The 57,671-nt window shown below is 35.4% G+C and carries 52 protein-coding genes (2 of these 52 only partly in view); 10 read left to right on the top strand and 42 right to left on the bottom strand.

The window, feature by feature from the left end:
- On the top strand, positions 1–1,385 hold the 3' portion of the coding sequence (locus tag AQ616_RS08810) for a glycoside hydrolase family 13 protein (protein WP_069685573.1). It extends 367 nt beyond the left edge of the window; the window shows 1,385 of its 1,752 coding nt (coding positions 368–1,752); the start codon falls outside the window, past its left edge; it ends in the stop codon at positions 1,383–1,385.
- 154 nt (positions 1,386–1,539) lie between these two features.
- On the opposite strand, the gene AQ616_RS08805 is transcribed toward AQ616_RS08810, so the two are convergent.
- From AQ616_RS08805 to AQ616_RS08735, 15 genes are all read right to left on the bottom strand, one after another.
- Positions 1,540–2,226, bottom strand: coding sequence for a YesL family protein (locus AQ616_RS08805; RefSeq protein WP_017797750.1), 687 nt, complete (start codon positions 2,224–2,226; stop codon positions 1,540–1,542).
- 427 nt (positions 2,227–2,653) lie between these two features.
- Positions 2,654–3,622, bottom strand: a complete 969-nt coding sequence (locus AQ616_RS08800; protein WP_017797751.1) for a sugar phosphate isomerase/epimerase family protein — start codon at positions 3,620–3,622, stop codon at positions 2,654–2,656.
- A 147-nt stretch (positions 3,623–3,769) separates the two neighbouring features.
- Complete coding sequence (locus AQ616_RS08795; RefSeq protein WP_017797752.1) at positions 3,770–4,804, bottom strand: Gfo/Idh/MocA family protein; 1,035 nt, start codon at positions 4,802–4,804, stop codon at positions 3,770–3,772.
- 5 nt (positions 4,805–4,809) lie between these two features.
- On the bottom strand, positions 4,810–5,841 hold the full coding sequence (locus AQ616_RS08790; RefSeq protein WP_069685572.1) for a Gfo/Idh/MocA family protein: 1,032 nt from the start codon (positions 5,839–5,841) through the stop codon (positions 4,810–4,812).
- Positions 5,842–5,858: 17 nt separating this feature from the next.
- The gene (locus tag AQ616_RS08785) at positions 5,859–6,578 is read right to left on the bottom strand and encodes a ThuA domain-containing protein (protein WP_017797754.1); all 720 of its coding nucleotides are present in this window, start codon (positions 6,576–6,578) and stop codon (positions 5,859–5,861) included.
- A gap of 38 nt (positions 6,579–6,616) precedes the next feature.
- A complete protein-coding gene (locus AQ616_RS08780; RefSeq protein ID WP_017797755.1) occupies positions 6,617–7,639 on the bottom strand; it encodes a LacI family DNA-binding transcriptional regulator in 1,023 nt (340 codons plus the stop codon).
- A gap of 33 nt (positions 7,640–7,672) precedes the next feature.
- Positions 7,673–8,491 carry a carbohydrate ABC transporter permease gene (locus AQ616_RS08775; RefSeq protein WP_017797756.1) on the bottom strand — a complete coding sequence of 273 codons (819 nt, stop codon included), beginning with the start codon at positions 8,489–8,491 and terminating at the stop codon, positions 7,673–7,675.
- Complete coding sequence (locus AQ616_RS08770; RefSeq protein ID WP_017797757.1) at positions 8,491–9,351, bottom strand: carbohydrate ABC transporter permease; 861 nt, start codon at positions 9,349–9,351, stop codon at positions 8,491–8,493. Before AQ616_RS08770 ends, AQ616_RS08775 begins: the two co-directional genes overlap by 1 nt.
- Before the next feature lie 86 nt (positions 9,352–9,437).
- Complete coding sequence (locus AQ616_RS08765; protein WP_017797758.1) at positions 9,438–10,736, bottom strand: ABC transporter substrate-binding protein; 1,299 nt, start codon at positions 10,734–10,736, stop codon at positions 9,438–9,440.
- A 489-nt stretch (positions 10,737–11,225) separates the two neighbouring features.
- The gene (gene rbsB, locus AQ616_RS08760) at positions 11,226–12,137 is read right to left on the bottom strand and encodes a ribose ABC transporter substrate-binding protein RbsB (protein WP_069685571.1); all 912 of its coding nucleotides are present in this window, start codon (positions 12,135–12,137) and stop codon (positions 11,226–11,228) included.
- 13 nt (positions 12,138–12,150) lie between these two features.
- Positions 12,151–13,089 carry an ABC transporter permease subunit gene (locus AQ616_RS08755; protein ID WP_017797760.1) on the bottom strand — a complete coding sequence of 313 codons (939 nt, stop codon included), beginning with the start codon at positions 13,087–13,089 and terminating at the stop codon, positions 12,151–12,153.
- Entirely contained in the window at positions 13,079–14,572 is a 1,494-nt protein-coding gene (locus AQ616_RS08750) for a sugar ABC transporter ATP-binding protein (protein WP_069685570.1), read from the bottom strand. Before AQ616_RS08750 ends, AQ616_RS08755 begins: the two co-directional genes overlap by 11 nt.
- A gap of 192 nt (positions 14,573–14,764) precedes the next feature.
- Positions 14,765–15,160: a D-ribose pyranase gene (rbsD, locus tag AQ616_RS08745; protein ID WP_069685569.1), complete on the bottom strand. Its 396-nt coding sequence runs from the start codon at positions 15,158–15,160 to the stop codon at positions 14,765–14,767.
- A gap of 5 nt (positions 15,161–15,165) precedes the next feature.
- A complete protein-coding gene (gene rbsK, locus AQ616_RS08740) occupies positions 15,166–16,038 on the bottom strand; it encodes a ribokinase (protein ID WP_069685568.1) in 873 nt (290 codons plus the stop codon).
- Positions 16,039–17,022 (bottom strand): LacI family DNA-binding transcriptional regulator, encoded by a 984-nt coding sequence (locus AQ616_RS08735; protein ID WP_017797764.1) that lies wholly within the window; start codon positions 17,020–17,022, stop codon positions 16,039–16,041. It abuts the gene before it with no gap.
- 169 nt (positions 17,023–17,191) lie between these two features.
- Between AQ616_RS08735 and AQ616_RS08730 the strand changes: the two genes are divergently transcribed.
- Together AQ616_RS08730 and AQ616_RS20070 are read left to right on the top strand one after the other, a co-directional pair.
- Positions 17,192–19,249: a thioredoxin domain-containing protein gene (locus AQ616_RS08730; RefSeq protein ID WP_069685567.1), complete on the top strand. Its 2,058-nt coding sequence runs from the start codon at positions 17,192–17,194 to the stop codon at positions 19,247–19,249.
- A 15-nt stretch (positions 19,250–19,264) separates the two neighbouring features.
- A complete protein-coding gene (locus AQ616_RS20070) occupies positions 19,265–19,399 on the top strand; it encodes a hypothetical protein (protein ID WP_017797766.1) in 135 nt (44 codons plus the stop codon).
- A gap of 252 nt (positions 19,400–19,651) precedes the next feature.
- Here AQ616_RS20070 and AQ616_RS08725 read toward each other — a convergent pair whose 3' ends face one another.
- From AQ616_RS08725 to AQ616_RS08705, 5 genes are all read right to left on the bottom strand, one after another.
- Complete coding sequence (locus AQ616_RS08725) at positions 19,652–19,891, bottom strand: indolepyruvate ferredoxin oxidoreductase subunit alpha (RefSeq protein WP_017797767.1); 240 nt, start codon at positions 19,889–19,891, stop codon at positions 19,652–19,654.
- 93 nt (positions 19,892–19,984) lie between these two features.
- The gene (locus AQ616_RS08720; protein ID WP_069685657.1) at positions 19,985–21,475 is read right to left on the bottom strand and encodes an AbgT family transporter; all 1,491 of its coding nucleotides are present in this window, start codon (positions 21,473–21,475) and stop codon (positions 19,985–19,987) included.
- Between the two features lie 25 nt (positions 21,476–21,500).
- Complete coding sequence (locus AQ616_RS08715) at positions 21,501–22,829, bottom strand: hypothetical protein (RefSeq protein WP_069685566.1); 1,329 nt, start codon at positions 22,827–22,829, stop codon at positions 21,501–21,503.
- A gap of 5 nt (positions 22,830–22,834) precedes the next feature.
- The gene (locus AQ616_RS08710) at positions 22,835–24,142 is read right to left on the bottom strand and encodes an amidohydrolase (RefSeq protein WP_084822453.1); all 1,308 of its coding nucleotides are present in this window, start codon (positions 24,140–24,142) and stop codon (positions 22,835–22,837) included.
- Positions 24,135–25,340 (bottom strand): M20 metallopeptidase family protein, encoded by a 1,206-nt coding sequence (locus AQ616_RS08705; RefSeq protein ID WP_069685565.1) that lies wholly within the window; start codon positions 25,338–25,340, stop codon positions 24,135–24,137. Before AQ616_RS08705 ends, AQ616_RS08710 begins: the two co-directional genes overlap by 8 nt.
- A gap of 188 nt (positions 25,341–25,528) precedes the next feature.
- Between AQ616_RS08705 and AQ616_RS08700 the strand changes: the two genes are divergently transcribed.
- Positions 25,529–25,738: a DUF2188 domain-containing protein gene (locus tag AQ616_RS08700; protein ID WP_397351685.1), complete on the top strand. Its 210-nt coding sequence runs from the start codon at positions 25,529–25,531 to the stop codon at positions 25,736–25,738.
- Between the two features lie 155 nt (positions 25,739–25,893).
- The gene (locus AQ616_RS08695; RefSeq protein ID WP_069685563.1) at positions 25,894–27,633 is read left to right on the top strand and encodes an exosporium glycoprotein BclB-related protein; all 1,740 of its coding nucleotides are present in this window, start codon (positions 25,894–25,896) and stop codon (positions 27,631–27,633) included.
- A 110-nt stretch (positions 27,634–27,743) separates the two neighbouring features.
- Here AQ616_RS08695 and AQ616_RS08690 read toward each other — a convergent pair whose 3' ends face one another.
- From AQ616_RS08690 to AQ616_RS08675, 4 genes are all read right to left on the bottom strand, one after another.
- On the bottom strand, positions 27,744–28,814 hold the full coding sequence (locus AQ616_RS08690; protein ID WP_069685562.1) for a glycosyltransferase: 1,071 nt from the start codon (positions 28,812–28,814) through the stop codon (positions 27,744–27,746).
- Positions 28,815–28,879: 65 nt separating this feature from the next.
- Positions 28,880–29,152: a YwqI/YxiC family protein gene (locus AQ616_RS08685; protein WP_017797773.1), complete on the bottom strand. Its 273-nt coding sequence runs from the start codon at positions 29,150–29,152 to the stop codon at positions 28,880–28,882.
- Positions 29,153–29,569, bottom strand: coding sequence for a YwqH-like family protein (locus AQ616_RS08680; protein ID WP_017797774.1), 417 nt, complete (start codon positions 29,567–29,569; stop codon positions 29,153–29,155).
- Between the two features lie 226 nt (positions 29,570–29,795).
- Entirely contained in the window at positions 29,796–31,958 is a 2,163-nt protein-coding gene (locus AQ616_RS08675) for a DNA topoisomerase III (RefSeq protein WP_017797775.1), read from the bottom strand.
- Positions 31,959–32,116: 158 nt separating this feature from the next.
- Here AQ616_RS08675 and ytaF point away from each other — a divergent pair, with 158 nt between their 5' ends.
- Complete coding sequence (ytaF, locus tag AQ616_RS08670; RefSeq protein ID WP_017797776.1) at positions 32,117–32,743, top strand: sporulation membrane protein YtaF; 627 nt, start codon at positions 32,117–32,119, stop codon at positions 32,741–32,743.
- Between the two features lie 198 nt (positions 32,744–32,941).
- Here ytaF and AQ616_RS08665 read toward each other — a convergent pair whose 3' ends face one another.
- A complete protein-coding gene (locus tag AQ616_RS08665) occupies positions 32,942–33,838 on the bottom strand; it encodes an AEC family transporter (RefSeq protein WP_017797777.1) in 897 nt (298 codons plus the stop codon).
- A 402-nt stretch (positions 33,839–34,240) separates the two neighbouring features.
- On the opposite strand from AQ616_RS08665, the gene AQ616_RS08660 reads away from it, so the two are divergent.
- A complete protein-coding gene (locus tag AQ616_RS08660; RefSeq protein WP_069685561.1) occupies positions 34,241–35,101 on the top strand; it encodes a CvfB family protein in 861 nt (286 codons plus the stop codon).
- Between the two features lie 528 nt (positions 35,102–35,629).
- Here the strand turns inward: AQ616_RS08660 and AQ616_RS08655 are convergent.
- Positions 35,630–35,914, bottom strand: a complete 285-nt coding sequence (locus AQ616_RS08655) for a hypothetical protein (RefSeq protein WP_017797780.1) — start codon at positions 35,912–35,914, stop codon at positions 35,630–35,632.
- Between the two features lie 188 nt (positions 35,915–36,102).
- On the opposite strand from AQ616_RS08655, the gene AQ616_RS08650 reads away from it, so the two are divergent.
- Positions 36,103–37,800: a M3 family oligoendopeptidase gene (locus tag AQ616_RS08650; protein WP_069685560.1), complete on the top strand. Its 1,698-nt coding sequence runs from the start codon at positions 36,103–36,105 to the stop codon at positions 37,798–37,800.
- A gap of 86 nt (positions 37,801–37,886) precedes the next feature.
- On the opposite strand, the gene AQ616_RS19605 is transcribed toward AQ616_RS08650, so the two are convergent.
- Positions 37,887–38,054, bottom strand: coding sequence for a hypothetical protein (locus AQ616_RS19605; RefSeq protein ID WP_168156637.1), 168 nt, complete (start codon positions 38,052–38,054; stop codon positions 37,887–37,889).
- Between the two features lie 5 nt (positions 38,055–38,059).
- Positions 38,060–39,349 carry a helix-turn-helix domain-containing protein gene (locus tag AQ616_RS08645; RefSeq protein ID WP_240490482.1) on the bottom strand — a complete coding sequence of 430 codons (1,290 nt, stop codon included), beginning with the start codon at positions 39,347–39,349 and terminating at the stop codon, positions 38,060–38,062.
- 259 nt (positions 39,350–39,608) lie between these two features.
- On the opposite strand from AQ616_RS08645, the gene AQ616_RS08640 reads away from it, so the two are divergent.
- Positions 39,609–40,823 (top strand): S8 family peptidase, encoded by a 1,215-nt coding sequence (locus AQ616_RS08640; protein WP_069685558.1) that lies wholly within the window; start codon positions 39,609–39,611, stop codon positions 40,821–40,823.
- A 332-nt stretch (positions 40,824–41,155) separates the two neighbouring features.
- On the top strand, positions 41,156–41,944 hold the full coding sequence (locus AQ616_RS08635) for a Cof-type HAD-IIB family hydrolase (protein WP_017797785.1): 789 nt from the start codon (positions 41,156–41,158) through the stop codon (positions 41,942–41,944).
- 117 nt (positions 41,945–42,061) lie between these two features.
- Here AQ616_RS08635 and AQ616_RS08630 read toward each other — a convergent pair whose 3' ends face one another.
- The 14 genes from AQ616_RS08630 to opp4B all read right to left on the bottom strand — a co-directional run.
- Positions 42,062–43,222, bottom strand: a complete 1,161-nt coding sequence (locus AQ616_RS08630; protein WP_069685557.1) for a mannitol-1-phosphate 5-dehydrogenase — start codon at positions 43,220–43,222, stop codon at positions 42,062–42,064.
- Between the two features lies 1 nt (position 43,223).
- Positions 43,224–43,661, bottom strand: coding sequence for a PTS mannitol transporter subunit IIA (locus AQ616_RS08625; protein ID WP_069685556.1), 438 nt, complete (start codon positions 43,659–43,661; stop codon positions 43,224–43,226).
- A gap of 13 nt (positions 43,662–43,674) precedes the next feature.
- Positions 43,675–45,771: a BglG family transcription antiterminator gene (locus AQ616_RS08620; protein ID WP_272031599.1), complete on the bottom strand. Its 2,097-nt coding sequence runs from the start codon at positions 45,769–45,771 to the stop codon at positions 43,675–43,677.
- Positions 45,772–45,787: 16 nt separating this feature from the next.
- Entirely contained in the window at positions 45,788–47,254 is a 1,467-nt protein-coding gene (locus tag AQ616_RS08615) for a PTS mannitol transporter subunit IIBC (RefSeq protein ID WP_069685554.1), read from the bottom strand.
- 846 nt (positions 47,255–48,100) lie between these two features.
- Positions 48,101–48,628, bottom strand: a complete 528-nt coding sequence (locus AQ616_RS08610) for a chromate transporter (RefSeq protein WP_017797790.1) — start codon at positions 48,626–48,628, stop codon at positions 48,101–48,103.
- Entirely contained in the window at positions 48,625–49,188 is a 564-nt protein-coding gene (locus tag AQ616_RS08605) for a chromate transporter (protein ID WP_017797791.1), read from the bottom strand. Before AQ616_RS08605 ends, AQ616_RS08610 begins: the two co-directional genes overlap by 4 nt.
- 191 nt (positions 49,189–49,379) lie before the next feature.
- Positions 49,380–50,060, bottom strand: a complete 681-nt coding sequence (locus AQ616_RS08600) for a FadR/GntR family transcriptional regulator (protein ID WP_069685553.1) — start codon at positions 50,058–50,060, stop codon at positions 49,380–49,382.
- Positions 50,061–50,300: 240 nt separating this feature from the next.
- Positions 50,301–50,579, bottom strand: coding sequence for a YciI family protein (locus tag AQ616_RS08595; protein ID WP_017797793.1), 279 nt, complete (start codon positions 50,577–50,579; stop codon positions 50,301–50,303).
- 233 nt (positions 50,580–50,812) lie between these two features.
- Positions 50,813–52,657 carry an asparagine synthase (glutamine-hydrolyzing) gene (gene asnB, locus AQ616_RS08590; protein WP_069685655.1) on the bottom strand — a complete coding sequence of 615 codons (1,845 nt, stop codon included), beginning with the start codon at positions 52,655–52,657 and terminating at the stop codon, positions 50,813–50,815.
- Positions 52,658–53,067: 410 nt separating this feature from the next.
- On the bottom strand, positions 53,068–53,742 hold the full coding sequence (gene rpiA / locus AQ616_RS08585; RefSeq protein WP_077597212.1) for a ribose 5-phosphate isomerase A: 675 nt from the start codon (positions 53,740–53,742) through the stop codon (positions 53,068–53,070).
- Between the two features lie 323 nt (positions 53,743–54,065).
- Positions 54,066–54,575 (bottom strand): GNAT family N-acetyltransferase, encoded by a 510-nt coding sequence (locus AQ616_RS08580; protein WP_069685552.1) that lies wholly within the window; start codon positions 54,573–54,575, stop codon positions 54,066–54,068.
- 83 nt (positions 54,576–54,658) lie between these two features.
- The gene (gene opp4A / locus AQ616_RS08575) at positions 54,659–56,506 is read right to left on the bottom strand and encodes an oligopeptide ABC transporter substrate-binding protein (protein ID WP_017797798.1); all 1,848 of its coding nucleotides are present in this window, start codon (positions 56,504–56,506) and stop codon (positions 54,659–54,661) included.
- A 107-nt stretch (positions 56,507–56,613) separates the two neighbouring features.
- A complete protein-coding gene (locus tag AQ616_RS08570; protein ID WP_017797799.1) occupies positions 56,614–57,510 on the bottom strand; it encodes an ABC transporter permease in 897 nt (298 codons plus the stop codon).
- Positions 57,511–57,536: 26 nt separating this feature from the next.
- Positions 57,537–57,671, bottom strand: partial view of an oligopeptide ABC transporter permease gene (opp4B, locus tag AQ616_RS08565; RefSeq protein WP_017797800.1) — the final stretch only. It continues 828 nt past the right edge of the window; the window shows 135 of its 963 coding nt (coding positions 829–963); its start codon lies beyond the right edge, outside the window — the gene reads right to left on this strand; the stop codon is at positions 57,537–57,539.

The raw sequence follows: 57,671 nt of genomic DNA, 5'->3' as shown, positions 1-57,671 counted from the left end.
TAGATCAATTTCAAGCACCAGAATGGGTAAAGGAAACCGTATGGTATCAAATTTTTCCTGAACGATTTGCGAACGGAAATGAAAAAATTAATCCTCCTGGAACTTTACCTTGGGGAAGCACTTCCCCTACACCTACAAATTTTTTTGGTGGTGACTTTCAAGGTATAATCAATCACTTGGATTATCTTGTAGATTTAGGTATTTCCGGTATTTATTTTACGCCTATATTTAAAGCATTTTCTAACCATAAATACGATACGATTGACTATATGGAAATCGATCCTCAATTTGGGGATAAACAGACATTTCGAAAGTTAGTTAAAGCTTGTCATCAACGAGGAATTCGCATTATGCTTGATGCTGTATTTAATCATAGTGGCTATTTCTTTGAACCATTTCAGGATGTGTTAAAAAACCAAGAGAAGTCTATTTATAAGGAATGGTTCCATATCGAGAGTTTTCCTTTGAGAACAGAGCCAGCACCAAACTATGACACCTTTGCATATGTAAGTTCAATGCCAAAACTAAATACAGAGCACCCGGAAGTGAAATCATATTTACTTAAAGTAGCATCATATTGGATTGAAGAGTTTGATATCGATGGGTGGCGATTAGACGTAGCTAATGAAGTGGATCACCAATTTTGGAGAGATTTCCGTAGACAAGTGAAATCCATAAAGCCAGATGTCTATATTCTCGGAGAAATATGGCATGATTCGATGCCCTGGTTACAAGGAGATCAATTTGACGCAGTAATGAACTATCCACTTACCAGTGCTGCACTTGATTTTATTGCAAAGGAAAAAATAGATGTTAAAGAATTTGTCCAACAAATTTCTAATGTTCTACTTTCTTATCCACAGAACGTAAATGAAGTAGCATTTAATCTATTAGGCAGTCATGATACTCCCAGAGTTTTAACACATTGTAACAATCAAGTCGAAAAAGCAAAACTTCTATATATATTATTATTAACGATGCCAGGTTCCCCTTGTATTTATTATGGAGATGAAATTGGAATGACTGGAGAAGGAGATCCTGGTTGCAGAGAATGTATGGTTTGGGACGATAATGAACAAAATGTAGAATTAAAATCTTTCCTTAAAAAATTAATTCATGTGCGGAAAACGGAAAAGGCTATTGCAAATCAAGGAGAATTTTCATTTGTAAAAACTGGTGATAATTATTTCATTTATAAACTTTCTCAACAGCATATGGAAATTTACATTATTATAAACCCAAGTAATCAGGCTCTCGAAGTATCACTTCCGGTAACCAAGTGGAACAGTGCCTTCGATTTATGGGAGGAAGATGATTTCAATATTAACACTCCAATAAGATGTGAGGAAAATAGTTTCAAAATAATAAAAGTAAATTATTCATAACCGGTATATTTTTTGCAAAAAGGCTGGGAATTTAAAGAATAAGTTTTAACTTTATGATAGGAGGCGACTTCAGTGGGGATGGGAGCTTTTAATATTCGCGGACTGTGGCCATTCCCTTGAAAAACGCCTCCTTTTATAAGGTAGTAATAACGTTTTATTTTCCCTCTTCCTTTACACGTAAAAAAAATCGATAAAAAGCAGAAAATGTAATAAAAGCAATTAGACTTCCGGTAAAGAAAGGAATAATTATAGGCAAATTTTGTATACTTACAAGCAGTATTATTCCTGTCACTATGATAATTGAGAAAAATAGCACAGGACTTCCAACCGTTAAAATAAATGCCTTTTTTAATAATGTCTTTAAATCTAAATTATAATGTACAATTACACTAAAAAATAATAGTGTAAATACATATAAAATTACTCCCATAATGAGAAAAACAAACATGAGTACTATATTTTCTTGTTGAAAATAAGAATAATCTACTGCCCAAATAAACCATAAAAGTGCGAAAATAATTCCAGCTTGCATACTTTGCTTATAGTTTTCTTTATAATATCCCCAAAAAGTACCTAGTATTGACGCTTTCTCCTGATTAATTATCCAATCTCTTACAAGCGCAAACATAGCAGATGTTGCTGGAAACAAGCAAAATGGAAAACATAGAAGAAGAAAAGGAGTTAATATAATTGCATCTTGAATACTGTTTATAAATAATAAGCTTAACCCAATAAATACTAGTGGAATATTAAATAGAATCCACAATAAATTTGTTACAGAAAAGCGCATTATCCATTCACATATAGTATAAATATTTCCCATCAAACCCGACTCTCGCAATTAAAATACCTCCTGATGTAAACGTTCTCAATCGAATCATTTTCATAATAAGATGATTTGTGTGAAAACCGAATGTTCGCTATTTTGATTTTCATTGCAGACGGACGCTTTCCACAGGCACGGCTTCAGCTAATTTGAAAAGAAGACACTTTTCAAGTGAATCTTCAGCTCGCTGTTCTGAGCAGGAGTCGCCGCCATCCATTCCGTTCAAAGCCAAGTAATTGTTATAATCCGAACGCTAAATTACATTATCACTAAAGCGTTCGCTTTTTAAATGAAATTTTAGCAATTTTGAAATTGACTAGATCCATTATAAGAATAATAATTGGATAAGTGAGACCTCCGATTGTTTTTAGCAAACAAAAGTCTCACCCCACCAGTCGACCTAATTTAAGTAATTTCTACGCTCAGCCTTATTAAACTTATTTTATGCCCACCACATAGTAGCAGGAGATTCTTCCATATTAATCGCTTTTAAATTTTTTACAGCTGCCTGAAATCCTTCATCAATCGACATTATTGGATCTTCATGTTCAATACTGATTACATAGTCATAACCGTAAGTCCGTAACGCACTTACAATATTGGACCACTCTTGAATACTATGACCATAACCTACAGAACGGAAACTCCATGCCCTGGTTTGCACCTCACCATAAGGTTGCATATCGGTTAAACCATACATATTTACATTATCTTGATCGATATAGGTGTCCTTTGCATGGAAGTGGTGAATCGCACCTTCTTTTCCTAATATTTTTATCGCAGCTACTGGATCAATTCCTTGCCACCAGAGATGACTTGGGTCTAAGTTTGCACCAATTGCATCATTAGTAGCCTCACGTAACTTAAGTAAGGTATAAGGAGTGTGAACCAAAAATCCTGCATGTAATTCAAGACCAATCTTTACCCCATGATTTTTGGCGAATTCTGCTTGTTCTTTCCAGTATGGAATAAGTTTTTCTTCCCATTGCCATTGTAATATATCCGAGTACTCTGTTGGCCAAGGCGTAACTGGCCAATTTGGATATTTCGAACCCTCATGTGAACCTGGTGTCCCTGAAAAAGTATTAACTACTGGCACTTCTAATAATTCTGCTAGACGTACAGTTTTTCTAAAATCATCATGAGCTTTTTGAGCATGTTCTTTATTTGGCGAGATTGGATTATCGTGACAGCTTAATGCACTAATGGTTAGTCCTCTTGCATCGATTTTTTCTTTAAACTGTTTACGCTTCTCTTCGCTTTCCAATAACTCATCCACATTACAATGTGCTGTTCCAGGATTTCCGCCAGTGCCAATTTCTACTGCTTTTAAGCCCGACTCTTGTACATAATCTAACATTTCTTCGAATGATTTTTCTGCAAATAAAACAGTAAAAACACCTAGTTTCATATATAATCCCCTCCAAAATTTATTTTTCCTGTTAGTAACGCGTAGTAATATATCCACTTTAAAGCGGTTAGAATTAGGCAATTGGATTAACTAGTATATGTCCGATTCTGTGAGCGAGAATGTAAACTCACTGAATGGAGTTTCACCTTATGGTATTCTTACACTTCTTCCCGAAATACTAGATTCATAAATTGCATCAATTAATTGTGTTACTTGGAGCGATTCCTCAGGTTTATTGACAAGATCAGCATGTCCTAAACAACTTTCTATGAAGTTCTTTGCCTGTAAAATCCCTGCTTGATGTTGGTCATCTTGCACATAAGCACTACTTGTTGTAAATGCCCCGTGTTTTGACTTGTAGGATTCAAAAGGAAATACTTGAAGACCGCCATCTACACCAGAAATACTGATTTGTGTCATATCCTCTTTAATATTTGCTGCCCAAGAACATTCAAACAACATGGTACTATGATCCTCAAATCGTATATACGCGGTAACATGATCATCTACATCGAATGTATCATGATCAAAAGCTCCCCATTCATTAATTTGATTTGGAGTTTTCGATAATCGATTATACGTCTGCCCAATCACTTCCACTGGTTTTCGTTTATCTAGCAACCATAAAGCTGCATCTAATAAATGACAACCCCAATCAATTAAACTCCCTCCACCCTGCATTTGTTGATTCGTAAAAACTCCCCAGCCTGGCACTTTTCGACGTCGCATCGCTTGTACTCTAGTAACTAGAGGATCTCCTACTTCGTTCATCGTTTTCTTTGCTAATTGTACGGATTCCACAAATCGATAATGATAGGCAATCGATAGTTTCTTCCCATTTCTTTTAGAAGCTTCTAGCATCAATTCTGCCTCTGCAGTAGTCATTGCCATTGGCTTTTCACAAAGAACGTGAAGTCCAGCATCTAATGCTGCAATAGCAATTTCAGCATGAAACTTATTTGGAGTACAGATAGTCACAGCATCTACAATAGAAAACATAGCATGATAATCATCGTAAACATGTTCAATCTCAAATTTATTAGCAACTTCTTTTGCTCGTACTGAATTCACATCACAAACAGCTGTAACTTCAACTATTTTGTTAAGATGAAGGTAAGCAGGGATATGTCTACTTTCTGCAATACCTCCAACACCGATAATACCCATTCTTAACTTAGTCATTGATTTCACTTCTCCATTTGAAAAATTTGCTTTGTCTCTACAGAAGACAATGCTACTAAAATTACGTTAAGCGACTTCATCCCTTCGTATCCATCGATAAGAGGTTGTTGATTAGCAGTAATTGACTTAATAAAGTGATCAATTACATGAGAAGTTGTTTGCCCACCTTCTTCATTTGATTGAATCCCACCAAGTTCATATTTTACAACTTCACCATTTGTGTACTGTACAATCATAGAATAGTTTGGATCATCTTCTAAACGAACAACTGCATTTTCAGCAAATATAACTGTCGAATTATCCTCTTTAGCATTATAAGCCCAACTAGCTGCCAATGTACCGATAATGCCACTTTCTGATTTCATAACCAATGTTGCGTTGTCATCAACGGTTGCTTTTTCTTTTGCACTTGTTTCGACGAAAGCTGCTACTTCTACAAACTCTTCATTTAATAAATAACGCATTAAGTCTGCTTTGTGTACTCCTAAATCACCCATCGCACCCACAAAAGCTTCATTTTTCTTAAAGAACCAACTATCAACTCCATCTGCGCTCCATCCTTCAGGACCACCATGACCAAATGTTGTTCGGAAACTATAGATTTTACCTAGTTCACCGCTTTCAATAAGCTGTTTCGCTTTTTGATGAGATGGAACAAAGCGTTGGTTATGACCAATCATTAATTTGCGATTATTTTTCTCCGCAGCTTGGATCATTTCTTCCGCTTCTTCTTTTGAAGTGGCCATTGGTTTTTCACATAAAACATGGCAACCTGCTTCTAGAGCGGCAATGCTTACTGGAGCGTGTAAATAGTTAGGTAAACATACACTTACTGCATCAATATCTTCCTCATTTAATAATTGCTTATAATCAGTGTAAGCTTTTGCTTCATGTAGTTCTGCAGTTTGTTTCGCTCTTTCTTCGACAATATCACAAACTGCCACAATATCTACTTGTTGATTAGCTCTATATTCTATTAAATGACGATTTTTTGCAATACTTCCACAACCAATAACGGCTACACGTACTTTTGCCATTTTCATTTCCCCCATCCTTATTTTTTCTTAATTTTTTCTAACGGTTGTACATTTCCATACTTATGAACAGGTGTATCCGTATTTTTCGCCCATTTAACCGCATTCACAATAACTTGTTGAACTTCTTTTTGATGATATGTAGGATACGTTTCGTGTCCAGGACGGAAATAGAATATTTTACCTCTTCCACGCTTAAATGTTGCTCCACTACGAAATACTTCCCCGCCTTCAAACCAACTGATAAACAATAATTCATCTGGTGTTGGTATATCAAAATGTTCTCCATACATTTCCTCTTGAGGAATTTCAAAGTACTGACCAATACCTTGAGTGATTGGGTGAGTAGGATCTACATTCCAAACGCGTTCTTTCTCACCTGCCTCTCTCCATTTCAAATCACAACCAGTGCCCATTAAGCTCTTAAATACTTTCGAGAAGTGACCAGAGTGTAATACAATTAATCCCATTCCATTTAATACGTGTTGTTTTACTTTTTCTACAATTTCATCATTTACTTCTTCATGGGCTTTATGTCCCCACCAAATAAGTACATCCGTCTCTTTTAGTAAATCATCAGAAAGTCCGTGATTAGGTTCATCAAGTGTTGCTGTTTTCACTTTTAAGTTTGCTGTTTTTAAAAAGTCTGCTATCGTACCATGAATTCCTTCTGGATAAATATTAGCTACGGTTTCATTTTGTTGTTCATGTCGATATTCATTCCAAACAACTACGTTCATTTTTATCCTCTCCTTAATATGCTGTATACGCTCACCTATTACACTTTTAATACCTTCTGATGAGAATCTCTCAACTCCATCACTGTAGGAATAATTACGCTTCGTTTAAACATGTTTGGATCATTGATTAATTCTATTAAACACCTGGACGACTCATAACCTAATTGATATGTTTGTGTATTGACGGTTGTTAATGACGGCATTGATAATTCCGTAATAAACGTTTTATTAAATGTAACGATACTCATGTCGTTGGGAACGTGATAGCCTTTTTCATGCAAGATTTTTAATATGCTAATGGCTTGAATATCTGAAGAAATGACAAATGCTGTTGGAACAATCTCTTCATTAAATAACTCGGTAACAACTTTTGGGTTATTGTTGTTATCATCGTATTTAATGTATTCCTCACGGTATAATAGAGCATTTGATAACAAAGCCTCTTTATAACCATTCATTCGATCTTGAATGACTTGGAATTCTGGGTTATCTCCAATAAAAGCTATTTCTTCATGACCAAGATCAATCAAAAATTCAGTTGCTTCTTTTCCTGCTTGAACATTATCATTATCGACATACATAATTTCATTTGTATGTTCCATCGGTTTTCCAATCACCACGAAAGGTATTTGTTGTTCGATTAAAAATGGTACGACCTTATCATCTTTTTTTGAATAAAGTACAATAACACCGTCTATTCGCTTTCCATTTACCATCTTTACTACCTCTTTATAGATTGAATCTTCGGATTCTCCGGTTGTTAATGAGATACTATAATCTAAATGGTGACAGTACGTACTAATCCCTCTTAATACTTCTGGAAAAAATGGATTATGCCATGAATGAGTGGCAGAGTGTTTCATTACAATCCCAATTGTTTTGGTCGATTTTTGAACAAGTACTCTTGCATTGTAATTAATATGATAACCTAACTCATTCATAACTTTTCGTACTTTTCTTTTCGTCTTTTCACTTATCTTATCACTATCAGAAAGAACTCGAGAAACAGTAGAAGGTGATACATTTGCTTCCCTTGCAACGTCTTTTATTGTAACCGACACGGTAATCAGCCTCCTTTCTTTTAATCAAAAGGATTATTTGACAGCTCCCTCTGATACTCCCTTAATAATATGTTTCTGTGCAATAAAGTAAATAATGATTACTGGAATAATTGCTATAGTTAAACCAGCTAATGCTAAATGCCATTGTTTCGTATATTGACCAAAGAAGAAGAACATTTTCAATGGAATAGTAGCTTCATTAGCACTCAAAACAAGAGATGGTAATAAATAGTCATTCCAAATCCAGATTAAGTTTAAAATCATCACCGTTACAGAAATCGGCTTTAGCATCGGGAAGATAATCTTCCAGAATAATTGCCATTTATTTGCTCCATCAATGATAGCTGCTTCATCTAATGATTTAGAAATCCCAGTCATTGCACCATGATATAAGAAAATGGATAGACTAGAACCAAATCCAAGATACATAAAAATTAATCCCCAACGATTTAGCATGTCAACCTGACCAAAGACTGATACAAGTGGAATCATGACAGATTGGAATGGAATTAACATGGCAGCGACAAAGATCATAAACAAGACCGCACTTAGTTTACTCGTATTTCGAGCAAGTGCATATCCAGCCATTGACGAGAAGATAATTATAATTCCGACACTTAGTAAACTAACAAGTACTGAATTAAATAATGAATTAGCAAAATCTAAGTCAATAAAAGCTTGCACGAAATTATCTAATGTCCATTCTGTTGGAAATCCTAAAATATTTGTGAAAATATCATTCTTTGTTTTAAATGCATTAACAAACATTAAATAAAATGGAGATAACCATAATAATGTAAGGAATAAACCTAAGATTAATAATAATAATCGATTTCTTTTTTTCTCTTTCATTATAGGTCAACCTCCCTCTTCTTATTATAGTACACTTGTGTCAAAGCTACAGCTGCAACGAGGACAAAGAATACAACTGCTTTTGCTTGAGCAAATGCCATATCATAATCACTAAAAGCAGTATTATAAATATCCATTGCGATCATTTCCGTCGATTTGAAGGGTCCTCCTCCAGTTAATGCAAGGTTTTGATCGTACATTTTGAATGCATTTGACAGTGTTAAAAACATGCTGATAGTAAATGCAGGTGCCACTAGTGGAAATGTAACTTTCCAAAAACGTTGAAAAGGATTTGCTCCATCAATTTCAGATGCTTCCATTAATTCTTGAGGAACCGCTTCAAGATAAGCAATATAAATAATCATAATATAACCGCCATATTGCCATGCATTTAAAATGACTAATCCCCAGAAACCAGTAGTAGCATCGGAAAGCCATCCTTGTAGGAATTCTAGTCCTAGTAATTGTCCTGCACTATTAAATGCACTTACAAAAATAAACTGCCAGATGAAACCTAAAATCAATCCACCGATTAAGTTAGGCATAAAGAATACCGTACGGAATAGGTTACTTGTTTTTAATTTTTGCGTAACGAGAAGCGCAAGTCCTAAACCGATGATATTCACAAGAACAATAGATACAACTGCAAATTTTATCGTAAACCAAATTGCATTTAGAAATTCTCTTTCCTGAAATAATTTAATATAGTTTTCAAATCCTAAAAAGTTGTTTGCTTGTAATCCGTTCCAATCCGTAAATGAATAGAATAAACCATATATAAAAGGAACAAATACTACTAAACCTAAAGCTACCAATGTTGGTGTCATAAATAACCAGAAAGATAGACTTCTATTTTTCATGACTACTTCCCCTCCTTTGCTTAATGCCGATATATTAATAGCCAACAAAATAATCTTCATTATTTTGTTGGCTATTTCTTCATACGTTATTGTCTAGCGTTTTCCCAATCAGCGGTAGATTGTTCAATTACTTCTTCCCATGAAATATCTCCACTTAAATAACGCTGCATATTAACCGCCATTGAATCTTCTTGCCAACCTACAGGAGATGCCATAAACACCCAACCAATCGTGTCACCTTCCTGTGCATATTTATATACTGTTTGAGAGAGAGGATCAGCAATACGTTCTGTATCATACCCTTCATATGCAGGAATAAATTTAAACTCATCTAAAACAAAATCTTTACCAGCATCGGATGTATATAACCAATCTAAGAAATCTTTTGCAGCTTGTTGAACTTTTTCATCTTTATTCTTGTTTACTACCCAATATTGAGGAACACCAACTGGCAACTGGCCTTCCAAGCCGTCAACCGGAATTGGAATCATACCGATATTGTTTTCTGCAAACTCCGCGTCCATTTGTTCTACTGTAGGATAAATCCAATTACCTTGCTGAATAACTGCTACTTTTCCAGTTGAGAATAATTGTTCTACTTGTTGAGAGTAATCTAGGCTCAATACTGGTTGTACAGAATATTCATTCTGTAAATCTAGCATACGTTGTAATTCGTCACCTTTTGAAAAAGGAATAGTTGGAGATTCATAAGCCTCCATAATATCATTATTAAAATCTGGTGCGATATACGTATTTGCTAAGTGATTCCCCATTACCCATAGTTCTTTAGCAGGTAAAGCCATTACTGCTTCAAGACCTAAATCTTCTTTTTGACTATCAATTGTAGCGAAAGCTTCTTCCAACGCTTCATAAGTAGTTAATTCCTCTGGATTGATTCCAGCTTGCTCAAAAATTTCTTTGTTATAAATATATCCATATCCTTCTTGGCTATATGGAAGTCCTAATATTTTATCTTCTTCCATAACCCCTGTTAACGTCCCTTCCAATGCTGCTTCAGCTGCTTTTGTATCAGAAAGATCGGCTAAATAATCATGATACTCCTCTACTTCAGTCGGTCCACCAACATTGAAAATTGCCGGTTCATTTCCAGCAGCAAAAGATGATTTTAAGGAAGCAGCATAATCATTTCCTCCACCTACTGTTTGAACATCAATTTTCACATCAGGATTTTCTTCTTCATATTGTTTAACAATTTCTTCAAATTGTTCTTTAAATTCTACTTTAAATTGGAAAATATCTACTACTGTTTTTCCATCTGTTGACTCTTCATTTTCATCACCAGAAGAACAACCAGCTATAATAAGTACAGCTACAAACATAAATGCGATAAACCCTTTTGTAAGAAACGTTTTGTTTCTTTTCATGAACCCCACCCCTAAGTAGTATTTTTTAGTAATTTATGAAAACACTATAAAATAGCGCTTTCATAACACTCTATTAATTTAGGACATATAATTTATGCCCTGGTATGCAAACAAGGAAAACGTTTGCATTAATATATCTGAATAATATCATAAGCATAGGAAACCAACAACCCTTTTTTATCGTATGTTTTAATTACCATACTATTAAAGTTAACTATACCTATGCTCAATAATTGATATAACAACATCTAAGTAATAGAAATTCAACTTCTAATTAATTTAAATTTTATTAAATCGTTTGCATAAATTATGCATAATGCTACTTAATGTTAGGTGGAAGATTCGGTCATTACAGGCAGCTTAATTCCCGCCTAATTGCTTGAAATATATTTTTTATTCCCCGTTATATATGAAATAGATTCTAGAGTATGAAAAAAGCCAAACCAAACACAATAATAATAATTATCGTGTTCGTTTGGCTTACAATAATTATTCTTTTGTTTTTAAGTCTAATGGTACTGGAATTAATTCATCCACATCATTCCCTGCAAAAACTTCTTGCACTGTATTAATCGCTTCCTGTCCCATTAAATCAGGCTGTTGAGCTACTGTCGCTGTTAGTTCTCCTGCTTCTACAGCAGCAATTGCATCATCTACACCATCAAACCCTACAACAACAATATCTTTTCCGGTTGCTTTGATAGCTTCAATCGCGCCTAATGCCATTTCATCATTGTGCGCAAATACAGCATCAATATCGTTATACCCTTGTAACGTATTTTCCATAACCGTTAAACCTTCTGTTCGATCAAAATTTGCCGGTTGAGAAACCAATACATTCAGTTTTTCTTCAGCAACATTATGGAAGCCTTCACCACGTTCACGGGTTGCTGATGCTCCTGCGATTCCTTGAAGTTCAACAACATTTGCATCTTCTCCAACTGTTTCAGCGATAAATTCTGCTGCCATTTCTCCACCAGATATATTGTCTGATGTTATTAATGTTTCGACCTCTCCTTCATCCGCTGAACGATCAATTGTAATAACAGGAATATCTGCAGCATTTGCAGATTGTACCGCTGAAGATACCGCTGCTGAATCTGTTGGGTTAATTAATAAGATATCTACTTGCTGTTGAATTAAATCTTCTATTCCACTAATTTCCACTGAGGCATCATCTTGTGCATTTACAGTAACAATATCCATGCCTTGTTCTTCCGCTTCTTTCACAATCGTATCATGCAATGTAACAAAAAAAGGATTCTCCATTGTAGAAATACTTAGTCCAATTTTTATATTCCCTTCGTTATCTGAACCATTATTTACAAATGGACTTTCCATGGAACATGCTGCTAAAAATAACAACATTACACTTAATAATGCTATTTGGAAATTCTTCATTATATTCACCTCGTTAAGATTTTTTACGATCTAGTAGTACTGCGATTAGGATAACGACACCTTTTACTACTTGTTGATAGAAAGAGGAAATACCTAGTAAGTTCATTCCATTGTTTAAAATACCGATAATCAATACCCCGATAAACGTACCTGCTATACGTCCCTTCCCTCCAGCAAGACTTGTACCACCAAGAACTACGGCAGCAATAGCGTCCATTTCATAGGAAGTACCTGCAGTTGGTTGAGCAGAATTAAGACGTGAAGTAAGAATCATTCCTGCTAACGCTGCCATCATACCACTGATAGAGTAAATAAAGATTTTTACACGGTCTACCTTAATACCTGATATTTTTGCTGCCTTTTCATTCCCACCGATTGCATATGTTTTACGTCCAAATGACATCTTATGAAGTAAGAACCAAAGAATCACAAAAGCAATAATCATCGTTACTGCCGGAACCGGTATTCCTAAAAAGTATCCTTTACCAAATAATTGAAAGGCATAAGAATCTCCTAATCCAGTTACCGGTTTACCATCTGTAAACACTAATGTTAATCCTCTAAATATGGTCATTGTTGCTAATGTAACAATGAATGGTGCCAAGTTTCCTTTTGATACTAAAATACCATTCAGCGCCCCAAAAACAGCACCTAATAAAACACCGATAATCACGGCTAAAATAGGATCAATTCCAGACGTCATCATAATAGCCGCTATCGCACTTGACAAAGCAAGAATTGAGCCTACTGAGAGGTCTATTCCGCCTGTTAAAATTACAAATGTCATACCAAACGCAATTAATCCATTAATAGAAATTTGTCTTAGTAAGTTCATAATATTTGCTGGATCTAAAAATGCTGGATTCATGATGGTAACAGTGACAATTAGTAATACTAAAGCTATTAACGGAATTACTTTTTGCCACATCGAATCTATTTTATTATTTTTCATGCCCATTCCCTCCTGTAGCATATGTCATTATTTTTTCTTGCGTGGCTTCTTCTCGTGCTAATTCTCCTGCAATCTTCCCTTCGTGTATAACCATTACTCGGTCACTCATTCCAAGTACTTCTGGTAAATCAGAAGAAATCATTATAATTGCTAAGCCTCGTTCTGTTAATTCATTCATCAACTGATAAATTTCTCGTTTTGCTCCAACATCTATTCCTCTAGTAGGTTCGTCCATAATTAATACTCTTGGCGATGTCCCTACCCATTTTGCAATGACAACCTTTTGCTGGTTCCCACCAGATAAGTTACCTACAGGTAGCTCCTGGGTCTGTGTTTTAATTTGTAATCGCTTTATCATAAGTTCAACAAAATCTTTTTCGTCTTTACCTTTGATAAACCCTTTACTGGAGAAGCTTTTTAAATTTGATAAACCTATGTTCTCTCTAATCGAAAAGTCTAAAACTAATCCTTCATCTTTTCGGTTTTCTGTAATGAATGCTATTCCTGCTTTCATCGCATCTGTTGGATCTTTAATTGTCATTCTATTACCATCGAGGATTATTTCCCCTTGATCTACATCATCTATTCCAAAAATTGCTCGCATAATCTCTGTACGTCCAGCGCCCATTAATCCGGAAACACCGAGTATTTCTCCTTCTTTAACGGAAAAACTTATATCCTTGAAATAGCCTTTGCGATTAAAGTTATTCACTTGTAATATTGGATCGCCTAATGTAGAAGTACGATCAGGATAACGTTCTTCCAGTTCTCTTCCTACCATTTGTTTGACAACCTCGTTATAGTTTGTATCTTTGATCCAAGATGTTGTTACAGAAGTACCATCTCGCATGACAGTAATACGATCACAAATCGCAAAAATTTCTTCCATGCGATGTGAAATATAAACCAATGAAACTCCTTGTTGTGTAAGCTCTTTCATAATTTCAAATAACTTATCGATTTCTCTATCTGTGAGTGCAGCTGTTGGCTCATCCATGATAATAACTTTAGCGTTTAACATTAGCGCTTTGGCAATTTCAATTAGTTGTTGTTCACCAACAGAGCATTCGCCCGCTTCTTTATCAAAAGGAATTGAAAAATCTAATCTATCGAAGACTGCTTCTGCTTGTTTCTTCATTACTTTTTCTTTTAAGAATCCAAATGCATTTGTCATTTCTTTACCGATAAACAGGTTTTCTAATACGGTCATCTGTGGTAATATATTTAACTCTTGACGTATAAATGCAATTCCTGCTTGCTCCGATTCCTTTGAATCTTTATATTGTGTTTTTACTCCATCAATAGTAATCGAACCTTGGTTTGAAGGGAAAAGACCTGTGAGAATATTCATTAATGTAGACTTTCCAGCTCCATTCTCTCCCATCAGCGCATGGATTTCTCCAGGTTCTAATGTGAAATCTACACCTTGGAGCACTTTGTTGGAACCGAAAGATTTATGAATGTTTTCCATGACAATCTTCATTTTTAATCACTCCTCCTTTAATAAAACTCTACATTCAGTGTCGGTTTTCCGCACTGAATGTTCTTACTACAAGTGCATGACCTAATGGCCCTTGAACAGCGTCATACATTTACGGGTAATTTATATCCAACTTATTCACTATAGGTAAGCTGCATAGTCTTGAAGTAAGGAGATTTCTGCCTGATACATATGTTAGAAGAAAACACCCGATCGTAATATACAATTTGCGTAAGGAGTTGTTTCTCCTGTTCGTATAATTGCTTTCGCTTGTTTACTCAACGATTTGAATTGTTCATGGGTTACATAAGTTATTGGTGTATCGTTAATAAGTTCCTTTACTTGCTTATGTTTTTCAGTATTATCTACCTTAATCTCTTGAGCTAATGTTACTTCTTCAATGACCATATCATCTATTAGTGCATTTAGTACTTCTATAAAAGATGGAGTACCAGGAGTTAAGGCTACATCAATCTTTTTAACTCCTTCTGGAACAGGTAACCCTGCATCGGCAATAACGATTTGATCGGTATGTCCCAAATCAGATAAAAGTTTTGATATATGACTATTTAACATACCTTTTTTCTTCATATGATTTATTCCTCCATCTCTTTTCTTGTTGGCATTCCGCCCTGAGCACCGAATTTTGTAATCGATATCGATGCAGCCTTATTTGCAAAACGAATTGCATCTGTTAATGATTTACCTTCTGCAATTGCAACTGCGAATGAAGCATTAAAGGTATCTCCAGCTCCAGTAGTGTCTACAGGGGTAACTTCAAAAGAAGGAACTACGACTTCTTTTTCACCGTCATAGTAGCGTACACCATTTTTTCCTTCAGTAATGAATAATTTATTAGGATAGCGTTGTAATACCTCGCTTCGGTTCTCATTGCCAAACATAACCGCAAATTCATGTTCATTTGGGGTAAGATAAGTGGCACGTTCTATTACTCTATTGGATACTTCTCTTGCAGGAGCTGGATTTAGTAACACTGGTACTTCGAAAGCGTGGCAAGTTTCTACTACAAACTCCACCGTCTCTTCAGGAATTTCTTGTTGGATCAACACCATATCCGCTTCTTTCAATTTATCCATCGATTTTCTTATATAATCTGACGTCACATAATCATTCGCACCTTTTACGAAAATGATGCTATTATCTTCTTCAGCTAACGTAATATGCGCAGTTCCAGATGCAACATCGGTAACCGGTTCCACATACTTCACAGAAACACCGTTGTCTTGTAAATTGCTTAAAATTTCCTTACCAAACGTATCCTTTCCTACTCTTCCAATCATGGATACATTTGCACCTAACCGAGATGCAGCTACAGCTTGATTCGCTCCCTTACCACCTGGCACCGTTTGAAAATCATTACCAATTATTGTCTCTCCTGCCTTTGGTCTTGCTGGAGCTGTTACGACCAGGTCAATTGATGAGCTTCCTACTACAGTTATATTTACCATCTATATTCCTCCATTTAATGTTGAATTTCTTTCTTTTAAGTAAACAGGTAATTGTTCGTGTATCATACCTAGTTTTTCTTTATTTATGAGTTTTATAAGCATGTCTGCTGCTTTTACGCCCATATCATAAGTTGGCTGATGAATGGTTGTAAGACTTGGATGCACAATTTCACTAATCGTTATATTATCGTACCCGATTACTTGTAAATCAGTTGGTACGTTAATTCCTCTTGTTACAGCTTCATGTAACATCGCAGCAGCTACTAAATCATTACAAGCAATAATCCCTTCTGTATCAGGGAATTGATTAAATAGCTCTTTTGCTTTCTTTCTACCATCTTCAAAAGATAACTGACAATCTATAAAATTGACCGAAACGTTCTTTTCACTTAAATATTGCATCGCTGATTGAAATCGATCATATAACGGTTTCGCATCTTGCGGCCCTCTTAGAACAACAATTTTTTCACAACCAGATGATATTAATTTTTCTGCAGCTAATCGCCCTCCTGATTTATGATCTGCATACACTGCAGGAAGTTCTTCGGTAATACGATCGACTGTAACAACCGGTACACGCAAATTAGTAAGCACTTCATGATGCAAGTGATCCACAGAAGCTATTAATCCAACAACGTTATGTTGTAAAAATGTATCAATATATTCCATTTCCTTTGTGGTATCACCATCCGTATTACCAAAAATAACACGATACCCTTGTTGTTGAAGATTGTCTTCTACTCCTCTTGCTAATGCAGGAAAAAATGGGTTTGTAATATCTGGTAATACAAGTCCAATTAACTTAGATGTTCTTTTATACAAAGACCGTGCAACTTCATTAGGCTTATATTGCAGGTGATTAATTGCTTCCATAACTGCTTTCCTTGTATCCTCATATACATATCCACTATTATTAAGTACTCTTGATACAGTAGCCGCTGATACACCTGCTTTTTTAGCTACATCTTTAATAGTTACTGTCATATTCATTCATTCCTTCAAGAAAATGTGGAACCGTTTACAGATAAAATATTATCATGAAAGCGTTTTGATAGCAATAGAAATTATCACCCGTTACTGTACAGTTTCTGGAAATCCATTATTCTATTTCGTATGATAGAAGGAGACCATAAAGAAAAGGTGGAGCTTATATATGGAATCCTCAGAACATCATAATCATTTAATTAATGAAACCTCTCCCTATTTACTACAACATGTAAATAATCCAGTAGATTGGTATCCATGGGGGGAAGAGGCATTTAATAAAGCAAAAAAGGAACAAAAACCTATCTTTTTAAGTATAGGTTACAGTAGTTGTACATGGTGCCATGACATGAACCGAGAATCCTTTATGGATGAAGAAGTTGCTGCACTATTAAATCAACATTATATCTCTATTAAAGTAGATCGAGAGGAAAGACCTGATATAGATGGTTTATATATGAAAACATGTCAAATGATGACTGGACATGGTGGTTGGCCATTATCAATTATTATGACGGATGACCAAGTCCCTTTTTTTGCAGGAACTTATTTTCCAAAGCACCAAAATTATGGTTTACCGGGGTTAATGGATATATTACCTACAATCGCTAAAAAGTATGATGAAGATCCACAACAAATAACGGAGTATATGGAAAAAGTTGAATATGCATTACAAGAAACGCTTATTAAAAAAAGTAATGAATCACTTACTAGTGAAGATACGGTAAGAACTTACAAACAAGTCAAAGATGTATTTGACTACCAGTATGGAGGTTTTCATAAAGAACCTAAATTTCCTTCTCCCCAACACCTTTCTTTTTTAATTCATTATTACCATATAACTGGAGAAAAAAATGCATTAAAAATGACGGATATGACATTAAAGTCAATTTTTAGAAGCGGTACTTGGGATCATGTGGGATTCGGACTTTTCCGATATGCTACTGATAGAAAATGGATGTTTCCTCATTTCGAGAAAATGCTTTATGACCAAGCTTTTTTATTAGATGTTTGCGTAGATATGTTTCTCATCACGAAAGATCCTTACTATCAATTAAAAGTTGACCAAATTATCCAATTTGTAAAAAGAGAAATGACAGCTGAAAATGATTGTTTTTATGCTTCTTTAAGTGCAGATTCAAACGGAGAAGAAGGAGCTTATTATCTCTGGTCACTTGAAGAAATATATTCTTTATTAGGTGAAGATGAAGGAGATCTGTTCGCTGAAGTATATGGAATTTCCCCAGTGGGTGTTCATCAAAGAAAGAATCTACCTTATCGGCGGGGTATTTCTATAGAGTCACTTGCATCCACTTATGGAATTCATGTAGAGAAGGTAAAGACAACATTGACTAAGAGTTTAGATACATTAGAAAAAGCGAGAGTACAACGAGTAGCTCCTGCAACAGATGATAAGGTTCTAACAAGTTGGAATGGATATATGATAGCTGCACTTGCTAAGGCAGGAAGAGTTTTTCTAAATGAGAATTGGATTAATCACGCTATAAAGGCAATGGCTCAATTAAGAGATTTACTGACCAAAAATAATCGATGGTTCGCAAGTTATCGACATGGAAAAACCAACACGAAAGGATTTCTAGATGACTATGCAGCTATCCTTTGGGGGTATATAGAACTATATCAAGCTACAATGGAAATTGACTACCTTAAAAAAGCAGAAACAATTGCAAACGATATGATTGAACTTTTCTGGGATAGTAATCAAGGTGGATTCTTTTTTGTAGCGAATGACGCAGAGCAATTAATATCCAGAGAAAAGGAAATCTTCGATAGTCCTATACCATCAGGTAATAGCCTTGCCAGCATTCAATTGTCTCGATTAGCAAACTTAACTGAAAATATGAATTATTATCAGTATATTGATACGATGATGTATACTTTTTATAAAGAACTTCATAATGACCCAAGTGGAGCATCTTTCTTTATGCGAAATTTATTTTTACAACAAGACAAGACGAAGCAAGTCATTATCATCGGGGAAAACACGGAAGTTTTCTTTAATCAAATTAGAGAGAGTTATTTACCGAATGTCCATATTATCTCCGTAAAAGATTCTAAGTCTCTAGCCAAGTTATTACCTACTGGAGAGAATTTTAAAAAAATCAATGGACAAACAACCTATTATTTGTGCTCCAATTTTCACTGTAATCAACCAACTACTTCTATTAAGGAAGTTTTAGCAGAAATAATCAAGGAGACTAAGTAGAAAGGAGAGTTTTATATGAAAGTAAAAATGAATGTACAGACTGCTTATCATGGAGAATTATTACGTGCTGGAAAAGTATATGATATCGATGAAGAAACAGCAAAACGTTGGATTGCCAGTAAGATAGCTATAGAAGATAATGAAAGGTAATCCGCATAAGTTTGAAGATCCTAGTTGCTAGGCGCATGCCCCTAATGTAGCCGTTTCTCTCCACGTACAATATGAAGTCAAAAACACTAATAAAAAAAGAAGACTTGTCCACTACAACAAGCCTTCTTTTTTTTATTATCTAGTAAATTATAAAATTAGGTACTTGTAAAGATTACGACGATTGCCGAACTTCCTCAAAAAACAGAGGCGCACTCGCTACGTTGCTAAACGGGCGCTTGCGCCTTTGTTTCTTTATCTATTGGCGAAAAACTCTTCTGCCTCTTCTAAATATTTTTCTTGATCAGGAGTTAGATCATATTCTTCTTCAATGGCAGATACAGGGCATACTGCTTTACAAGCTCCACAATCAATACAAATATCCGGATCAATGTAAAACTGTTTTACGCCTTCTTCTATACAATCAACAGGACATACACTAACGCATTCTCCTGCTTTCTCACCTCTACAAGGGTCAAGTATGACAAAAGCCATAGATGGATTTACCTCCTTACTCATTAAACAATGCTCACCTTAAATGATAAGGGTTTTCAAAAAAGAAGTAAACCATTTGATATCACTTTATCTTTAAACATGTACATCTACACCTGGTCCAAATGGAATACCAGTATAGTAGAAAATTAATAACATAATAGTAAATGTGATTAAGAAGAAAATAGTATAAGGTAACATCAATGCAATGATTGTTCCTAGACCAGCTTTTTTATCGTACTGTCCCACAAATCCTAATACGATTATCATATATGGATTCATTGGAGTAATAACATTAGTAGAAGAATCTGCAATGCGATATGCTGCTTGTACAAATGCAGGACTGTACCCTAAATAATAGAACATTGGTACAAAAATTGGCGCTTCCAAAGCCCATTGTGCCGAACCACTAAATACAAACAAGTTTAGAATTGTTGTAAACAACACAAATGCTAGTATTACTATAATTCCTGTCATTCCAATAGATTGCAAGAATTCAGCCCCACTAATTGCTATCCAGGCTCCCATATTAGTCCAACTAAAGTAAGCAATAAATTGAGAAGCTGCAAACACTAATACGATGAAACCAGACATATCTTTCATTGCTTCTCCCATAAAGGAACCAACATCTCTAGATGATTTAATTTTCCCAACAGTAACCCCATAAGTGACGCCTGCAACTACAAAAAATAATAATAAAATTGGTACGATCCCAGTTAAGAATGGAGAAGGAACAATACTTCCATCTTCACCAGTTAATGGAGAGTTAGGAATCAAAATTGCAGTTACAAGTAATGCGACAAAAATCACACAAGCTATAACCGAATTTCTTAAACCTCTCATTTCTAGTGAAGTAGTTTCTTTTACTTCTTCTCCTGCATTACCTTCGTACTTACCTAAACGTGGTTCTACAATTTTTTCTGTGATGAAACCACCAACAAACGTTAAGATAAATGTACAAGCCATCATAAAGTACCAGTTATCAACAGGAGTTACGGATAAATTCTCATTAACTGTTCGAATTGCTTCTGTGGAAATCCCAGCAAGCAATGCATCGGTTCCTGTGACAATTAGATTAGATGTAAAGCCAGCTCCAACTCCAGCGAATCCAGCTGCAAGTCCTGCTAATGGATGGCGTCCTAGATTATAAAATACCATTGCCGCTAATGGAGGAATGATAACAAAAGCCGCATCGGATGCAATATTCCCTAAAATACCAGTTAGTACAATTGCATACGTAACAAGTGATCTTGGTGCTTTCAAAATCGTACTCTTTATCCCGGTTTCAATTAATCCTACTTTATCAGCTAATCCAATACCTAGCATCATCGTCAATACAATACCTAGAGGAGCGAATCCTACAAAATTTTCCAATGTATCCGATAGTATATATTGGATCCCCTCGGCAGAAAGAATACTCTTTATAGCTAATTCCTCTGGCTCATCACCAGGTACTACGAATGTTACATCAAATAACGAAATTACCCATGAAGCTACAGCAACAAGAGCTGCCAATACGATAAATAATATAAATGGATCGGGAAGTTTATTACCTATTCGTTCGACTCCATTTAAAAATTTTGCCATTCGTGCTTTCCTTTGCTTAGCCAATTTAATTTCCCCCTTTATTTAATTCTTTATCTTCTTTAAAACAAAAAACTCTACGTGGTCTGCCACGAATTCCAGATTGGATCTCACCACATTGTTCGATGATATTCGCTTTTTCTAACAACGTAATGATCCTTCTAGCATTTCGGTCCGTACCTTTAAGCCATCGTGATAAATCTTGAGCGGTAAATTCCCTATGGTTATATTGTTTGCTATATGAAAATATCCGATGGACTACACCTGGGCTAACACCTGTATGTTTAATCTTGTTCCGCCAACTTTCCCCTAATTCAATTGTTTTATAGGAAACAGATGCATCATTCCCATGTTTCACTGTGATTCTTTCGTCTTCATCAATGATAATAATAGAAGGATGGTGTTGATCTTTTTGATGATGGAATCCTTTACGCACATGCTGTTCAGCTTGAGAAACCGTTTCTCCATAGCCAATTGTAATTAGAAGTTCCATATTTTCTTGCTCTTTTACATCATGAATCACACTTAATAATTCCTCCTCAGATAGTGGTCCAATTTCACCTCTGGTAGTGAATATTAAGAATAATCCGTCTCCTATTTGTAATAAAGATCCATGAACCTTTTCGGAAATAAATAAGAGGGTTCTTCGAAGTTCAATTTCCTTATGTTTCATTCGAAAAGAGTAATGAATATCTTCTATTGATGTATCCATATTGACTTGGCAACCAATTACCGCTAGTTGTGCATTTTTATAACGAGAGGTTTTTGCCCTTTCAACTAATATCCGAAAAGTTTGTTCGATTGATAAATAAGAAGGTGTAACACGAAATACTGGAATTCCATTCCTTTTGAGTTCATTGTATGTTTCCCATATAAAGGTGATAGCAATATCGATTTTGCCTTGTTCAAATAATTCTTTATGAAACTCCACTCGTTCTTCTTGATCTGCATATGATTGAAACGGACGATTAAAATAATTTATTTCTTCCAGTCGATAATAAGATACTATCTTTTCAACCTCTTCATTGGTGATTGTATCCATACTTATTCGTTTATACACTTGATTGTTTTCTAGTTGAGCTTCTAATAATGTACCGAAGAAAGTTGATCCACTCATATTTGGATATAAAGCATTAAGATTTGTAACCAACTTCTTTTCGATTGCATAACTGTAATTTAAAATCCCGGAAAAAAACCATTGATCCATTCGAAAATCATTTTCTTGAATAATGGCATGTATTTCTTCTAAATAATTATACGTAAAAGGGGTAATTTCAGTATTCGGAAATTCTTTTGCCACTGCCATTATTTGTTTCACGGAATCAGCAGGTCCAATAACCCCAATTTTTATTTTCACATTATCTACCCCTCTCCAATACTATAAATATTCTCTTGTTCTATAATTCTAGTAAAAGTATCAACAGCAACAGGTAATACCTCTTCCTGAAAATCAAAGGATGGATGATGATGCGGATAATCTAATTTTGTACCAAATAACATATATGTTGCTTCCCCACCATGTTTCAGTACTTCATTCATCATATAGCTCGCATCTTCAGAACCAGAAACCGATGTCTCTGAAATGACGTTTTTTACATAGTTACTTTTTTTACATGCATGTTTAATGTTATTTATTATGGATGAACTACAATCCATTTCCTCTGTTGAACCGACAGTTGTTATTTCACATTCCGTATCGTGCATCGTGGCAGCAGAATTTATTATTCTTTTTGCATGCTCTGTCATATAATTATTTAATTTTTTTGTCTCCCCGCGAACCTCTACTTCCATATAAGCTGCGTCAGGAATAATATTTCTGCCACTACCTGCTTCTAATCTTCCAACATTTACTCTCGTTGTACCTTCACTATGTCTAGGTATACCATATAGATGTATCGAAGCTGATGCCGCAGATAGAAGTGCATTCTTTCCTGTTTCAGGGTTCATACCTGCATGAGACGCATTACCATAATAGCGAACATTTAATTTAGTTGAGGCAAGGAATCCTTTAACAGTTGCAGCAACATTGCCAACAGACATTTCTTTTATTCCAATATGCCCAGCATAAAAGCGATCAACGTTAGCTAACCAGCCTTTTTTTGTCATTGCTAAAGCTCCTCGGCCACCTTCTTCTGCTGGTTGGAATAAGAAGGTGAATTTTCCGACTAATTGGTTTTGATGTTCATAAATATATTTAGCAACCCCTAACCCAATCGTTATATGACCATCATGACCACATGCATGCATCACTCTTGGATTTATGGAGTTAAACGCTTTGCTTGCTGGTATATGAGATTGATGTGTTGATTCATTAATTGGTAATGCGTCTATATCAAATCGAAGAGCAATATGTTTACCCGGCCTACCTGTATCAAAGGTAGCTACTAACCCAGTATTTCCACCTGTCATTTTACGAAGCCAAGATTCCTCAACCCCTTGCTCTTTTGCCTTTTGTTCAAAATGAGTTAATATGTCTTTATTTGGTATACCTACCCTTGCATCAGAATCAAGAGCATCTTTACCAATAAATAACGTATAATCCCATTCCTCTAAAATTTTCCCTATGCGATAAGTAGTTAAATATTCTGTAAATCCTAGTTCTGGATAAGAATGAAACATTCTACGCCATTGAGTTAGTTCTTGATTTAAATTGTGAATATACTTAGACATGATTTGCCTCCTGTTCCAACTCTCGTAAGGCATCTAGCGCTATTTGAACTAACAATTTTGTCCCATTCGGTAGTGCTCGCTCATCAATTTGAAATTTACTGTCATGAAGTGGTGCTTGTTCATATTCATTCTCTATTTGAGTACCTAACCAAACAAAAGCTCCTGGATATTTTTGTAAAAATCTACCGAAATCTTCTCCAGCTAAAGCAGGATTCAAATCTGGTGTTGCAGATTCACCATACACTCGCTGCGCAGACTGGCGAGCAATTCGTGCCCATTTTGGAGTATTAATAGTTGCAGGATATCCTTCTTGATAATCAATTTCAGCCTTCGTACCAAAAGCTTCCGCAATTTGATTAGTAATAGTAAAAAAACGTTCCTTTAATCGCTTTTGAATATGTGGTTGGAATGTTCGAATAGAACCTTGTAACATAACTGTTTTTGGAATGATATTTGGCACACTTCCGGCTTCTAACATACTAACAGTAACTACAGACGCTTCCATCGGATCTAAATTTCTACTAACGATAGTCTGCAGAGAGGTAATTAAATGACCAGCTGCAATCACAGCATCATTCGTTTGGTGTGGCATACTTGCATGTCCACCTTTACCTTCGATTGTTATCTTGAAACGATCCGAAGCCCCCATCACTTCTTTATCATGCACCCCAATAATTCCAGGCTTTATAGACGGCCATACATGTTGAGCAAATATTACATCTGGCTCATATGTAGAAAATACTCCGCTATCCATCATTGCTTGTGAACCACCTATTGGCGCATCTTCTTCTGCAGGTTGGAATACAAGTAGTATGGTACCTGATAATTCTTTTTGCATTTGTTTTAAAATAAACCCTGCACCTAAAAGCATAGCGGTGTGTGCATCATGTCCACATGCATGCATGATATTTGCTTTTTTTGATTTAAAAGATAAATCTGTTTCCTCTTGAATAGGAAGTGCATCCATATCAGCTCTTAATGCAACGGTTTTTCCAGGCTTTTCTCCCTTTATAATTCCTAACACGCCATATCCAGAAAATCCTACCTCATAGTCAATACCATATTCTTGTAATTTCCGCTGTACAAAAGCAGATGTTTCTTTTTCTTGATGGCTTAATTCCGGATTTTCATGTAAAAATCTTCGATTATTAATAATTTCATCCGTTAAATCTGATAGTTGTTGATCGATATCTCTCATATTTATCCCTCCATTATTAACGGAAAATTTCCTTTAATATTCCTTTTTTGAGAATTATATAGGAAAATCTTAAATTTGTACATATTTATTTGAAAATTAGTTCTTATTATCAATGATGACCTTTTTCGTTTAAAAATAATTACACAGGGGAATATCTTTAATAAATTCATAGATTAAAGGAGCTTTGTTTGATGAGATTATATACCGTAACACCAAATGTTGATGCGACTGGCTGGTTTATCAAATTAGAAAATGTAGCACCCGAGGAATTATACGATTCGAAAGATGAAGCAGTTAGTGCTGCCACACAAATGGCAAAGGAAAATACACCTAGTACAGTTCAAGTATTAGATGGTGATAATAACGTTGAGGACGAGTATCATTATAAAGGGATTTAAATAAAAATTTAAGGAGCTAACCCTAGATGGTTAGCTCTTTCTTGTGCTTTAATTTATTTTTATAAATATTATATATGGAAGTGAGTAATTTCCCCTTACCACCGTTTAGCTCTTGTATATATTAATATAAGGATTTTTTTAAGGGGGGTTATATTTTGAATAATCACTATGATGATTATAGAAGAAATAATATTTACTATTCTAGATCTAGAAGAAGACATCAATATAATCAGAATGATAGTTATGATTATTATCGACCAGAATTCCATTGTAACTGTAGATATAAGTGTACATGTATTGACCCTTTAACACCTCCTGGACCGACTGGGGCAACTGGGCCGACGGGCGCCACAGGGGCTACTGGAGTTACAGGACCGACTGGGGCTGGCGGAATTGACGGCTTGATCGGACCGACTGGAGCCACGGGACCTACCGGCGCGGACGGAATCGTCGGTGCTACCGGCCCAACTGGAGCCATGGGACCTACCGGCGCGGATGGAGTGGCAGGAGCTACTGGTCCAATTGGCGTCACTGGACCTACGGGGGCGGACGGAATCGTCGGTGCTACTGGCCCAACTGGCGTCACTGGACCTACGGGGGCCGATGGAGTGGCAGGAGCTACTGGTCCAACTGGCGTTACAGGACCTACGGGGGCCGATGGAGTAGCAGGAGCTACTGGTCCAACTGGCGCTACTGGACCTACCGGCGCGGATGGAATTGCAGGAGCTACCGGTGCCACTGGCGTTACAGGACCTACCGGCGCGGATGGAATTGCAGGGGCTACCGGTCCAACTGGCGTTACAGGACCTACGGGCGCGGATGGAGTGGCAGGAGCTACTGGTCCAACTGGCGTCACTGGACCTACGGGGACGGACGGAATCGTCGGTGCTACCGGCCCAACTGGCGCCACTGGACCTACGGGGGCGGACGGAATCGATGGCGCTACCGGGCCAACTGGGGCTACAGGACCTACCGGCGCGGATGGAATTGCAGGGGCTACCGGTGCCACTGGCGCTACAGGACCTACGGGGGCGGATGGAGTAGCAGGAGCTACTGGTCCAACTGGGGCTACAGGACCTACCGGCGCGGATGGTCTCGTCGGCGCTACTGGACCAACTGGCGTTACAGGACCTACGGGCGCGGACGGAATCGTTGGTGCTACCGGCCCAACTGGCGTCACTGGACCTACGGGCGCGGATGGAGTGGCAGGGGCTACCGGTGCCACGGGCGCTACAGGACCTACCGGCGCAGATGGACTCGTCGGCGCTACCGGTGCCACTGGCGCGACAGGGCCTACCGGGGCGGACGGACTTGACGGCGTTACCGGAGCTACTGGGGCAACCGGGCCTACAGGACCTACGGGAGTAACTGGAGCAAGTGCAATTATCCCTTTTGCTTCGGGTTTACCAACTGCATTAACCGTTTTATTAACGGGATTAGCCGGAACTGTTGGTTTAGTTGGCTTTGGAAACGTTGCTAATACAGCACTGGTAGGAGGAACAACCATTGACCTAACTGGCGCAACAGGAACGTTATTGAATATGGCATTCTCTGTTCCAAGAGCTGGAACAATAACATCTATATCAGCTTATTTTAGCGTTACAGCAGCTCTAAGTTTATTAACATCGAGCGTGACAGTCAATGCTCAACTTTTCCGATCTGCTACACCAGCTACAAACACATTTACTGCTATAGCCGGAACAAACGTTGCTCTTACACCTAGTTTAACAGGGATTATATCAATCGGAGCAATTGCGAGAGGACTAATATCAGGGCTGTCTATTCCAGTTACTGCAGGAGATCGATTATTAATGGTTTTCTCAGTTACAGGAACCGGACTTACAGTTGCTACAACAGTAGCTGGATATGCAAGTGCTGGAATTACCATTAGTTAATCTCATTAACTTTTAATAATACACAACAGAAAAATGACCATTCCTCTAAAAGAGTGGTCATTTTTTTCTTCCATAAATTGAACCTTCTTCAATCGGAGGATTACTTCCCGTTACTTACGCATAAACAACTGCTCATTTGATAAAATTCTTTTATCATTTGGTCGAAATTCTTTTGCTTTTTGATTATGATATTCAGAATGTTCCTTATCTCCAATGTGCCAATAACAAACACATAATTGTAAATGAGGATACCAAGTGGAATAGTCTTTCAACTGAAAACCCATATTGTTTTCAGCTTCTTTTTCTAAAGCTATCTTATACCAAACTATTGCTTTTTGGTATTGCAATCTTTTTTTATACAAATCTCCTAAACGGCAAGATACCTCTGGTCTCGGTATATCAAATGATAAAGATTGAAGTAAACAATCAATTTCTTTCTCATACTGTTCAAGAATTTGATAACAATTCGCCATATAAATGCATGCACGAATATTATCTTCTATCCAACCTTCTCTTGTTACTAGAAATGCTACATACTTATCAATCGCTTCTTGATAACGCTTATGATCCTTTAATTCGTTTGCATAATAAAATAAGTCCCGCGGAGTAAACTCTACTTCTTCTTTTATCATTTTCTCATAAATTTTTATATTTCTATTGCTATCTTTTTTATTTATGGAAGTCGGTTTATGAATTATTGAAATCTCCGTATCTAATACTTTACCATTTACAGCTAAATATTCATGTACATTACCATACCACAAAAAATTCCTTGAACGTTTCACTAAGCGATGTCGTTTAAAGGAAAAAGTTGGATTACCATATTCATCTGTGGCAGTTATATATTTCATAGTGACAACATCATATGTCGACTCTAGTTTACTCTTTAATTTTATTATTTCTCCTATATTTTTATCATCAATAATATCATCTGCATCTAAAAATAAGATATAATCCTTAGTTGCTTTTGAGAATGAAAAGTTTCTAGCTTTTGCAAAAGAATCTACCCATTCATACTCATAAATTTTATCCGTATATTTTCTCGCTATATCCATCGTAGTATCTGTTGATCCAGTATCTACAATTATAATTTCATCACAAAAACGTTTTGCACAAGACAGAATACGTTGCAAAACGTCCTCTTCGTTTTTTACAATCATACATAAACTTATACTGATCATTTCTTACCACCACCAATATTTATTTAAAATATTGTATGATGGAGGGAATCTTACTGATATTATCCTTAAATATTAAAATTTTGCGCAGACATTTTTTCTGCTTCTTCGAGGGATTCTACAACCAACTTTGTCGATTTTACATGTTGCTCAGCTAGTTGCTGATATGTTTGAAATATTTGCTTCATATTTTGATTAATTTCATTGATTTTTTCTGAAAAGTCCATAATACTTTGTCCGGTAGGTGGTTCTTGAATGTCAATATGTAAATTTGCAATTGTTTCATTTAATAAAATAAGTTTTTGCTCAACTTGCGCAATATCTAATTTAATCTCGCTCATCTATGAAAATTGCTCCTCTCGCTTCATCACTTCTAAATCATCCAACCGTAATTCTTGATGTTGAATATCAGATTCTAAACCAGTGACTTCTGAACGTAATGTATCTCTTGCTTTCAAAAGTGTATGTAAAATTTGGTCTAATTGAATCCTTGAAACATGATGATAGCTTTCCCGGATGTTTTCTTCTCGTATAGATTCAAATTGTTCTGCAAAATCTCCTGCCCATGTCGAATGAGTTAATAACGGTTGTTCCCAATGTTTTTTACTTTGGTTATATTCTTGTTGATATAATTTTACGTCACTAATTACTTGTTCTAACCGTTCTAGATCTTCTCTTCTCTGATCCATTTGATAATTTAAGTTATAAATTTGCTCATGAACATTACTCATTTGTAAATCAATTGAATGTAAAGACATTCAAACACACCTCGTTTCAAAATCAGAAAAATCCCATCATATCTTTATATTATAGCGACAAATCTATATCATTCGTAGAGTAGAATAGCACTGTTTTTATTTTAAATTCAAACAAAATTAGTTAAAAAGAACTAAGTATTAAGTATCTATTATAAAAATTATATTGCGAATTGTTAAATGAAAGAAACTGCCCTCAAAGAGAGACAGTTTCTTTCATAATAATTTTTTATTCATCTTTCTTTAGTTTAGCCAATGCGTCAGCTAAAGCATTATTTTTAAATCCTTCATCTTGTTTATTCAAGTATTTTTTCACATCTTTCTTTGACACACGTTGTTTTTTTTCTTTCTCTCTTCTTGCCTGGAAAGTAGATAATTTTTCACGATGCCCACACTTGCAAGTGAATATTTGTCCATCGCCTTCTCCGCGAAGCTCTAATCGTTTATGGCAATTTGGACAGCGAGCATTCGTATACTTAGCAATATTTTTCTTGCCTCCACATGAACGATCCTGGCATACTAATTTTTTTCCGTGTTTATTTTTAATCTCTAGCATAAGTTTTCCACACTTCGGACATTTAGTTCCAGTCATGTTATCATGCTTGAAAGTTTCATTACTTTGCTTAATTTCTGAAACTGCTTCTTTAGTGTATGATTTAATTTCTTTGATAAACTGGTCTTTCTTTAATTTCCCTTCCGCAATAAGAGATAATTTTTGTTCCCATTCTGCAGTTAACAAAGGAGAGCGCAATTCTTCTGGTGCGAGATCTAAAAGTTGACGGCCCGTTTGTGTTAAATGAATATTTCTTCCTTTTAATTCAATATAGCTATTCATAAATAGTTTCTCAATAATATCTGCACGGGTTGCTACAGTACCTATTCCACCCGTTTCTTTAATTGTATCTACCAATTCTTTTTTATTTGTACCCATATAACGAGTCGGGTTTTCCATTGCTTGCAAAATAGTACCTTCAGTAAAGCGTTCAGGTGGCTTTGTTTCTCCTTCTTTCACCTCAACTTTTAGTGATAATTTGCTACCTTTTGAAATGTTTAATGGTTGTAGCTCGTCTTCCTCATCACTGTGTTTATAAATTTCTTTCCACCCTAGTCTTTTCGTAACTTTACCATTAGCTATAAATTGTTCGCCTGCAATGTCAATGGTAATCGTTGTTTGCTCATATTCCATAGGATCAGACAAAGCTGCCAAAAATCTTTGTACAATTAAGTGATATATCTTTTTTTCCTTCTCATCTAATGCAGTCCAATCAACTGGAACCTCTGTTGGAATAATGGCATGATGATCCGTTACTTTTGAATTGTCTACAATCGATTTACTCAATCGTAATTCTTTTTTCAAAATAGTATTTGCCGTTTTCGCATATTCATCTACACCACATGCCTTTACTCGATCTTTTAGTGTAGGTATGATATCGGTCGATAAATGTCTTGAATCTGTTCGGGGATAAGTTACCAATTTATGCTGTTCGTATAGTTTTTGCATAACAGATAATGTTTGTTTACCTGAAAATTGAAATATTCGGTTTGCATCACGTTGTAAATCCGTTAAATCGTATAGCCCTTGAGCGTGTTTCTTTTTCAGTTTTTTATCTACATGAATGACTGTAGCTTGTTTATTACTTAATTGTTCTTCTAACTTAAATGCGTGTTTTTTTGAAAAGATTCGGTTTTGGTTCTTATCATCTTTCCACAAAAAGCGGTGTCCTTTGTTTGTTTTGGCTTCTAATTGATAGAACTTTTGCGGTTGAAAATTTTTGATTTCTTGTTCTCGTAACGCCACCATTTCCAATGTAGGAGTCTGCACACGTCCACTAGATAATTGAGCATTATGTTTCGTTGTTAATGCTCTTGTAGCATTAAGTCCTACATACCAATCAGCCTCTGAACGTGCTACAGCAGATTGGTATAAATTCCAATAATTCTTTCCAGGCTTCAAATGTTTAAATCCATCTTTTATTGCTTTATCTGTCACGGAACTAATCCAAAGTCGTTTAATCGGTTTTTTTACTCTGGCTTTTTCAATAATCCAACGTGCTACCAACTCACCTTCTCTACCTGCATCTGTAGCGATAACAATATCGGCAACGTCTTGACGGTTTAGTTGGGTTTTTACCGACTGGAATTGCTTACTTGTCTTTTTCATTACCACAAGCTTCAAGTGGTCTGGAAGCATAGGTAAATCTTCCATACGCCATGTTTTATATTTACTGTCATACATATCTGGATCTGCCAATGTTACTAAGTGTCCTAAAGCCCACGTTACAATATACTTTGATCCCTCTAAGTATCCATTTCCTTTTTTATGGCATCCGAGTACTTTCGCTATATCTCGACCAACGGATGGCTTTTCTGCTAAAACTACTGTTTTACTCATTTATGACTCCTCATTTCGAAGATTATCTATATTATTTCAATGTTTACTGTAACATATTTTCATCAAACTGTATGGCATGATGCAATCACAACATCCTCTCTATAACCATACTATAAATTACAAAACACCGAGTTTCATTATGAAAGAGGATGTACATCATGCTGATATATGTTGGAATGCTCTTACTTGTTATGGCAGTTAGTTTAGACGGATTAGGCGTCGGTATCACATATGGAATGCGTAAAATAAGAGTTCCATTTGTTGCAATTTTTATAATCATGATTTGTTCAGGATGCATTGTCTATACTTCGATGACAATTGGAGAGATTATAAGTAATCTTTTATCCACAAAAATTACGAGTATGTTAGGTGGTAGTATATTAATTTTCCTTGGGATTTTTTCTTTTATTAATATATTTCGTTCTAAAAATGATTCTACACAATCTCAAGAGATGAATGATTTATCGAGACTGGAAAATCTGAAAACTGTTATGTCAACACCAGATAATGCAGACCTTGATAAATCAGGAGTGATTTCAATTGGCGAAGCATTCTTGTTAGGCTTAGCGCTTGCATTAGATGCTTTTGGTGCTGGAATTGGTGCGGCTATGCTTGGTTACCCACCTTTCATAACAGCAATATTAACTGCTGTTATGAGCGGACTATTCTTAAAATGCGGTATCCAATTAGGCAGTTTTATCTCTAACAATCCGAGACTCCGCAGGCTTTCATTTTTACCACCAGCTATTTTAATAAGTATTGGAATTTTTAATCTAATTGGGTAACAAATAAAAATATCCCAGCAAAGACGAATGAACGTTCTTAACTGGGATATTTCTTTGTTTATTTTAAATCAACGATATAATAAAGCTGATAACTACAATAGCTCCAATGATCATTAATATTGTACGTAACATGACAATCCATCCTTTCATTATGCCTTTGTACGTTACAATACCCAATCATTCAAAAAGAAAAACCTTCTATGTAATTATATTTAGAAGTATAGTTAATGTGATAACACTTACGATCGTTGATATAAAGGTAATACTGGATACTAATTCTGGTTCCGTATCAAATTCAATAGCATACATAGTCGTCGTTGCTGCAGTCGGCATTGCTGAAATGATTATAAGTACTGATGCAATTAATGGATCTACATCAATAATAATAACGAATAACCAAGCAATCAAAGGTGCGATAATCATTTTTAATGATACCGAAGATAAAACAACTTGCCAGTCTAATTTTAAACCGATTAATGACCCTAGTTGCATCCCTAACATAATCATCATAACTGGAATTGCCGCATCACCAACCATCGTTAATGTTGAATGAATAAAATCAGGTATAGTTATCGACACCCAAGAACATACAAATGCGAAAACTGCTGCATATGTAGTTGGCATTTTTAGTACATTTTTTACTGCTTTTTTCATTCCACTCGTACTGCGGGACGCATAATATACACCAAAAAAATTATTCTGTAAGGCTTGAACAACCATTATAAAAATCGCATATGGAACCGCTGCTGGCCCTATACTATATAAAACTACAGGTAATCCATAATTTCCAGAATTCATAAATCCTGTTGCTAGAATGGCTGCACTTTCTTTATTCGAATTCCATCCGAATATTTTTGCTAATAATTTATTTATGAATACCATAATGAAAAATAGCACGAACATATAGATTAATATAATTAGAAAGCCACTATCGAAGGTTGCATCATATAACGTTACAAAGACTAAAGCTGGCGTTAATATGTATAAACTAACTGCGGAAACAGATTTCACATCTAACAATCGAATACGTTGTAATATAAATCCTGATGCAAAAACTGCCATAATCGGCAAAATAACCTCTATAAACAAACTCATTTAAACATCTCCATCTATCATAGTACTCTCATATTAGTTTACCATATACCGTCAAGAGTCAGATAAGATACTCTTGACAAATCGAATAAGTTAATTCATAATGTATTAGTTAAGAAGTAACATTTAGTGATGATCTGGCATTCTGCTATGTTTTAGGGAAGATGCTTATTCACACTGGCGCGACTAAGGGGTCGCAAGGATGTAAGAGCAGGTAGGGCTTACATTGCTTAAGTAGAAACATCAAGTAGGAAAATAACCGCGGTAAATGATATAAAAAATAAGTTTAATCTTAGAATGAAAAAATTATAAAGTGTTACTTTAACTATAAAAGGGTACTCTTTTAAAAAGGGTACCCTTTTTCCAATCCATACATAAAACCAAACGAAGAAAGGATTGTTGTGAATGCAAACAGAATTACCACTAGGCTCAATTGTAACAATGAAAGTATTACGAAAAATAGATACGGGATATGTACTTACTGCATTTGGAGAAGAAGCTTTACTACACAACAAGGAAACAGAAGAACAATTGGAGATTGATCAAGAAGTTGATGTTTTCCTCTATACCGATAAACAAGGGAAGATAATTTCTTCTGCTCGTTTACCATTTATTACAGTTGGTATATATGATTGGGCAGAAGTAGTAGGTGTCATTCCAAGACTAGGTGTATTTGTGTCTATCGGTATCGTGAAAGACATACTTGTATCTAAAGATGACTTACCATTATATAGAGATACGTGGCCAAAATCAGGTGACCGTTTATTCATCACCCTTAAAGTAGATAAAAAAGGTCGCTTATTAGCTGTGCCAGCAGAGGAAGACATTATTGCAAATGAAGTATTTGCTGCTCCCGAAAACATCATTCATGATAAAGTACGTGGGACGGTTTATCATACTGAAAAAGAAGGGGCTGCCTTACTGACGACCGAGGGACATCGGGGATTTATCCATCATACAGAAAGAAAGGAAGAGCCACGAGTCGGACAAGTAGTTGAAGGTAGAGTAATTGCAGTAAAAGAAGATGGTTCTATCAACATTTCTTTGCGACCATTAAAACAAGATAGTCTCGATGAGGACGCGGACTTAATTCTAAAACATTTAAAAGATAATCATGGTACCATTCCGTTCCACGATAAAAGTGAACCAGAAGAAATAAGAGCTACTTTTCAAATTAGTAAAGCTGCCTTTAAACGGGCATTAGGAAGATTACTTAAAGAAGGAAAAGTAAAACAAGAAAATGGACAGACCATTCTATTAGAATAATATGAAGAGGCGCTCGCTATCTTATGAGCGCCTCTTTTCTGTTTTTTCCCGATTCCTGGTCACTCATCTCCTTTATGAATTACCACTTTTACTTTTTTACTGAAATAAGGTAACCCATCTCTATTATGAGTTATCAGTTTGACTTCTTCTCTATATTCTCGGCACTCATTCTCCCACTCCTTACTCAGAACAAAAGCGGAAGCGCCCATTTAGCTAGTTCGTCCCTATTTTTAGGGATGCTTCGACAAAGGGCGAACTTCCTCTTTCCTTTAAGATAAAGGAATCGTGGTGATGGAAGAACTGATGATGATTATCACCGCAATGGTATAAGTGCGACTAAACCTCATAAAGAGCATTCGGCAGTATTCTTTCACGTATGTCAATTTCGTGAAGTTTCCTATTTTCTGCGCGCTGTAGCTGGACGGCTATTTCTGTCTACGAAAATATGACGTCCACATATTTATACTTTCTTACTTTAAAACAAAGAAAAAAGCAGAGTCTGCAATTAAACAGATTCTGCTTTTTTCTTTAGGCTTCTGCGTTCTTATAAGAATCCATTACGGATGAAATTATAAAGCCTAGAGCGGAAGCGAATAAACAAGCGATGCCAAGTCCGCCAAATCCTGCCCCCATAATGTCAACTTTTGGTGCAACTGAAGAGACTAGTATTAATAATAAACCTACTATTGCTAATAAAAAGTTCGGATAGTATCCAGCATGCGATTTTTTAGAAGACATTCTAACTAAGAAAATACTCGCAACTGCTGTTACCGCTGTCAAAATAGCCCCAATCGTAATTACAGATTCGACCATATCTTTCACCTCATCACAAAAATAAATTACTCTAACCCAAGTCTACAATTGAATGTTTAGAAAGTCAATTACAGTACCAATATTGTAGGCAGACAATTTCTCTAATACAATTAATTATATCCATAACAAGGAATCTCATTACCCAATGTCGAAATAAGTTACCATAAAGAAAAGAGGGAGGAATTATAATGCTGACATTTAAAGACTATATATATGAACGTCCGGATATAGAAAAGAGCAAAGATAAATTCCATCAATTGGTGGACGTTTTTAAAAGTGCACCTGATGTGAAACAAGCTAAAAAAGCTATTGATGAAATTAATCAGTTAAGGAATAACCTTTATACAATGTATAATCTCGTATATATTCGTGCTTCTATTGACACAAAGGATGAATATTATCAACAAGAACGGGATCACTTTGACTTAATTGAACCCGAAATACAAGAAATGGTGACAAGCTTCTATAAAGCATTGTTTGAATCACCATTTGAAAAAGATTTACGAAAAGAGTATGGTTCACAACTTTTTGATTTAGCAGCTTGCAAGGTAAAAGCTTTTTCAAAAGAAATTATACCTCTGCTTCAACAAGAAAACAAACTTTCTTCGGAGTACTCTAAGTTAATTGCTTCTGCAGATATCGAATTCAAAGGCAAAACATATACTTTAGCTCAATTAGGTCCTTTTGCACAACATAAAGATCGTAGTGTGCGTAAAGATGCGATGAAGGCAGCTCAGAGTTTCTTTGTTGAAAATGAAGAAGCATTAGATCGGATCTACGATGATTTAGTTAAAGTCCGACATGAAATTGCCCAAAAGCTAGGATATGATAATTTTATTGAAGTTGGGTATCTACGTATGCAGCGAGTAGATTACAATGCAAATATGGTGGAGGTATTCCGACAACAAGTACGTGATGTCATAGTGCTAATAGCTACGAAACTATATAAAAAACAAGCAAAACGAATTGGTGTCGATAAACTGAAAGCATATGACGAAAGCTTTGTGTTTCCTTCTGGCAATGCTACACCTAAAGGATCTCCAGAATGGATTATTGAAAACGGAAAGAAAATGTATCAAGAGTTATCAAAGGAGACAGGTGAGTTCTTTCAATTTATGTTAGATCATGAGCTTATGGATTTAGAAGCAAAGAAAGGAAAAGAAGCTGGAGGATATTGTACGTTTATTGAGGATTATTCCTCTCCATACATCTTTGCTAATTTCAATGGAACATCGGATGATATTGATGTTTTAACACACGAAGCTGGTCACGCTTTCCAGGTTTATAGCAGTAGAAATTACAGTGTGCCAGAGTATTATTTTCCAACAAGTGAATCAGCTGAAATACATTCGATGAGTATGGAGTTCTTTACCTACCCTTGGATGAAAGAATTCTTTGGAGATGAGGTAGAAAAGTATAAATATGCTCATTTATCTGATGCTTTACAATTTATTCCTTATGGTGTTGCGGTAGATGAATTTCAACATTTAGTTTACGAAAATCCTGAATGGACTCCTATAGAAAGAAAACAAGCGTGGAAAAAACTTGAGGAAATTTACTTACCACACCGGGATTATGATGGTATTCCAAATCTAGAAGCTGGTGGATTCTGGCAAAAACAAGCTCATATCTATGAAGATCCTTTTTATTATATTGATTATACATTAGCACAAATTTGCGCATTCCAATTTTGGAAGAAAGCGCAAGAAGATAATGAATCTGCTTGGGAAGATTATGTAAAATTATGCAAACTAGGTGGATCTAAGCCATTTCTCCAACTTTTAAAAGAAGGTAATTTACAATCTCCTTTTGAAGAAGGTACAGTTGCCTCTGTAGTAAAAATAATTAAAGATTACTTAGAATCCATTGATGATAACAGCTTATAAAGCTTGATAACTTCTAAAAGAGTTACAAAAAAGGTGTTGGTACAAACTATTTCCAAAAAGAACAGTTTGTACCAACACTTTTATTTTTAGCTAGGATCTGGATGTTCTTCTTCGCTTGGATCTGGATGCTCTTCTTCAGTTGGTTGGTAAGTGGATGACATTAAATCGAATTTCTCTGCTCCAACGTACCCAGGAACAATTACCATTACAGTAAGCAGAAAAACGATTCCTAAAAGATAATTGATCTTTTTCATCTTAATCACCTCCCTTCAACAGCTTTTGTTGTATGGAGTGCATGATTGTAATAGGTAGCTGCTAGTTTGTATTTTCTTTGACCATAATAATGTGTAGCTAATATTTCTAGATAAGCAGTTTTCTTCAAATATAATTGTTTCTCATCAGCAAATGGTATAATTTTCTCCAAAATAATTTCTTCTAATTTCGATGATACTTTATTTATTAATTGATTATACACGTCTAACTCATACCGATATATCGATTGATCATCTTCTTCCACAATAGCTAGTCCTTTATCTAACCACTCTTTTGCATGAATTAAATCATGGATACGATAGTATTCTTTCATCAATCCAATAATTGGGTATAATTGCTTCTCTGGTTCAGCTCTTAGTACAAAACTTTTTTTATAATATTCTATGGCCTGTTCCGATTGATTGCATTCAGAAAATAAATATCCAATATTTTGGTAACATTTTGTTTGTAAATTTATATTGTTGATTCGATCAGCAATTTTTTTTGCTTGTTGGTAGCTGTTCATCGCAGCTTCATAGTCCTGCATTCTAGAATGAGAAATACCCAATAATAAATAACATTGCGCTGTTCGTTTGAAGTTATATTGCTTTTGATAATAAGTTAAGGTTTGTTGAGCATGGATGAGTGTCGTATAGGTTTCTCGAATGTAACTTGCAGATAAGGCAATCATATAGAATACATCGTGTTTCTCTTCTTTTTTTGATACTTCAATATAAGTTAATCGATCCAACGACTTTTGAAAATAATCAATTGCTTTCTTATATTTCTCTCGTGAAAAATAGTACTGTCCAATAAATTTCAACCAATAAAAGGATTCCGCATCTGTAAAATAAGGAGAGAGTAATTGAAGCTTTTGAAATTGTTCCTCTATCTTCTGTTTGTCATTTTGGATTAAATAGTACCTTAATTTATGAATTTCAAAGAGATGATTCATATCCTGAACAGTAATAAGTTGTTTATTACTACATAACTGCTTGTATAACATGACTGAAGAGTTTATATTTCTTAAAAACAAGGATTGAAACCATTTTTGACACAAATCTAAAATAGGGACTTGTCGTAATTGTGTTTCATTAATTCCTAATTTACTACAGAGTAATTCTTTTATTTCATCCGGAGGGTCGACATACTTATTCTCAATCTTTGATAAATAAGAAATTGATATAATACCATCGGCGAGTTCGGATTGCGTCATTTTTTGCTCTTGTCTATAAAATTTAAGCATATAGCCAAAATGCACCAATCGATATTCATCCCCCTCTATATTAATTTTCATTTATTTTACCATAAAATGTAAAAACTCACCATTTATTTTTATCTAAATTTTTTGATTTATCAACCAAATTTATATTTCAATTTGTTAGGATAATTTTAAAAGCTGGAAATAAGTCTTTTACATTATTATTTTCGAAAAAAATAGTTTTACGATGGATTTATCTTCTAACATTCTTATAGTTTTTCCCAACCTTTGATTAGCAGGATTCTCCGAAATTTTAAAGAATATGTATAAACATATCTTAATAGGAGGAATCATGATGAAAAGCAAAATTTTTGGCGGATTAGCGTTAGCAACTTTATTAATTACTTCACCATTGGCCACGGATGCTGCAACGGACAGGAACATCGGGATTGACACAGAAAAAAACCCAAGTATTTCAGACTCTTATAACAAACAAGCCCCTTATGTTGAAGGAGAAGTTCTCGTTAAGTTCAAAGAGGATATGTCCATGAATATGCAACAAGACGTATTAAGTGATATTAATGCTGAAATTCTTGTTGATGAAAATGTAGTAGACTCTCCTTTTAATGTTTTAAAAGTAAAGGATGTAGATCAAGTAGTACAAACTTTAAGTAACAATTCTCAAATTGAATATGTCGAACCAAATTATATTATGAATGCAACTTACACACCAAATGATCCATTCTTTGATATTAGTTATCAATATGGATTATTTACAACAGAAACAACCTCAGCTTGGGATGTGACAACCGGTAATTCAAATCAAGTTGTTGCCGTTCTTGACACCGGAGTGGATTATAATCATGAAGATTTAGATGATAAGACGATTCTTGGATATAATTTTGTTAATAATAATAACAACCCTATGGATGGTAATGGACATGGTACGCATGTAGCTGGAACAGCAGCTGCAGAAACAAATAACGGGTTAGGAATTGCTGGCGTAGCTCCAGACACTTCTATATTAGCTGTTCAAGTTCTAGATAGCAGTGGTAGCGGAAGTTTAGCAAATATCGTTGATGGTATTATTTACGCAGCAGATTATGGTGCAGAAGTTATTAACCTTTCCTTAGGTTGTAATTGTGATACACAAGCAATGGAAGATGCTGTCGATTATGCTTGGGATAGTGGTTCTGTAGTTGTAGCAGCAGCAGGAAATAGTAGTACGTCTACAACATTTGAACCAGCATCATATGATAATGCTATCGCAGTTGGAGCAGTTGATGAAAATAATAATATAGCTAACTTTTCAAACTATGGAAGTTGGGTAAATGTAACTGCACCAGGTGTTGAAATTGCAGGAACATACCCATCAAATAGATATGTCTATTTATCAGGAACTTCAATGGCTTCTCCACACGTTGCTGGTTTAGCTGCATTACTCGCCTCACAAGGTAAAGATAATAGCGAGATTCGTCGTTCGATTGAAAATACAGCAACACCAATTAGCGGAACAGGTTATTACTTCCAACATGGATTAATCAATTCATTTGATGCAGTAAACTATTAATCTTTGAAAACGTGCCCCCTTCCCCTTCACTTTTTGAAGGGGAATTTTTTATGCGCTGAAGTTTGGTCAATAAATTTTGGATATAGGCCGGATAATAATCAAAATCAGTGAGACTTCTCTGGGAATAAAGTAAAGAGCAAATCCCTATAGTTAAACAAAAGCTCATACACCGTAAAATAAGCGGAGGAAATTTTTGAAGGATTGCAAAACGGCTCATTCAGATTTAACTTAAGTAAATCCTTGTATTTCACGTTAATTTACAGTAAATATGTGAATACGTGATAGCCAATATGATAAAATAAGTCTAATTACGTTAAGATAAGGAGAATACAATGAATTATCAAGCACTTTTCTTAGATATTGATGGAACTATTTTACGACCGGATCATACATATTCCGAACATACAAAAATAGCAATTGAACAAGTGAAAAAACAAGGAATAGAAGTTTTTCTTTGTACGGGAAGACCAATTATTGAAATTGATGATTTAGCAGACGAACTTGGTGTTGAATCATTAATTGGTTACAACGGTGCCTATGCAAAATATAAAGGAAAAACGATATTAAATGAGCCTATGCCGGAGAATGATGTAGATACGTTTTTAAGTGTAGCTAAAAGTGAAAACCATGAACTTATTTTATATACAAAGGATAAAAATCATTTTACAACATTCGAAGATGATTTTGTTCAAACTTTCAAAGAGATCTTTCAGCTACGGAAAAATGAATTATTTGATAAAAGTCTCAATGACCAAATTCTTGGTATTACTGCATTAAATGTGCACCCTAATGAAGCTAGTCACTATATTATTAATGATAATATTCGTCCTTCTCAAGTAAATGTTAATGGAGTTGTATCTGCATTTGATATTATTCGTATTAATATGAATAAAGGAGAAGCAATTAAGCGTGTACTACATGAACTTAATATCCCAATAGAAAATTCAATTGCTTTCGGTGATGGTATGAATGATAAAGAAATGCTACAAACAGTTGGTGTTGGATTTGCGATGGGGAATGCAGATAGCGAACTGGTTCAATACGCAGATTATCAAACTAAATCATCAGAGGAAGATGGAATTTTTTATGGCTTGAAACAATTAGGAGTCGTTAAAGAATAATTTTATAACGTTATTATCATGAGTAAATAACAGTACTAAATGAATATCCCTTACTAATTGAAAAGCCTAGAATGATGGCAGCGATTTTGTGCCTTTCTTCATTCTAGGCTTTATTTCCTACTTCTTATCTTGTAGTAGGCGAAGCTGCTCCATTACTGACTTTGTAAGTATAGAGTCTACATCACAACCACTTACTTCTACAAAAGCTTCTTGGTAACTAGTATTTGTAATTTTCTTTTGTAATTCTAATGCTTCTCCGTCTTCTTCATTATTAAATAATAAAGCTGCAGCGATTGTCTTCGCTAAATAAACAGGTGTTCTTCCTGTATATTCAATATACATTAAAGCTGGTTTTACTAAGCGATCCTTTGCACTTAATTTTCGAATAGGCCCACGTGCAACTCGTTTTACATCATCTGATATATAAGGATTTTTGAAACGCTGAATGATTTTATCCACATACTCTTGATGAGTTTCGCGATTGAAACCATATGCTTGAATTAATGCTTCTCCTGATTCAGATAAGGCACCATGTATAGTATTATCAATAAGTGAATCTTTCATTGCTTCCACAATAGTATCATAGCCTAAATATGTTCCTACGTATGCCGGAATAGCATGTCCCGTATTTACTGTAAACAATTTACGTTCAATATAAGGTGCAAGGTCATCTACATAGGTAATCCCAGTAATTGAGGGTAGCTCATCGACGATCGCTTTTTTCTCAACTACCCACTCATAATAGGGTTCAACCATTACATCTAATATATTCTGATTTGTTTGATTAGGAACGATTCGATCTACTGCAGCATTAGGAAAACCATATAATTTTTCAAAGTCGCCTACTTCGTTAGCCTCTATTGATTCATATACATGCTCTTTTAACAATGAACTTCCGCCAACCATATTTTCACAAGCAATGATATTTAAGGGTCGTTTATTTTGCTTTGCTCTTTCTTGCAATCCTTTAGAAATTACCTTTGCAATAATTGGAAGAATTGTTGGTCCAACTGCAGTAGTAACTACATCAGCTTTCACGATAGCTTTTGTAACAGCATCTGGCTCTTCCACACTATTAATCCCAATAATATGACTTACTGTTAATTCTTGTTTTTCTTCACCTGCAAGGTAAACATGATATGATTTTTGTTTATTAATTTCTTCAATAACTCGACTATTTACATCGATAAAAATGGTTTGGTAATCTGATTGATCAAGTAAAAGTCCGATAAAACCTCGGCCAATATTTCCTGCTCCAAAATGGACTGCTGTTTTCATATTAGTTCACCTCTCGAAGGAGTCCTAAAATTTCTTCTTTAGTACTTGCAGCTACTAATTTCTCGACATTTTCAACTTCAGAACAAATAATCGCAATTTGAGACAGAATTTCCAAATGTTCATCACCTTTACCCGCAATTCCAATTAAAATTTGCACTTCATTTCCATCTCCAAAATCTACACCTTTTGGCACAGTTACAACAGATAACCCTGTTTCATTTACCATTTCTCTTGCATCTTCTGTTCCATGAGGAATCGCTAGTGCATTTCCCATAAATGTTGAAGTTAATTCTTCTCGTTCAAGCATTTTTTCAATATACGTTTTCTCTACATAACCATTACGGAATAAAATTTCTCCAGTATAACGAATTGCTTCTTCTTTTGATGAAAATTCAACACCTAATTGAATATTTTCTTTGCTTAAAATTTCTTTTGCCATGATGTATGCACTCCTACTCGTGAAATTTTTCGTTCATAAAATTTTGAAACTCATTTGCCAGAAATTGATGAATATCTTCCTCTGTTCCATATTCAAAAATTCGAATATTCTCTTCTTTTTGTATAAATAAGCCACTAATAAAACTTAAAATATTTAACACTTCTGAATCAGATGATTGTGGAGCCAACATTAGTAGAATTCGTTTTATCATCATCGGAGTATTATCCATTCCTTTTAAATAAATCGGTTGTTCCAATTCATATACCCGAAGATACGGCCCCTGAACCCATTCTGAACGAGTGTGGAACAATGCAAGCTGAGATAAAGGTATTCCTAACCCTCCCTGTTGTTCGCGTTCCACTAGTTTTTCTAAAATAAAATCGGCTTGTGTAACTATTTCTGCTTGTTCTATTTCTTTGCCAATTAACTGTAAATAAGACAGCATATCTGTATTCTTTGCTAAAGTAGTGACTTTCAAATTATTAATTAATTGAATCATAGCTTTTGAATAAAGTTGCATAGAATAAAGTTTGGCAACAAAATCATCCTGACTATTTCTTCTTTCCATTTGCTGCTTTTTAATTGGAGCTGTAATTTTACTTTTTCTCAATTCTACTTTTATTTTCCTTGCTTCTTCGTCCGTTAGCATTGGAGATATTAATACATAACTTCGATTAATATCTTCCAAAGCAACCGTTGATACAATAACATCATATCCTGACAATGTCTCTTCATTCAAGTCAAATAGAGATTGATGATTTGCGATACTTATCTCAGGAAATGTATTCTTCAATTTAGAAGCTAACATTTTTGAAGTCCCAATCCCACTTGAACAAATAACAAGAACCTTTATATCTGATTGTGAATCAGTCTGTAAAAACGTGGCTGCAAAATGAAGCACGATATAACCTATTTCTTCATCCGGAAACGCAATATTTGGGAATACATGTTGAATAGCTTTATCGACTACTTCAAACAGTTCAACATAATCTTTTTTAATTTCATCAATCATTGGGTTATTAATATTCATTTGTTGCTTTAGGCGATATACAGCTGGTTTTAAATGTGTCGTTAAATCATTTAAAAACCGATTGTTAGTTGTAACATCAATATTCATTTCATTGCTTACAAAGCGTATTAATTCTTTTGCTTTATAAGCTATATCCATACTCGATTCCTCTAAAAGATAATTTTGGTTCTCTCTTAACTTAGCTCCCATTAAATGCATCGTAATATAGCCTATTTCATCTTCTGGGATAGATAAAGAGAAAGCTTCTTCTAAATGGTCTATAATCTCTGCAGCAATTTTATATTCTTGTTTATCTTTGATTTGTTCTTTGTATCCATCATCGAAATGAATGGTATCTCCTTTTTGTAATCGTTCAATTGCTAAAGCAAGATGAACGACTAAACCTATATATGCACTATCAGCAAGATCATAAGGCAGTTGGTGTCGCATACGTTGAATTTGCTCTTCAATTTTATCCAGTTTATCGGCATCAACCAGTCCAAGTAAACGAGCTGAAATGGTATCTGATTTAGCTACATCCTCTTGAATTCTTTCTTTTAACTTCTCTACATATTGAAAAGGGTCAATATGACGGGAAATAAGGTGACTGAGCACGGATCTTTTCCGTGCTTCGTCCCCTTCAATTCGAACGCCATATCCTTTTTTTCTAATTAAACTAAGCCCGAAAGATTTCACTTGAGATTCTAACTTGTTTAAATCTTGACTTACCATGGCAATCGTCACATTTAGCTCGGTTGCCAAGTGAAATAATTTCACGGGATCCCGAAATTGCAATAATGTATATAACAATATCACCTGTCTTTCTTCTTCGGTTAATTCCGCAGAAGACAACTCTTCAATAGCTTGTTGTAAGACATTTTTATTTTCCAAAGAACCTTGGATTATAATACCTGTTCCTGTCTTTTTAGTAAGATTCAGTTGATAATCTTCAAGCACTTTCTCCGTCTTTTTTATTTCACGGTGAATGGTCCGAATACTTACGCCAAGTTGATCGGCAATATCTTTTACTGGCATTTCCTTTTCCGCCTCTAAAAGAATCTTCAGTATATGTCGCTCACGACTAGAAAGATACAAGACCATTCACCTCCAATAATAATTATTTATTTTTCAAACGTTCTACAAGCTCATCATATTTAGGACTGTTTAAGAAGTTCTCTACAGAAATATGCTCTGCAGTCGGCAATTTAGCCTTCGCGCGATTTGTTAACGTTTTTTGAGTAATTACAATATCGGCATCATCAGGTATTTCATTAATCGCTTTGTTCGTGACATCGATATTGATATCGTTCTTCTTAAATTTATTCTTTAATAATGATGCACCCATAGCACTTGAGCCCATTCCAGCATCACATGCAAAGATTATTTTATCTACTTGTGATACATCTTTTACAGGTGTTTCTGGTACAGCATCTTCGCCATTTACTTCAGAAGTATTCTCATTATTCTGATTCCCTTTCAATGTACCTGCTACACTACTTTCTTTTCCTTTCATTGCTTCCATTTTTTCTGTAGAAGCACTTAAATCCCCTTCGTCATCCGACTTCGACGATTTCAAGATAACTGCAGCAATAATAAAGGAAACAGCAGTTGCTAAAATAACACTTAAAATAACTCCAATATAACTATCAGAAGCTGTCATAGCTAATACTGCAAAAATACTACCTGGAGATGCTGCCGCACGTAACCCTGCATCAAATAATTGTAGTGTGAATACTCCTGTGACTCCACCCCCAATTGCAGCTAAGATAAGCATTGGTTTCATAAGAACATACGGGAAATAAATCTCATGAATACCACCTAAAAATTGAATTATTGCAGCACCTGGTGCAGATGCTTTGGAAACCCCTTTACCAAAAATAGCAAACGCTAGTAAAATTCCAAGTCCAGGACCAGGGTTTGCTTCCATAAGGAATAAAATTGATTTTCCAATCTCTGAAGCCTGATCAGCACCTAATGGAGTTAATATCCCATGGTTAATTGCATTATTAAGAAATAAGATTTTTGCTGGTTCAATAATGATATTTGCCAATGGCAATAATCCCGCATTAACAATTACTTCTACTCCAGCAGCAAGTGCGGTGTTTAATCCTGATACAATTGGACCAATTGCTTTTAGTGCAATAATCGCCATGATTGCCGCTAGTATACCTGCTGAAAAGTTATTGTATAACATTTCAAAACCTTGACGAATTCTGTGTTGGAACACACCGTCAAATTTCTTCATCAAGTAAGCAGCTAATGGACCCATTAACATTGCTCCTAAAAACATTGGTGCATCTGCTCCAACGATTACTCCCATTGTTGCAGTCGCACCTACGACTCCTCCACGAATATCGTAAACCATACGTCCACCAGTAAAACCAATTAATAATGGCAATAGATATAGGATCATTGGATCTACTAATCCTGCCAAGTCTTCATTCGGCCACCAACCGTCTGGTATAAATAAAGCTGTAATTATTCCCCATGCGATAAAAGCACCGATGTTTGGCATAATCATTCCACTTAGATAACTACCAAATTTCTGTACTTTTGCACGAAAGCCAGATTGTTTTTCAGACATAACAAACTCCCCTTTTTTCTATATTTATTGTATCTACCTTTATTTTATGGTATTCAGGAATCCGCTTACAACACTATCTTAATGTGAATTTGGCAATTAATTGTTGCCAAATATAAATTTGTGCTTATAGTAAATAACTTTCTGTTCCCAGTTACGATTGAAAAAACGTTGTTAACATCTTATAAATTTGGACAAAATGTCGCCCTTACATGTAAATATCATCACAATCTTTAATCTGGACCATAATGAGCTGATTGAATAGTAACCGCTGTATATTCCAATGATTCAGAGTGTATATTCTTGTGAAATGTGATTCAGGGAAGGTTTAATGACAGTGGGGAGTTGTTGTAGGTATGAGCGTAAGTTTTATGCGGATTTAGCTACTTTTTTAGCTTTTTTATGCTTTTGTGGTTTTGAGAAAAAAGCTTACAATCATTGAATATTTCGTTTTTCCCTCCACTGATTGTAAGATAGTAACAGACATTTAATCCCAAAATAACTTATTTCGCGAAGATTATTGTCTAGGAAATTTAGAATAGGTATTACTGATCGTTATGTGTAGGATCACAAGTAAACACCGGAAGGAAAACATCATAATTAGTTTTAATGAGAGTCATATTTCATTTACTTGTAAAATGAGTTTTGTATTGTGAAATGGCGACCTAGGTGACCTTAACCAAAGATCACCAATTGCATATTACTGTTGAATAAACGTAGTATATTTTGGAAGCTTTTTAAACCCAATTCATTCGGATTTATATTTTGAATACATAATTTGGTCCACTGTCATAATTACTATTCTTTTTTTGAAAAGCAATCTAGATTGCAACTTTTCCAAAAACGGATTTACAGAAAAAAACCGCCATATAATAACGCTCCTGCAATAATAAATGCTGGATGAACATTTTTTCTCTCAATTAAATAATAACTTATAACTACAATAATTGCTGTTTGCCAAAACCCAATTCCTATGTACGCTTCATTCCAAAAATTCCAAGCTAATACACCTAACAATATTGCAATTACAGGTTGTACAAATAGAGTAAGTCTTTTAACACGTGGAGATTTCTTATATTTTATTAAAATTCCTCCAAGTAAAATCATCAATATTAATGAAGGAGCCAAGCTAGCAAATAGCCCAATTCCAGCACCTAAATAACCACCTACTTCAAATCCAATATATCCTGCTAATTTTGTAGCAATCGGACCTGGTAAAGAATTAGCAAATGCAAGTAGTTCACCAAATTCTTGTGTAGTCATCCATTCAAAATTTCGTACTACCTCATTTTCCACAAGCGGAATAGATGCTGGTCCTCCACCGTATCCGAGTATCCCAGGAACAAAGAAAGCTACAAAAATTTCCCAATATATCAAGAGGGATCACCTTCTTTTCCTTGCTTTTTCACAGGTAGTGCGAGTGCTAAAATAAGTAGCACTGCAATGACAATTCCCGGATGTATATGGATAACCTGAAGCAATATAAACATAATAATAATCATTATTATTGTTATAATCCAGCCTAAACCCTTTCCTGCTTTTTGTATAAATTGCCATGTCAAAACAGCCATCATCATACCCACAACTGCTATAACTGCTGCTGTCATCCCTTTTACCCAATCAAATTCACTAATTCCCGAAAGGGTACGTAATAAAATAATGAGTAAAATTACTGTAGGTATAACAGAAGCAATCAAAGAATTAAGCATACCTATCCAACCAGAGACTCGATAACCGATATATCCTGCAAGTTTGGTTGCAACAGGGCCTGGTAATGTATTTGCAATCGCTAATATATCACTAAACTCTTCATCATCCATCCAATGATATTTCTGGACTACCTCTTTTTGAATTAATGGTATAGAGGCTGGACCTCCCCCAAATCCAAGCATGCCTACTCGAAAAAATGCAATAAAAATATGCCAATGTTTTTTCATTACGCCATTTCCTTCTTTGTTCAAATAATTACTTATAAGTAAAGAATACCATATTTGCTCTATATCAGTTACCTATAGTTTGTGCAACCAGTTGAAATTCATTATGGTGAAGGAATGTACTTATTGATTCTTTAAAAAGTATTAATGAAAAAATGAATATTTTAATGTCTCTATTGCATCACACGGGGTCATTAGTGGAGTGATTCGAAATTGGATGGAGTAGCCCAATGCGCATGTAAATGTTCCATCATCATTTGTTTCGCATTGGTTTCTTGATGTGTTTTTATCGCTTCATAAATTTTCACATGTTCTTCAAAGCACTTATCCGAATCTACTGTATCCCATTTCTGATAAAGTGTATCTTGTACTAAATCATGAAGACTTTGATAAACATGCTTAATAACATGATTATTTGATGCTACTATAATTGCTTGGTGAAATAATTCATCCGCTTGGATAAATGATGTCTTCTGATCGATTGCTTTTTGATGTAAATAAATTGCTTCCTCCATTTGTATGAGATCTTGTTTACTCGCAAAACAAGCTGCTCTTCCAGCCATTTCCACTTCTAAAATAAAACGAAAATCCAGTAGTTCTCTTGAACAATGATTATCTAATAAGGAAGCAACTACATACGCATCAGCAAGTTGGTTCACTCTCAATTGTTTGACAAACACGCCAATTCCCATTCTTTTTTCTACAACCCCCATATCTTCTAATGTGTTCAAAGATTCACGTATGGATGAACGACCAACATGAAGTAATTCCATAAATTCTCTCTCTGATGGTAATTTATCACCAATCTTATATCGTCCATTTTTTAATTGCTGAACAATATATTCTGTTACGGTAGCACTTATTTTCTTAGACATTCAAGCCCCTCCCTATGCAAACCAATTACCATTATAAATTAGCTTCCTTATTCTGTTATTTATATTTACTTTCTATGTTAGGTAATATAACATATATTTTAAAAGTAATTTTCAAAAAAATCAATCCAACTTCTGACTTATAACAGAAAGGAAAAGCAATGCCTCAATTTAATTAAGATGTATCCGCACAAAAAATAGAGCCAATCACTTATAACGTAATTGGCTCAAATTTATAATATTTTATTCTGGTAAAATAGCTCTTGTTGTCATTTCCCACTCATGAATCTCATAAGTACGTGCTCCTTTAACAACATACGGATCTTCTTTTGCTATTGACTCAGCATTAGCTAAATCTTCCGCTATGTAAATGACCATACCGCCAAAACCATCAGCAAATCTTCCCTTAGCAAAAACATGACCTTCTGCGTCTTTTTTTGCTATAAAATCAAGATGATCTTGACGATATTGTTTACTTTTCTCTTCATCTAACATTGGTAAAAGCACTACAAAATATTTCATCTTATCCCTCCCTCAGCTAGTATTATACTATACTTCTTGTCCAAATAAAGCTTAAAAAATTCGTTCAAAAAGAATTTCAATTGGCTTTGAAAAGGCGATGCAGGGATATACTCGCATATTCAACAGGCGGCTGGTGAACCTCCGTAAATTAGTAAATCCGCAGGCTCACCTAAATATTCCTCCTGCAAGAATCTAATTATATTAATCAATCGTTGGTGTTTTAAACCCCTAAATCAATCAACTACTTCTACTTCATACTGGCGTAACCAATGATCAATTTGACAAAGATGCGCGATCAGTTGTGGGCCACGCATTAATTGTCCGTACCAAGGATCTTTAAATTCCTTCCCTTCACTTTTTACAATCGCTTCTACTTTATCTTTTTTCATATATTCAAATAATCTCGCATTCGGATCAACGAGTATTCGATTCATCCATTGACTTACTTGTTCTGTATATTCTGGTTGGAAAGTTCGCGGATAAGGGCTCTTCTTTCGATAAAGCACCTCGTTTGGAAGAATACCTTCCATCGCTTTACGTAAAATTCCTTTCTCATGACCATTTATCATTTTGATATCCCACGGAACGTTCCAAACGTATTCTACTAGACGATGGTCTGCATATGGCACACGTACTTCCAAACTCGCTCCCATACTCATTCTGTCCTTACGATCTAACAACTGAGACATAAACCATTGCATATTTAAATAAAATAACTCTCTACGCCTTGCATCTACTTTATTTTCTCCATCCAATCGAGGTGTTTCAGCTATTGTAGATTGATATTGTTCTTGTACATAACTCTCTAAATCTAGTTTTTTCTTCCAATCTCCATGCAATAAATCAATTCTAGAATCCAAGGAACGTATCCAAGGGAAATTATCACCAACTGCAGTTGGATCATGGAACCATGGATACCCACCAAATATCTCATCTGCACATTCTCCAGATAAAGCTACTGTAGTATGCTGTTTAATTTGGCGACAAAACCAAAGTAACGAAGAATCAATATCTGCTTGCCCTGGCTGATCACGAACTTCCACTGCCTCTTTAAGTAAAACTGCAAGTTCTTGGCCCGCAATTATCTCATCATGATGATCTGTGGAAAAACCTTCTACCATTTTTTCAATCCAAGCACGATCACTGGAAGGCTGAAATTTACTTTGTTGAAAGTGCTGTTCATTTCCTTGATAATCAATGGAAAATGTCGTTAATGGTCCATAGCCTTTTTCTCTATAGTAATTTGCTGCAATTGCAGTTATCGCACTTGAATCCAGTCCTCCCGATAAAAAAGCAGAAACTGGAACATCCGCTACAAGCTGCCGTTGTACTGCATCTACAAATAGCTCCCTCACTTTTTCTGCAGTTTCTTCTTCTGTATCTGTATGATGGTCACTTACCATATTCCAATATCTCCATACTTTTAGACCCTGCTTTGAGAAAGTTAAAGAATGTGCTGCTCTTAGTTCATCGATGTCTTTAAATAGTCCATGACCAGGTGTACGAGATGGTCCCAGACCAAATATTTCTGACAGTCCCGTACGGTCTACTTTTGTAGAAATATCCGGATGAGCTAAAATCGCTTTTAACTCCGAACCAAAAATAAATCCTTTTCCCTTTTCGGAATAAAATAAAGGTTTCACCCCTAATCGATCACGCGACATAAAGAGTTGTTCTTTCTTCTCATCCCAAATTCCAAATGCAAAAATTCCATTAAAATGGTCCACACATGCTTCTTTCCATTCTATATAACTTGTTAATAATACTTCAGTGTCTGATGTTGTAGAAAATATATATCCTCTTTTCAGAAGCTCTTTACGAAGATCTTCCGTATTATATAGTTCTCCGTTATAACAAATTGTATATGTTATCCCATCAACTGTCTTACTCATTGGTTGCTTTCCGCCCTCTAAGTCTACAACCGACAAACGCTTATGGCCGAAACCTGTATGCCCCTTCGTCCAAAGTTGTGTATCATCTGGACCGCGTAGTGATAACGTATCCGTTATTTTTTCTAATACAGACCGCTGATTGTCTGCTATTTTACCCCAATTCACAAAACCTGTAATTCCACACAAATCCAATCACCCTTTCTAATGGACCTAAGGCCTCCTACACATTTTATGCATAAGTGCCCATGAAGTGATTAGAAATCCATTTTTACTTTGGAAAAAATTACATGATATGATAATTTGTATAAAATCCGAATGCACTGTTGTTTGATCTCCATTGCAGACGGCACTTTCTAGCAGGCACCGGTTTTAGCCTAACTTGAAAAAGAAGAACGCTTTTTTAAATAGGCTTCAAGTTCCGTCTTCCTAGTAAGAGGCTTCGTCTTTTTTTAATCAAAATCATGTTATGTTTTAATCCAAAATTATGTAATTATCACTAAAACAATCGTTTCGAAATTGACTTAATTATGAGCCTATACACAAAAAAATAGGAAAAATCCAATGATTTTTCCCGCCATTCAAATAATATATAGAAATTACTTTATATTAATATTATCTTTTTCTCCAACAATTACAGTTGTGACCATATCAATAAATAACCCCGTTTCAATTACTCCAACGATCGATTTAATCTCTTTATTTAATTTATCAGGAAACGGGATGACTTTAAATGGACAATCCAAAATATAATTTCCATTATCGGTAACTAACGGTTCCTCTTCATTAACTCGAAGCGTTGGAACACAACCTAATTTAGAAATTTCATTTGCAGTTCGGTGCCAGGAAAATGGAAGAACTTCAACAGGAAGAGAAAATTCTCCTAATGTATCCACTATTTTTGACTGATCAACAATAATCACAAACTCTTTTGCCGCTTGTGCTATTACCTTTTCACGAAAAAGCGCTGCTCCTCCTCCTTTAATCAAATGATTATTAGCATCTACTTCATCTGCTCCATCGATTGTTATGTCTAATTCTTTCACATGCGAGAAATCAGTTAGTGGAATACCCGCTTCTTCCGCCCATATTGCTGTTTGATTTGAAGATGGGATTCCTTCGATTTTCAATCCATCTTTCTGAATACGTTCGCCTAGTGAACGTATCATCCAATATACCGTGGATCCTGATCCTAATCCTACTTTCATTCCGTCCTTCACCATAGTTGCTGCTTTTTCTCCAACTGCTTTTTTTAATTTATCTTGCTCATTCACCGATAGCTACCTCCTCATTATGTATACGTAACCATTATAGCTTAAAAGGTGAAGAAGTTAAATTTGTAAATAAATGAACCAATTTCATAAGTACTAGGTATAATGTAAATAAATGAACATTGTAGTGGGCTTATATATTAATGTTCGTATTATAATAATAACTTGGCTTTGCTCGGTATGAAAGAACTCCTGCTCAGAATAACAGAGCTTGAAGATTCACTTGAAAAACGCTCTTCTTTTCAAGTTAGCTATAAATCGGTGCCTGTAAAAGCGTCCGTCTGTAATGGGAATCAAAATAGCGAACAATCGGATTATATATTTTTTTAAACTAAATCTCTTCTATATTTAAGAACGATTGCTCCAGGTTCTTTCTCAATATTTTTAGAATAAATTTCTTCTTGAAAAACAAAGTCACGCGCTTCATAAAACGGAATTCCTTTCATGTTTCCTTTTTGGACAGTCACATATTGCACCTTGGCACCTAATCGTTTTTGTTGCTCTGTCACCGCTTCAAGTATCTTCGTACCAATCCCTTCATTTCTACGAGCAGGATTCAAGTAGAGAACGTATAGCCAGCCTGTTTGGTCTGTCGTCATGCCACCACCTCCTGCACCAACGACGATATCACCCTCAAGCGCAACATAATAACCCCCCCATGAATGACTAAATTGTGTTACTTCTTTGCTTATACGTTCTTCATTATAATATTCATCACATTTTTCTTCGATAAGTTCGTCAGACAAGATTCCTTTTGATACGTCACGATATCCAGCTCTACATACTGAGATAATTCCTTGAACATGGTCTTCATTTGCAAGTTTGATACGAATCATTTTTTCACCTACTAGTTTAGTCTTTTATCTATATCCAATATAACGAAAAAACCCCACCAACGTAGGGTTTTTTCGTTATATTATTATTCCACAGTTTGTGGAGTGTCTTCTGTTACTCCAACTTCATGCCAAGCATAATTCCAATCAGTTGCTATCGAATATCCAACTACACGCTCATTAGCGGGAGAAAGAACAGCACGATAAACAGTCGGAAATACTGGAATGTCTTTTACCATTAATTCTTGCCACTCTTTATACACTTCTTGGCGATGTGCAACGTCTATTGACTCAGGTGAATTTCCTTCCGTAATTAAAGCTGTGCTTTCTTCGCTCTCATAACGAGGGTAGTTAAATGGCGCTTCTGCTCCATATAATCCTGATGGATCAACATCAGACCCAGTAGACCATGCACCTTGGTAAATATCAATGTCTGGATCATCTGCTTCTACACGATCATAGAAAGAATTAAATTCATGTAAACGACCTTCTAATAATTGAACTTTCAAACCAACTTGTTCCCAAGCTTGGATATAGTAGTTTGCAATAGGTTCAGCAGTATCTCCACCTGACATAGAAGCAAAATTAATTACTAACTCTTCTCCATCAGGAGTCTCACGGAAACCATCATCATTTGTATCTTTATAACCAGCATCTTCAAGAATTTGTTTTGCCTGTTCTGGATCGTATGCCGGTACTTCGATTTCTGCATTATGATAGTCTGGGTATGCCGGACCAATTAATGTAGTAGCTTTCCAGCGCAAGCCATTATAGAAACGCTCCCCAACTGCATCGTTATCAACTGCATGCCACATTGCTCTGCGCAATTCTACATCTGCCATTTTTGCATCAGGATCCATTTGAACTTTCCCTGCATCTGCATCCCATTTTCCTAATTTAAATCCAATATAAGTATATGCATTATCAATTTTTCCTAAAAATTCCACATTTGTCATTGTCTCAGCAACATCTGGATATTGATCAGTCGGGAACGAATCCACTATATCTACTTCACCAGTCTCTAAAGCTTGAGCAACTGTTGTAGGTGCTACTACTTTTAACGTTAATTCATCAAGTTTTGGTGCACCTTGCCAATAATCTTCGTTAGCTGTGTATGATACAGACTCACCAGGTACAATAGACTCTACTTTAAATGGTCCCATTCCAATTGGGTTTTTGCGTACTGCGTCAGCTTCTTCCATCTCTGCCACTGGAATGTCTTCAAAGATATGCTTTGGAGTAGCATATGCCCAAATACCACCAGCTAATAATGATGGAGAAGCTACTTTATAATTGATTTCTAATGTTTTCTCATCGATTACTTCAATTCCTGAAATTGTATCTGACTCACCAGCATGATATTCTTGCATACCTTCAATATTTTGGAAGCTTGAATCATAGCGAATACCTGTATAATCAGGGTGCCCGATTATTTCATAAGAGTATGCCCAATCCTCTGCTGTTACCGGCTCACCATCATGCCAATTTACGTTATCACCAATCGTGAAAGTAAATGTTTTATTTTCATTACTTGTTTCAAATGTTGCCGCTCCATCTTGAGTATAACTATAATTCTCATCAATACTTAATAAAGATTCGTCAAATATTTGAAGGATTTCTGCGTCAGGAGCACCCGAGTATAGGTTCCAGCTTAATGTACCTTCAAATACAGTATCTGTTACTAAACCATATGTTAAAGAACCACCATCCATTGCTTCTCCTTCATCTGTTTTAGCTGCAGAGAAGTCTTCAATGGAATAAATGCCATCTTCAGCACCACTCTCATCTTCACCTTCAGATCCTTCTTCTGTACCTTCTCCAGAGTCACTTCCTTCTGATCCTTCATCAGAACCTCCACTATTACAAGCAGCTAATACCAAAAGAAGCATTAACATGATAGCGAGCAATAGCTTACTTAAATTTACTTTCTTCATCCTCATAACCTCCCTTTTTTTATCCCTTACCGCGTCGGATTTTAAATTTTCCGACTTATATACTAAACATCAATCTAATAAATGATTGATGTAAGTAACAAAATTATCTACCCTCGTCGTTGACGAGCATCAGCAGCTCTTTTTAATGCTTCACCCACATTTCTTACAGAAAGCATTAATAGAAAAATTAATACTGCTGGCGGAACCCAAATCCACCATCTAAATTCAAGTGTTTGTGGATTTGTAGCATAACTTAGTAAAGTACCTAAACTAGGTGTACTTTCAGGAAATCCAAAGCCTAAAAAGGATAGACCGGATTCCAGACCTATGTTAGATGCTAGATTTAACGTCATTGTAACAATAATCAAAGAAGCTATATTAGGCAATACTTGCTTGAATATGATATTAAGATTCGATGTTGCTAACGTCTTTGAAGCTTGAGCATAATCTAATTCTTTTTCTTGTAAAGCCTTCGACCGTATCAGCCTTGCAATGCCCATCCACGAAAATGCTGCCATGATTAATGAAAATGTGATGGTATTATAATCTGGAACAATCGCAACAAATACGATAATAATAAATAAGAATGGTAGTACATTAAAGAAATCTAAAATACGCATCATAATGTTATCTACATGACCACCGAAGTAACCAGATACAAGACCGTACGTAATACCAAACACACCACTAATAAGTGTTACTAAAAAACCAATTGCCAATGAGTTTCTTGTACCAATAATTAATTGTCCAAACACGTCTCTCCCACCATAATCGGTACCTAATATAAATTGATCACTTGGTGGCTCATGAATAGCAAACAAATCAACTTTAACAATCTCACTTTGATCAAGAAATAAAGATAGTCCAAATACAAATAATGTTACTAACGTAAAGAATATTAAAGACACAAGCGCTAATTTATCGCGATATAGTTCTTTTATTAATATGTTTATCGTTGAAGGACTTTTTGTTTGTTCGATCTCCTTCATATTCTGAATTTCCATCTTTTTTCACCTCAGTGTGATCAAGTTTACTTAATACGAATTCGTGGATCGACTATACTTAAAATAATATCCGATAATAATGCACCTAAGATATTAGCTACTCCAAAGAGTAAAACAATTGTATTGGCCACACTAAAATCACGTTGTGTAATTGATTCTAA

The sequence above is a fragment of the Oceanobacillus sp. E9 genome, assembly GCF_001741975.1.
GTDB lineage: Bacteria > Bacillota > Bacilli > Bacillales > Amphibacillaceae > Oceanobacillus > Oceanobacillus kimchii.
Note: the sequence above shows the minus strand (reverse complement) of the source record. Positions and strands in the feature narration are given on the sequence as shown.

Excerpts from the sequence above, each read along its gene's own strand:
- AQ616_RS08675 (WP_017797775.1), bottom strand. The coding sequence starts at position 31,958 with ATGAGTAAAACAGTAGTTTTAGCAGAAAAGCCATCCGTTGGTCGAGAT.
- AQ616_RS08680 (WP_017797774.1), bottom strand. The coding sequence starts at position 29,569 with ATGTCTTTACATTCAATTGATTTACAAATGAGTAATGTTCATGAGCAA.
- AQ616_RS08655 (WP_017797780.1), bottom strand. The coding sequence starts at position 35,914 with ATGGTCGAATCTGTAATTACGATTGGGGCTATTTTGACAGCGGTAACA.
- AQ616_RS08570 (WP_017797799.1), bottom strand. The coding sequence starts at position 57,510 with ATGGAAATTCAGAATATGAAGGAGATCGAACAAACAAAAAGTCCTTCA.
- AQ616_RS08685 (WP_017797773.1), bottom strand. The coding sequence starts at position 29,152 with ATGAGCGAGATTAAATTAGATATTGCGCAAGTTGAGCAAAAACTTATT.
- AQ616_RS08735 (WP_017797764.1), bottom strand. The coding sequence starts at position 17,022 with ATGACAGTAACTATTAAAGATGTAGCTAAAAAAGCAGGTGTATCAGCG.
- AQ616_RS08625 (WP_069685556.1), bottom strand. The coding sequence starts at position 43,661 with ATGGCAAAAGAAATTTTAAGCAAAGAAAATATTCAATTAGGTGTTGAA.
- AQ616_RS08765 (WP_017797758.1), bottom strand. The coding sequence starts at position 10,736 with ATGAAAAGAAACAAAACGTTTCTTACAAAAGGGTTTATCGCATTTATG.
- AQ616_RS08750 (WP_069685570.1), bottom strand. The coding sequence starts at position 14,572 with ATGAAGATTGTCATGGAAAACATTCATAAATCTTTCGGTTCCAACAAA.
- rbsK (WP_069685568.1), bottom strand. The coding sequence starts at position 16,038 with ATGGTAAATATAACTGTAGTAGGAAGCTCATCAATTGACCTGGTCGTA.
- AQ616_RS08645 (WP_240490482.1), bottom strand. The coding sequence starts at position 39,349 with ATGAAAATTAATATAGAGGGGGATGAATATCGATTGGTGCATTTTGGC.
- AQ616_RS08710 (WP_084822453.1), bottom strand. The coding sequence starts at position 24,142 with ATGTCTAAGTATATTCACAATTTAAATCAAGAACTAACTCAATGGCGT.
- AQ616_RS08725 (WP_017797767.1), bottom strand. The coding sequence starts at position 19,891 with ATGGCTTTTGTCATACTTGACCCTTGTAGAGGTGAGAAAGCAGGAGAA.
- AQ616_RS08640 (WP_069685558.1), top strand. The coding sequence starts at position 39,609 with ATGAAAAGCAAAATTTTTGGCGGATTAGCGTTAGCAACTTTATTAATT.
- AQ616_RS08705 (WP_069685565.1), bottom strand. The coding sequence starts at position 25,340 with ATGAGAGATATCGATCAACAACTATCAGATTTAACGGATGAAATTATT.
- AQ616_RS08605 (WP_017797791.1), bottom strand. The coding sequence starts at position 49,188 with ATGAAAAAACATTGGCATATTTTTATTGCATTTTTTCGAGTAGGCATG.
- AQ616_RS08755 (WP_017797760.1), bottom strand. The coding sequence starts at position 13,089 with ATGAAAAATAATAAAATAGATTCGATGTGGCAAAAAGTAATTCCGTTA.
- AQ616_RS08690 (WP_069685562.1), bottom strand. The coding sequence starts at position 28,814 with ATGATCAGTATAAGTTTATGTATGATTGTAAAAAACGAAGAGGACGTT.
- AQ616_RS08790 (WP_069685572.1), bottom strand. The coding sequence starts at position 5,841 with ATGGCAAAAGTACGTGTAGCCGTTATTGGTTGTGGAAGTATTGCAAAA.
- AQ616_RS08660 (WP_069685561.1), top strand. The coding sequence starts at position 34,241 with ATGCAAACAGAATTACCACTAGGCTCAATTGTAACAATGAAAGTATTA.
- AQ616_RS08620 (WP_272031599.1), bottom strand. The coding sequence starts at position 45,771 with ATGGTCTTGTATCTTTCTAGTCGTGAGCGACATATACTGAAGATTCTT.
- AQ616_RS08800 (WP_017797751.1), bottom strand. The coding sequence starts at position 3,622 with ATGAAACTAGGTGTTTTTACTGTTTTATTTGCAGAAAAATCATTCGAA.
- rbsD (WP_069685569.1), bottom strand. The coding sequence starts at position 15,160 with ATGAAGAAAAAAGGTATGTTAAATAGTCATATATCAAAACTTTTATCT.
- AQ616_RS08615 (WP_069685554.1), bottom strand. The coding sequence starts at position 47,254 with ATGTCTGAAAAACAATCTGGCTTTCGTGCAAAAGTACAGAAATTTGGT.
- rbsB (WP_069685571.1), bottom strand. The coding sequence starts at position 12,137 with ATGAAGAATTTCCAAATAGCATTATTAAGTGTAATGTTGTTATTTTTA.
- AQ616_RS08650 (WP_069685560.1), top strand. The coding sequence starts at position 36,103 with ATGCTGACATTTAAAGACTATATATATGAACGTCCGGATATAGAAAAG.
- AQ616_RS08595 (WP_017797793.1), bottom strand. The coding sequence starts at position 50,579 with ATGAAATATTTTGTAGTGCTTTTACCAATGTTAGATGAAGAGAAAAGT.
- AQ616_RS08730 (WP_069685567.1), top strand. The coding sequence starts at position 17,192 with ATGGAATCCTCAGAACATCATAATCATTTAATTAATGAAACCTCTCCC.
- AQ616_RS19605 (WP_168156637.1), bottom strand. The coding sequence starts at position 38,054 with ATGAAAAAGATCAATTATCTTTTAGGAATCGTTTTTCTGCTTACTGTA.
- AQ616_RS08580 (WP_069685552.1), bottom strand. The coding sequence starts at position 54,575 with ATGATTCGTATCAAACTTGCAAATGAAGACCATGTTCAAGGAATTATC.
- opp4A (WP_017797798.1), bottom strand. The coding sequence starts at position 56,506 with ATGAAGAAAGTAAATTTAAGTAAGCTATTGCTCGCTATCATGTTAATG.
- AQ616_RS08600 (WP_069685553.1), bottom strand. The coding sequence starts at position 50,060 with ATGTCTAAGAAAATAAGTGCTACCGTAACAGAATATATTGTTCAGCAA.
- AQ616_RS08665 (WP_017797777.1), bottom strand. The coding sequence starts at position 33,838 with ATGAGTTTGTTTATAGAGGTTATTTTGCCGATTATGGCAGTTTTTGCA.
- AQ616_RS08630 (WP_069685557.1), bottom strand. The coding sequence starts at position 43,222 with ATGAAAACAGCAGTCCATTTTGGAGCAGGAAATATTGGCCGAGGTTTT.
- AQ616_RS08635 (WP_017797785.1), top strand. The coding sequence starts at position 41,156 with ATGAATTATCAAGCACTTTTCTTAGATATTGATGGAACTATTTTACGA.
- AQ616_RS08785 (WP_017797754.1), bottom strand. The coding sequence starts at position 6,578 with ATGAACGTAGTTGTTTGGAATGAATATCGACATGAACAACAAAATGAA.
- ytaF (WP_017797776.1), top strand. The coding sequence starts at position 32,117 with ATGCTGATATATGTTGGAATGCTCTTACTTGTTATGGCAGTTAGTTTA.
- AQ616_RS20070 (WP_017797766.1), top strand. The coding sequence starts at position 19,265 with ATGAAAGTAAAAATGAATGTACAGACTGCTTATCATGGAGAATTATTA.
- AQ616_RS08770 (WP_017797757.1), bottom strand. The coding sequence starts at position 9,351 with ATGAAAAATAGAAGTCTATCTTTCTGGTTATTTATGACACCAACATTG.
- AQ616_RS08795 (WP_017797752.1), bottom strand. The coding sequence starts at position 4,804 with ATGACTAAGTTAAGAATGGGTATTATCGGTGTTGGAGGTATTGCAGAA.
- AQ616_RS08720 (WP_069685657.1), bottom strand. The coding sequence starts at position 21,475 with ATGGCAAAATTTTTAAATGGAGTCGAACGAATAGGTAATAAACTTCCC.
- AQ616_RS08775 (WP_017797756.1), bottom strand. The coding sequence starts at position 8,491 with ATGAAAGAGAAAAAAAGAAATCGATTATTATTATTAATCTTAGGTTTA.